We start from the raw sequence: 55220 nt of genomic DNA on the forward strand, positions 1-55220 counted from the left end.
AAGCTTCAGATTATGATTAACCGTACCCCAAACCGACACAGGTGGGTAGGAAGAGAATTCCAAGGTGCTTGAGAGAACTCGGGTAAAGGAACTCGGCAAAATGATACCGTAACTTCGGGAGAAGGTATGCCTCTGATGGTGAATAGCTGTTGGAGGCCGCAGAGAATAGGCCGCTGCGACTGTTTAACAAAAACACAGCACTCTGCAAACACGTAAGTGGACGTATAGGGTGTGACGCCTGCCCGGTGCCGGAAGGTTAATTGATGGGGTGCAAGCTCTTGATCGAAGCCCCGGTAAACGGCGGCCGTAACTATAACGGTCCTAAGGTAGCGAAATTCCTTGTCGGGTAAGTTCCGACCTGCACGAATGGCGTAACGATGGCGGCGCTGTCTCTACCCGAGACTCAGTGAAGTTGAAATCGCTGTGAAGATGCAGTGTACCCGCGGCAAGACGGAAAGACCCCGTGAACCTTCACTATAGCTTGACACTGAACATTGAAACAAGTTGCATAGGATAGGTGGGAGGCTAAGAAGCAGAGACTCTGGTTTCTGTGGAGCCATCCTTGAAATACCACCCTGCTTGTTTTGATGTTCTAACGTAGACCCGTGATCCGGGTTGCAGACAGTGTCTGGTGGGTAGTTTGACTGGGGCGGTCTCCTCCCAAAGAGTAACGGAGGAGTGCGAAGGTGGGCTCGGTGCGGTCGGAAATCGCACCAAGAGTGCAAAGGCAGAAGCCCGCTTAACTGCGAGACAGACAAGTCGAGCAGATACGAAAGTAGGTCTTAGTGATCCGGTGGTTCTGAATGGAAGGGCCATCGCTCAACGGATAAAAGGTACTCCGGGGATAACAGGCTGATTCCTCCCAAGAGTCCATATCGACGGAGGAGTTTGGCACCTCGATGTCGGCTCATCACATCCTGGGGCTGTAGCAGGTCCCAAGGGTATGGCTGTTCGCCATTTAAAGTGGTACGCGAGCTGGGTTCAGAACGTCGTGAGACAGTTCGGTCCCTATCTGCCGTGGGCGTTGGAGATTTGAGGGAAGCTGTTCTTAGTACGAGAGGACCGGAATGGACGAACCTCTGGTGTACCGGTTGTCACGCCAGTGGCACAGCCGGGTAGCTATGTTCGGAAGGGATAACCGCTGAAAGCATCTAAGCGGGAAGCCCCTCCCAAGATAAGATCTCCCTGAGACTATAAGTCTCCTAAAGATCCGTTGTAGACTACGACGTTGATAGGCTCCATGTGGAAGTATAGTAATATATGCAGCTAAGGAGTACTAATTGATCGTGAGGCTTGATCATACAACGCTCAAGTTATTTTTAGCGCTCAAAAGTTTTAGACGATGATTCTCTTTTAAATAGATAGAGAACATTTATTAATTGAATGTAACCGGTTTTCCTGACGGTCATAGAGCTGTGGTACCACCTGAATCCATGCCGAACTCAGAAGTGAAACGCAGTATCGCCGATGGTAGTGTGGGGTTTCCCCATGTGAGAGTAGGACACTGTCAGGGTTTATTATCAAGCCTCCGCATCTAATGCGGAGGCTTTCTTCATTTGTGAATAACGGTTCTGTGATTGTTGTAAAGCAGGTATTGTCGGAGCGGGCGTAATGGACAAAACGGGTGCTAAAAATCGCCGCAGCCCTTACGCTGTAAGGCTTTCGGGAGTTGAAAGCCTTTGAACACAAAAAATGCCTTTTTTGCGGCTCAAAACAGGTCAAGAAGAACGGTACCCGTGATGGCAAACAACGCTACAAATGTACCGCTTGCAACAAGCGTTTCAGCGGCAGCGGCAGACTTGAGTCTGACACCCTCTGGCAGCTTTACAGCGACGGCAAGCAGACCGCCGCACAGCTTGCCGCGCAGTACGGATGCAGCATCAAAAGCATCCGCCGCCACCTCGCCAAAGCCGCTACACAGGCCGATTGCACGCTGCCACAGACACCCCATGGATACCACCTATTTCGGCCGCCAGTGGGGTATCATGGTTCTCTACGACGCTCGCAGCAAGCGAGCCTTGACTGTGATGGCAATCAAGCGGGAAACCAACGCGATCTACACGCAGGAGGTCGCTGCATTGCGAGAGAAAGGTGTTGTGATACAAAGCATTATCTGTGACGGCAAAAGCGGTTTGCTGGGCGTTTTCCCGGATGTACCCATACAGATGTGCCAGTTTCACCAAATCAAAATCATCGTGCGCCACCTGACCAGAAAGCCCAAAAGTCCGGCAGCACAGGCGCTGCGGGCCCTGTCGCTGACCCTGACGGAAACTTACTCAGGCGGCGTTTGAAGCGGCGCTCAAGCGCTGGTACGAGCAGTACGCCGCCTTCCTGAACGAACGCAGCGTGAACGAGAAAACAGGCCACTCACACTACACATAAGCGCCTGCGCACCGCCTACCATAGCCTGAAGCGGCATTTACCATGGCTGTTTACCTTTGAGGATTTCCCTGCGTTGAGCATCCCAAACACAACCAATCTGCTGGAAGGAAAATTCGGCGACATGAAGCGGCTTTTGAAGTGCCATCACGGGCTGAAGAAAGCGAATAACATACTGTTTGTAAATGATTATTTTGCGAAGGGATAGCCTCAAAAGCACCCATTTTGTCCATTAGAGTCCCACGTCTCAAAAAAAGCACCCGTTTTGTCCATTACGCCAGGGTTTTCATTCCCCTTCCGCCCTTCGGGCACCTTCCCCCGCAAGCGGGGGACGGGATTTTTTTGTGCGGGATTCGGCATTGGGCAAGCAACGGGCGGCATGTGCCGGGCTCGTCAAGCGCCAGTCATTACTGGGCCCACCAAGCTGTAATGAAAAAGCCCGTCTGCTGACGGGCTTTGTTGTGGTCGCTGCACGGGCGGCGCTTATTGGTAATCCAGCGGCGAAGGGCAGGTGCAGATGAGGTGGCGGTCGCCATAGACGTTGTCCACGCGGTTCACCGGCGTCATGTATTTCGACGGGTTCATGCCTTCGACCGGATACACCGCTGTTTTGCGGTCGTAGCAGTGGTTCCAGTCGCCGGTAAGGTCGGCCATGGTGTGCGGCGCGTTGACCAGCGGGTTGTCTTCTGGTGTCCATTCGCCGTTTTCGACGCGGCGGATTTCTTCGCGGATGGCAAGCATGGCGTCGCAGAAGCGGTCGAGTTCGCCGAGGTCTTCGCTTTCGGTCGGCTCAACCATCAGGGTGCCGGGGACGGGGAAGCTCATGGTCGGCGCGTGGAAGCCATAGTCCATGAGGCGTTTGGCGAAGTCGTCCACGCTGATGCCGGCACTGTCCTTGAACGGGCGCACGTCGATGATGCATTCGTGGGCGACGTGGCCGTTTTCGTCGCTGTACAGCACTTCATAGGTACCTTTCAGGCGGGCGGCGATGTAGTTGGCGTTGAGGATGGCGACGGCGCTTGCCTGTTCGAGGCCTTTCGCGCCCATCATGCGGATGTACATCCACGGGATGACGTTTACCAATGCGCTGCCCCACGGCGCGGCGCTGACGGTCATGCCGCCGCGATGTTCAAGCGGGACGACGCTGTGTCCGGGCAGGAAGGGTTTCAGGTGTTCTTTGACGACGATGGGGCCGACGCCGGGGCCGCCACCACCATGCGGGATGGCGAAGGTTTTGTGCAGGTTGAGGTGGGAAACGTCCGAGCCGTAGTGGCCGGGCGCGGCGAGGCCGACTTGCGCGTTCAGGTTCGCGCCGTCCAGATAGACCTGGCCGCCGTAGCCGTGGATGATAGCGCAGAGTTCGCGGATGTTGCGTTCGAAGATGCCGTGGGTGGAGGGGTAGGTGACCATCACGGCGGCGAGGCGGTCTTTGTGTTCTTCGGCTTTGGTGAGCAGGTCGGCGATGTTGATGTCGCCGTCTTCGTCACAGGCGACGACGACGACTTGCATGCCGGCCATTGCGGCGGAGGCGGGGTTGGTGCCGTGTGCGGACTGCGGGATGAGGCAGATGTCGCGGTGGTTGTCGCCCCGGCTGTCGTGGTAGGCACGGATGGCGAGCAGACCCGCGTATTCGCCTGATGCGCCGGAGTTCGGTTGCAGCGAGGCGCCGTCGTAACCGGTCACTTCGCAGAGCATGGCTTCGAGCTGGTCGAACATTTCCCGGTAGCCTTCGGACTGGTTCAGCGGGGCAAACGGGTGGATGTCGGTGAATGGTGTCCAGGTGACGGGCATCATTTCGCTCGCGGCGTTCAGTTTCATGGTGCAGGAGCCGAGCGGGATCATGGTGCGGTCGAGTGCGAGGTCCCAGTCGCTCAGTTTGCGCAGGTAGCGCATCATCGCGGTTTCGCTGCGGTGTTGTTTGAAGACGGGGTGGGTGAGGTAGGTGCTGCGGCGCACGGCAAAGGCGGGCAGCATCGCCTGCGCTTTTTCCAGCTTGATGTCGTCATCGGTGTGGCCGCTGAAGATGGCGATAAGCAGTTTGACTTCGGCCTCGGTGCTTTGTTCGTCCAGCGAGATGCCGATGCAGTTGGCGTCTATGCGGCGCAGGTTGTAGCCCGCTTCCAGCGCGCGCTGCATGATGGTGTCCGCACGGGTGCCGACATCGATATGCAGGGTGTCGAAGAAGTGTTCGTAGGTGAATTTGAAGTGGTGTTTTTCCAGCGAGAGTGCCAGTTGTGTAGTCAGCTGGTGCACGCGCACGCCAATGTCGCGCAGGCCTTCCGCCCCGTGCCAGGTGGCGTAGAGGCCGGCCATGATGGCCAGCAGCGCTTGCGCGGTGCAGACGTTACTGGTCGCTTTTTCGCGGCGGATGTGCTGTTCGCGGGTTTGCAGGGCGAGGCGATAGGCGGGTTTGCCGTGGCTGTCCTGCGAGATGCCGACGAGGCGGCCCGGCATGGAGCGTTTGAAGCTGTCGCGGGTGGACATGAAGGCGGCATGCGGGCCGCCGAAGCCAAGCGGCACACCAAAGCGCTGGCTGTTGCCGACGACGATGTCGGCGCCCCATTCGCCCGGCGGGGTGAGGATGGTCAGTGCCAGGAGGTCGGTGGCAACGACGACGACGGCGTCTTTGCGGTGCACTTTTTCCACCAGTGCGCGGTAATCGACGACGTGACCGTGCGTGTCCGGATATTGCACGAGGATGCCGAAGTAGTCATCCGGCAGTTCGCCGCTGCAATCCAGGACGGAGATTTCAATGCCCTGGTAGCCAGCGCGGGTGAGGAGGACGTCAATGGTTTGCGGGTGTACACGCTGATCGACAAGGAAGACGTTGGATTTTGCCTTGCTCTGCCGGTGCGCCAGAGCCATTGCTTCAGCGGCGGCGGTCGCTTCATCCAGCAGTGAGGCGTTAGCAATGTCCATCGCCGTCAGGTCGCAGACCATTGTCTGGAAATTGAGCAGCGCTTCCAGCCGGCCTTGCGAGATTTCCGGCTGATACGGCGTGTAGGAGGTGTACCAGCCCGGGTTTTCCAGCACGTTGCGCAGAATCACCGGCGGCACGATCGTGCCGTAATAACCCTGACCAATGAGCGAGCGGAACACCTTGTTCTTGTCGGCAAGCTTGCGCAGTGCCGCCAGCGCGTCCGCCTCATTGAGCGGGGCAGGCAGCTTCGCCATCCCGTCCTTGCGGCGAATATCTGACGGTACGACCTCATCAATAAACGCATCCAGACTGGAAAACCCCAGCAACTTCAACATCTTTTCCTGCTCGGCAGGCGAAGGCCCGATATGGCGGGCGACGAAAGGCGCGAAAGCGGACATGACAATCCCTCACTGAAAATTAAGAAAACAAAGCGCCACGGGACGCGGCGCTGGTAAAAGACATTACGTTACTTCGCAAAATCGCGGTAGGCGGCCTCATCCATCAGGCTGTCCAGCTCGGACGGATTGGTGAGTTTGACCTTATAAACCCAGCCGTCGGCTTCCGGGGAGGAATTGAGCAGACTTGGTTCATCCACCAGTTTCTGGTTGACTTCGACAACTTCGCCGGCAACCGGATTCTTCACATCGCCTGCGGCCTTGACCGATTCAATGGTGGCGGCTTCATCACCGACGGCCAGCACACGGCCAACTTCCGGCAATTCAATAAAAACAATGTCTCCCAACGCATCCTGGGCAAAATCGGTGATGCCGATCGTGCCGATACCGCCATCAACGGCGATCCACTCATGATCTTCTGTAAACTTTTTCATAAGACACCTCATAAAATAAACATGCTTGTACAGAAAGCATCCACATTCTAGCACAGGAAAAACACAAAAAAGCACACGGGTCCTATGCTACCCTAGCCCCATTCAAACCCACAACCGTAAGGAAAAACCATGAATATTATCCTGCTCGGCGCCCCCGGTTCAGGCAAAGGCACCCAGGCCGCCTTCCTCATTGAAAAACACGGACTGACCCACCTCTCGACTGGCGACATGCTGCGCGCCGAAATCGCCGCCGGCAGCGACCTCGGCAAACAGGCCAAAGCCATCATGGAGAACGGCCAGCTCGTCTCCGATGAAATCGTCATCGCCATGATCGCTGCCCGCCTCAGCGACAAGGGCGCACTGTTCGACGGCTTCCCGCGCACCATCGCCCAAGCCGAAGCGCTGGACAAACTGCTCGCCGGACGCGGCAGCCAGATTGACGCCGTTATCGAACTGCAAGTCGGCAACGAAGAAATCGTGCAGCGTATGCTCGCGCGCGGCCGCAGCGACGACAACGAAGCGACCATCCGTCAGCGTCTTGCCGTCTTCGAAGCACAAACCAAACCGCTCATCGACTACTACCAAAAACAGGGCAAACTGCGCAGCATCGACGGCAGCGGCGAACTGGCAGCCATCAGCGCCCGCATCGAAGCGGCTTTGCACTGAGCGCCAACTGCGCGAAAACCGCATGACCGGTATAGCAGCGCGCGTTGCATAAAACATCCGCTTCGGCCCGAAGGTAGCTTGCTAACGCGAGCCGAATCAGACTGATCAATTCCCCGCCACGCGCGGGGAAAATTGCTCACCAAGCGGGACAACCGCACGGGTTCCCTTCAACCACCAACTACCATACCCCATGAGCGGCAACAGCATCGGACAACATCTCACCCTCACCACCTACGGCGAAAGCCACGGCCCGGCCATTGGCGGCGTCCTCGACGGTGCCCCGGCGGGCATCCCGCTTGACCTCGACGCCATCCAGCGCGAACTCGACCGGCGCAAACCCGGTACCTCGCGCCACGTCACCCCGCGCCAGGAAGACGACCGCGTCCAACTCCTCTCCGGCCTCTTTGAAGGCACAACCACCGGCACCCCCATTGGCATCCACATCGCCAATACCAACCAGCGTAGCCAGGACTATGGCGCCATCAAAAACCAGTACCGCCCCGGACACGCCGACTACACCTACCAGGCCAAATACGGCATCCGCGACTATCGCGGCGGCGGGCGGGCCTCGGCGCGGGAAACCGCCGTACGCGTCGCCGGCGGCGCCATCGCCAAACAAATCCTCGCCCACCTCACCGGTACCACCATCCGCAGTTACCTCTCACAAATCGGCGAACACCGCCTGGAATTCCGCGATTGGCACCACGTCCAGGACAACCCCTTTAATTGCCCGAACGACCACCAAACCGCGCTGCTTGACCGCTATCTCGCCGACATCCGCCGCGCGGGCGACAGCATCGGTGCGGAAATCACCGTCGTCGCCGAAGGCGTCCCCACCGGCCTCGGCGAACCCGTCTTCGACCGCCTGGACGCCGACATCGCCAAAGCACTGATGAGCATCAATGCCGTCAAGGCCGTATCCATCGGCGACGGCTTCGACGTCATCACCCGCAAAGGCAGCGAAAACCGCGACGAACGCACAGCTGCCGCCGGGTTCCTGACGAACCACGCAGGCGGTATCCTGGGTGGCATATCGAGCGGCCAGCCCATCATCGCCCGTGCCGCTTTCAAGGCAACCAGCAGCATCCTCGTTCCCGGCCGTAGCACCGACCGCGACGGACAGGATGTGGAAATCATCACCAAAGGCCGGCATGACCCCTGCGTCGCTTTGCGCGCCTGCCCTATCGTCGAAGCGATGCTGGCGCTCGTCCTCGCCGATCACTACCTGCGCCAGCGTGGACAGAACAACCGTTTCTGACTCATCAAGGACTCCCATGAAAAAAATCCTCCTCCTCGCCGCCGCCCTCCTCATGCAAGCGACGACGGCGCAAGTCCTCAAGCCCGAAGCCAAAGCGGCTGCCCAAGCGGATGACTTTAATACCGCTTATCTCAACTTCTGCATCAAGCATCTGCCTAACCTCAACGACCTGCGCAAAAAACTCGAAGACGCACCGCAACTGCCGGTGAAGCGGGCGGAATACTTCCTGCGCGGCCAGGATGGTAGCGCTTGGGCGGTGCCGACCCCGCACAACGACACGCTCATCCTTGCTATCCCGGCCGGGAAAAACATCTGTACCCTTTACGCCCGCCATGCGGACATCGCCCGTGTCGAAGAAGCCTTTGCCACTATTGGTAACACCACCCCGGACAGCGCGACCGGCGAAAAAATCAGGGACGAGCACACGACCGATAAGGCCGGACACAGCAGCCACACCATCGCCTACCAATGGCAGCTACCCGACTCCGGACGCAAAATGCTGATTAGCCTGACCACGGCCCCGGACAGCGACACGCAAATCACGGCCAGCGCCGCTATCCTCAGAGACGAGAGCAAACCGCAAAGCAGCCCGGCTGTGCCATATACGCCATAACGCATGACCACAGGCGGGCACGTCCCGCCTTTTTCATGCACCGCCCAGGCGACGCCCAAACAGCCGCTTGCGAGAGCGCCGCCAGGCAGGCATTTGCACGGCCGCCAAGCGGCGCAACCACGCGCTTTTTTATTTTCTCCTGATGACGAGGCAGAGGATGGGCACGATCAGGTTAACCAGACCCTGCGCGGCGGCAAGCAAAACGATGTCTTCATGGTGCGCGGTCAGCCAAGTCTCTACGCCCAGGTTCTCCTGAATGCTGGCCGGGATGAAAAGGCAGGCCAGCAGGGTATTCGGCCAGAAAAGGAGTCGCTCCGTAAGCGGTGCGGTGGTGAGTATGGGGGGACGCAGCGGCAGCGGCTTTTTGCCTTCGCGGGTGGCGTCAATCAGCGCGAGGGTTTCCGCGAGGCCAAGGCGGTCATCATCGTCTTCCATGAACAGCGTGTGGCGGATGCGGCGGCTGTGGCCGAGGCGGTCATGCAGGTCCAGGACGCGGTGAGTGATGCGGTGGTTTTCGCGGCCCATTTGGACTTCATCCAGGGTGGCGTCGTGGATATCCTGCCAGCGCAGGCTGAGGATGCGGCCATTGCGGTGATGGATGTGCAGACCGTCGCCGTCGGCGGCGCGCAGAATGCGCGGTGTGGCGGCGCAGGCAGCGCGATATTCCCGCACGATGACAAGGATGATGAACACGCCGAGTGCGATACCACCGGCGACAAGGAAGGGATAGAAGGCATTGAGTAGGGCGGTGGGCGGCGGATCGTGCCACTCTTCCGGCCACTGCAGGAAGGCGGTCAGGAAAGACGGTATCGCCCACAGCACAACCAGGGAATGCAAGTAAATCAAGCTGTAAAAAGCGTAGCCGTCGCGCCGTTCGTACCAGCAGTGATCAAGATCGGGAGGCGGGATGACGGGCTGGAGCAGCGGCGCACCACCGTGCAGGTAACGCTGCGCCGTGGCGACAATGTCGTGGTAATCGGGGTAATCCAGATAGCCGCTGCGGTAGCAGACGGGTTCGCCCTGCTGCGGCTCCAGTAGCAGACCGTGCTGCATCCCGCGCTGATAGCGCACGTCGGCAAGCTCCCCCCAGCGCCATTGGTAGCGGATACGGCCAAAGGCGTCGTGCAGGGTGATGCCGCGCGGGTCGCAGACGACACGCGGGCGTGGCGCGTAGCGCGGGTTGAAATAGGCGAGACGGCGCAGGTAGAGGAACAGGCCATAAGCACACCACGGCGGCAACCACAGACCAACCCAGGAAGTGAGAAACGGCCCGATGGTCGCATCATACATGGAGGGCAGTAGCAGCGCGGTGACGATCACCCAGTAGGAAGCATGTGAGGGGTTGAGATAAGCGCCGCCCCAGCCACGTGTGCACGGGTCAGCGAGGTTGAGCGGGAAACAGTGGGCAGGGAAGGGCATGGTTCTTCCTTAGTGGGTGTTGTTTGCTTGTTTTGCGGGCAATAGCGGGTGCGCCCGATGCTTTATGCACGCGGGTGGTGTGCAGCGAAGATGCTGGCAAGGCGTGCTTCGGCGATGTGGGTGTAGATTTGCGTGGTGCTGAGGCTGCTGTGGCCGAGTAGCATTTGCACGACGCGCAGGTCGGCGCCGTGGTTGACGAGGTGGGTTGCAAAGGCATGGCGCAGGGTGTGCGGCGAGACGGGCGCGGTGATGCCGCAGGCGGCGGCATAGCCGCGGATAAGTTTCCAGAAGGCCTGACGGGTTATGGCTTTGCCGCGTTCGCTGAGGAAAAGGGTGTCGTCCAGCGGGTTTTTGAGCAGTTGCGGGCGGGCGCTATGGATGTAGCGCTCGACGGCAGTCACGGCGTCTTCACCGATGGGGACGAGGCGTTCTTTTTGCCCTTTGCCGCGCACACGCAGGATGCCGTCTTGCAGGTTGAGGTTGCCAAGGCGCAGGCTGACGAGTTCGCTGACGCGCAGGCCGCAGGCGTAGAGCAGTTCGAGCATGGCGGCGTCGCGGCTGCCGGTTGGCGTGGCTGGGTCGGGGGCAGCCAGCAGTTTTTCGACGTCTGTTTCGCCGATGCTGCGCGGCAGCGGTTTTTGCAGGCGCGCGGGTTCGAGACGGGCAGTCGGATCGTCGCGGCGGTAGCCGTTTTCGGCCAGCCAGGCGAAGTAGCGGCGCAGGCTGGTGCGCATGTGGGCAAGCGAGGTGGGTTTGCGTTGCAGGTCCATCATGCGCGCCAGGACGTTTTGTACGTCGTCCGCGTCGAAGCTGCGCACGGGTTTGTCGAGCAGGCGTGCGGCGAGTTGCAGGTCGTTGCGGTAGCTGGCGACGCTGGTGGCGGCCAGGCCTTCTTCGAAGAGCAGGGCGTCGCAAAAGGTTTCTATCATGGTTTGTCCCGTCCGTTACAATGGTTATTCGATGCGCTACGAACCGCATGGTTGTCTCGCTTGGCGCGTGTTTTGGTTTTTGGATTATAGGTTTGTTGATGCGTTTTCGGTTTTTTTATGGATGGTTGCTGGCGGCACTGATGGCGGCCGCTGTTGTCGCTTGTGCCTGGTGGTCGCTGCATGATTCTCGTGCGCTTGTGCTGCGTGATCAGCCGTTGTTGCAGCTTACGGTGCAGCAGGAGGCAGCGATTCGCGCGCTTGAGGGTGAGATCGTGCTGGAAGCGTTTGTGCGCAATAATCCGCAGATGCGGCGCGGGTTCAGCGATTTGGTCGCGCCGTTTCGGGTGTTGCAGCCGAATTTGCGTCTGGATTTTGTCAATCCCGACACGGACCCGCTGCGGGTGCAGGCGCGCGAGGTGACGCGTGAGGGGCAGTTGTTTTTGTCCGACGGTACACACGGTGAGCGGATTGATGTCGCCAGTCCGCAGGGGATTGCCCAGGCGCTGCTGAATCTCGGCGAGACGAGCGATGTGCAGATTTTGCATTTGCAGGGGCACGGCGAGCGCGCTTACCGGCAGGACAGCAGCGGCAACTGGCGCGCGGCGTATGAGCGGGTGCGCAATGCGAAAACGACGGTCACGGATCAGGATCAGACGCGCACGGTGGAGATTCCGCGCAGTGTCAATGTGCTGGTCATCGCCGATCCGGAAGAGATTCCACAGGCGCATGGCAGCGCATTGCAGACGTATCTTGCGCGCGGCGGCAGTCTGCTTTTTACGACGGATACGCGGCACCCGTATTTGCCGCCGTGGCTGGCGACGTTGAGCGGGTTGCGCCTGGTTGAGGGCAGTGTGGTCGATGCCGGTGCGAAAGGCTACGGACTGGATGATCCGCAGTTGTTGCTGGTGGAGGAGTTGGGCGAGGATGTGGTCAGCGACGGCATCAAGCAGGCGCCACTGCTGCCGACGGCGGTCGCGCTCGCCGATAATCCGGACAGTCCGCCGACCAGCGACTGGACGCGCCATGTCCTGCTGTGGTCAGGCAAGCAGAGCTGGGCAGAGAAGAATGCCGATGCGGGCGTCATCATGCCGGAGGAAGGCGAGGCAAAAGGGCCGCTACCGCTCGGTTGGGCGCTGGAACGCGATTTTCAGGGCAGGAAGCAGCGTATCGTCATTCTCGGCGACAGTGATTTGTTTCAGGACAATTATTTGAACGTCGGCGGCAACAGCTCCCTGGTGCAAAATCTGTTTGCCAGCCTGATGCCCGCCCGCGCCCACGCCAACATCGCCCCGCCGGAACTGAAAGACCAGTACCTCACGCTTACGGAAGGGGAAATGCTGTGGCTGGCTATCGTGCTGATTGTCATCCTGCCGCTGTTACCGTTGATTATCGGGCCGTACCTCGCATGGCAACGCAAACGACGTTACGGTTAAGCGCGCTGGCGCTGTGGGGGGTGCTGCTCGCACTGTTTCTCGCGCTGAACGCGCGTTTGGGCGGGGTTGAGCAATTCCTTGACCCGGCTCGCGTACAGCATATCCGTATCGATTACAGCGACAGCCGGATAGACCTCAATCGCGACGGTACGGGTTGGGTCGGCGACGGTAAACGCGTACGCGACGGGCGCACGGAGCAGATGCTCGACATTCTCGCGACTTGCCACAGTCCGCAGCCGCTCGCTGCTATCCAAGCCGCGCCCTCGCGTCCCGTCACCCTCGGCATCAACGGCAAAACCTACACTCTCGGCGCCTACAACAGCTTCCACCACGCGCACTATCTGGATGACGGCACGACCGCGTGGCTGTGCAACGAAAACCTCAAAGCCATGCTCGCCCAGCCGCCGGCAAGCTGGTTTCCCAAGCCCACGCCTGATCATGCCTGAATTACCCGAAGTCGAAACCACCCGACGCGGCATCGCGCCGCACATCGAAGGACAACGTATCCACGCCGTCCGCGCCAGCGTCGCCAAACTGCGGCAAACACTGGATAGCGCCGCGCTTGACCGCCTCGCCGGATGCGTCATCAACCACGTCGCCCGACGCGGTAAACACCTGATCTTGCACAGCGATGATCCGCACCGCGCCCTGCATATCCACCTCGGCATGAGCGGCGCCTTGCGCATCATTGCGGCGGACAGCCCGCTCAAAAAACACGACCACGTCACGGTAACGTTAGAAAACGGGCAGGAACTGCGCCTGCACGACCCGCGCCGCTTCGGTCATGTCGCCGTCATTGATCCGCTGCAACCACCGCCCGCTCTTGCCGAACTAGGTGTTGAACCGCTGGATGACGCCTTCAATGGAGCCCGTCTCTACGCACAAACGCGCGGCAAAACGGCGGCGATCAAAACGCACATCATGGATCAGCGGCACGTCGTTGGCGTTGGCAACATCTACGCAACCGAAGCGCTGTACGCGAGCGGCATTCACCCCGCCCGTCGCGCCACCCGTCTCGATGAAGCTGAATGTGCCACGCTGGCGGCGGCTATCAAACGCGTCCTGCAAGAAGCCATCGCACAAGGCGGTACCACCCTGCGCGATTTCAGCCAGCCCGACGGCACCAGCGGCTACTTCGCCGTCAAACTCGCGGTGTACGGTAAAAGCGGCGAACCCTGCCCGCGCTGCGGCACACCGCTTGCGCACGTAACCATCGGCGGGCGTAGTAGCGTGTATTGCCCCAAGTGTCAGTCTTTGTTATGAGGAAGCAGGAGAACATGAAAAAAGTGTTAGAATGCATGTCAGTCCTGTAATGGACGACCCACCTTACAGTTTTTACACACGGAGTTATTCATGCAATACCGGAACCTTCTCACTGCTGCCGTTACTCTTGGCATCCTTACCGCCTGTGGCGGCAGCGACAATAACGTCGCCGATCCACGTCCCGTCGCCCCGGCGGCAAATTCAGGCAGCCCTGCTTCACCTTCTGCCAGAGGCCCATGGCAATTACCAACACAGCCTAATAATAACGATAAAAATAATAATGGAAATAATAACGGCAACAATGGGAATAATAACGGCAACAATGGAAATAATAACGGCGGTAATTCCGGAAATGGAAGTATTGATGCTGACTGGAAGAAAGCAATCAATAAACTCCGTATCAATGACCAGGAAATCGAACTGCTGGCCTCTAACATCACGCGCGGCAGCGGTGGCTACTTCAAGGGTGAGGACGATTCTTACAGAAAAATCGTCGGTAACAACCTGCACAATGCCCTGTACGGCATGGTGTACGACAAACAGCGCGGCTCCTACCACACTTTCTTCCAGGGCCCGTCTCCACAGCAAGTTCCGACCACTTTGCCGAAGAAAGGCGAAGCACGTTATAGCGGTTTGTCGGTACATCAGGCGGAAGGTGCTGATATGCAAGAAGGCTTGGCTGAATTTAATGTCAATTTTACGACTAAAGATGTAACTGGCCGGATCTCGGTGCCGGGGAAAATAGATCCGATTAGATTAAAGGCAAGAATTAATAATAATACTTTCAGTGGCTATTCTGATGAGCGTACCTTTACCAACGGTAGCTTCTATGGACAGAATGCAGCAGAAATGTCTGGTGTTTACGAGAAATACTCACAAACGCAAGCAGGCGAGCGTGAATTTCGTGGCGCGTTTGGTGCTACCAAGCGGCCTTGATAACGTCATTCGGTTTCCAAATATTAAAGGCCCCTCAGGGGCCTTTTTATTGGAAAATTGCTGCTAGACGCGCATTTATCCACCCCGTGCTATGATGCGCCGCTTCTTAAGGACAGATAAGACCACACATTCATGAATTACTGGTTGATGAAATCCGAGCCCGGCAATTTTTCGCTGGATGATTTGCAACGCCGTCCCGCGCAGACTGAGCCGTGGGATGGTGTGCGCAATTATCAGGCGCGCAATTTCATGCGACAGATGCAGGTCGGCGATCAGGCGTTTTTTTATCATTCCAATGCCCGTCCGTCCGGTATTGTCGGCATCGTCGAGATTGTTCGCGCGGCCTATCCCGACCCGACACAGTTTGATCCCGCAAGCCGTTATTTTGATGCGAAGGCGACGGTGGATGCACCGCGCTGGGATTTGGTTGAGGTGAAATTTGTGCGTGCCTTCCGCCACATCATCGCGCTGGACATGCTGAAAGCGGTGCCGGAACTGGCCGATATGGCAGTGGTGCAGAAGGGTAGCCGTTTGTCGGTGACGCCGGTTTCACCTGCGCATTGGCAGGTGGTGCTGGCACTCGCCGATGCTGAGGAGGACAGCGCATGACGGAGGTTGTCGTCCGCGTCGAGCATCTCTCTTTCTCGCGCGGTCAACGCAAGATTTTTGATGACGTGAGTTTTGTCATCCCGCGTGGCGAGGTGGTAGCGGTGATGGGGCCATCCGGTACGGGCAAGACGACCTTGATGCGCCTGCTGACTGGACAGTTGCGCCCTGATTGCGGCACGGTTGAGGTGTTGGGCGAGTCGGTGCCGGATTTGTCCCGCGCCGCGCTGATGCGTCTGCGCCGCCGCATGAGCATGTTGTTCCAGTCTGGTGCACTCTTTTCCGATATGTCCGTCGCCGAAAATGTTGCCTTTCCACTGCGCGAGAAGACGCGGCTGGATCGCAAATTGATTGCGACGGTCACAGCAATGAAGTTGCAGCGTGTCGGCCTGCGCGGCGCGGCGGCGCTGATGCCCTCGGAACTGTCCGGCGGTATGGCGCGGCGGGTGGCGCTGGCGCGCGCGATTGCCTTTGATCCGGAATTGATGATTTACGATGAACCGTTTACCGGCCAGGATCCTATCTCGCTAGGCGTCCTCACCCGCCTGGTGCGCGATTTGAATGATGGTCTGCGTATGACCAGTTTCGTGGTTTCGCATGATGTGACAGAGGTGAGCAAGATTGCCGACCGCATCCTGCTTTTCGCGGGCGGCAGACTGCTCGCTAACGATACCCCAGCGGTGGTGTATGCAAGCACAGATCCGCTGGTACACCAGTTTATGCACGCTGAGGCGGATGGGCCGGTTGCCTATCATTATCCCGCCGCCGATTATGCGGCGGAGTTGCTGGAGCGTGTCCGATGAAAGCAGTGCTGGATTTTCTCGCCGCTGTTGGCTCGACGACGCTACGCTGCCTCGCTGCGCTGGGTGATTTTTCGCTGTTTGCCCTGCTATTGCTGCGTCACTGCGCGGTGCTGGTGCGCAAGCCGCTGTTGACACTGCGCGCGACTTATAACGCGGGCGTACTGTCGCTGCCGATCATTCTTGTCGCCGGCCTGTTTGTCGGCATGGTGCTGTCATTTCAGGCGTACACGACGATGGTGCGTTTCGGCGCGGAACAATCGCTGGGACCTATGGTGGCGCTGTCGCTGATGCGCGAACTGGGGCCGGTAGTTGCGGCACTGCTCTTCGCCGGGCGCGCCGGTTCGGCGATTACCGCTGAAATTGGCCTGATGAAGACAACGGAGCAGCTGGCAGCGATGGAGATGATGGCGATTGAGCCTGTCGCCCAGGTCGGTGTGCCGCGTTTTCTTGGTGCACTCTTTGCCCTACCGCTACTCACCATTCTTTTTGTTGCCGTCGCCATTCTTGGTGCGCATCTGGTCGGCGTGGTCTATCTCGGCCTGGATGATGGCGTCTTCTGGTCGGGAATGCAGAACAGTGTCGATTTTGTGAGCGACATTGCCCGCGGCATGTTGCTGAAAAGCCTGGTTTTTGGCTGGGTCTGCGCGGCGCTAGCCGTCTATCAGGGCTTTAGCTGCCCGCCCACCGCCCGTGGCATGGCGAATGCGACTACCACCACCGTGGTGATGTCGTCGCTGGCCGTGCTCGGGCTGAATTTTGTCCTGACCGCGATGATGTTTGGAGGTTGAAGTGCAATCAAATCGCAGTGTATCCGTCGCCGTCGGCGTTTTCGTGTTAATAGCCCTCATCGGTATCGTTTTCCTTGCCTTGCAAGCGAGTAATGCGCGCGGTTTCCGCCTGCACCATCCCTATGAACTGGAAGCGCAATTCGGCGACATCAGCGGTCTGTCGAAAAATGCCAAAATCACCATGGCCGGGGTGCAAATCGGCAAAGTGAAAAGCATCAGTTACGATCAGGATAGCTACAAAGCCAAAGTCATCCTGCAAATATCCGGCGAATACGACCGCCTGCCGCTTGATAGCAGCGCCGATATCCTCACCGCCGGGCTTTTGGGCGAAAAATACATCGGCATCGTCCCCGGCGGCGATCTGGAGACCTTACAAAATGGTGATACGGTTCGTTACACCGGTTCGTCTATGGTATTGGAGAAGCTGATCCAGCAATTCGTGACCCAAATGTCCGCCAAAGATGATGGCGGCAACACCCCATCCCAGGAGCAAAAACCATGAAAAAATTCCTCATGACCCTCGCCCTTAGCGCTACCGCTTTTGCCGCGTTCGCCGCACAGCCGACCACTGACGACGCGCGTAGCCTTGTCGAACAGCAGGCCAAAACCGTCTTCACCAACCTGAATGCCAACCAGGCACGCTACCAAAGCGACCCTGCCGCATTCAGCGCGCTTATCCGCAATGAAGTCCTGCCCTACATGGACTTTGAACTGATGTCGCAAGTGGTTCTTGGCCGCCATTGGCGTGAGGCAAATGCACAACAGAAAACCGACTTCACCGCCGCCTTCCGCGACCTCCTGGTGCGCGTCTATTCGCGCGGCTGGACCAACTATGCCGGCACACCGGTTGAAGAAGCGGTGAAAGTGCTGAGTGCCACACCGGTGGACAAATACCAGCGCACTGATACCCGCATCCAGGTGCGCGATAAAAACGGCAAGCAGGCCATCGTTATTTTCAGCCTGCGCTTCAAAAACGGCCAATGGAAAATCTACGACGTATCCTTTGAAAACGTCTCCATCCTGTCCAGCTACCGCAACAGCTTCGATAGCGAAATCAACCAGGGCGGGCTGGACAAACTCATCGCCAAAATCAAAACCATGAAGGGCGATGAAAAACTATGACCCTCGCCGCCTTGGGCACCCTGCGCGACGGTGTGCTGCATCTGCATGCCGCGCTCACAGCCCGCAGCCTTGACGGCATCCCCTTCCGCGACGAAACCCTGCCTGATTCCCTCACCGTGGACGGGCAGGCATTGCAACAAGCCGACAGCATCGGTGTCGCCGCACTCGTCTGGCTGGCAGGTCAGGCGCAGCAACAGCAGCGGCGCACCATCTGGCAACACCTGCCGCCCCACCTTGGCGAACTGCTTGCCCTCTATGAAATTGACCTGCCCACCATGAGCCAACCCACCCCATGCAAGAAGAACTGATCACCGCACGCATCAAAGCCGTCCTGCCCGACGCTGACATCTCCCTCAGCACCTTCGACGGCGTACATTACAGCGCCCACGTCCGCTCGGCAGGCTTTGCCGGCAAGAGCCGCCTCGAACAACACCGCCTCGTCATGAATGCTCTTGGCGACATCCTCGGCAGCAACGAAATCCACGCTGTCGCCCTGAAAACCGAGGTCGCCTGATGGAACAACTGAAAATACGCGGCGGCAAACCGCTGCACGGCGAAGTCACTATCAGCGGCGCCAAGAACGCTGTCCTGCCTATCCTCGCTGCCACCCTGCTCGTTGCTGGCGAAACCATCATTGATAACGTACCGCGCCTGCGCGACGTGCACACCTTCATCAAAGTCCTGAACGCCATGGGCGCCAAAGCCGCCTTCACCGGCGATAACCAGGTCACGGTGGATGCCAGCCACATCACCAACCCCGAAGCGCCTTACGAACTCGTCAAAACCATGCGCGCCAGCATCCTCGTGCTGGGGCCACTGCTTGCCCGTTTCGGACAAGGGCGCGTTTCCCTGCCGGGTGGCTGTGCCATCGGTGCCCGCCCCGTGGACCAGCACATCAAAGGCATGCAGGCTCTCGGTGCCCATATCGACATCCACGAAGGCTACATCGAAGCCAGCGGCAAACTGCGCGGCAGCCGCTTCCTCATGGACGTGGTGACCGTCACGGGTACCGAGAACCTGCTCATGGCTGCCGCACTCGCCGAAGGCACCACCATCCTCGGCAACGCCGCCTGCGAGCCGGAAGTCAGCGACCTCGCCCACTGCCTGAACGCCATGGGAGCGAAAATCAGCGGTATCGGCACCACCACCCTCACCATCGAAGGCGTACGCGCCCTTAAACCGGCGCGCTACGCTACCCTGCCGGACCGTATCGAAACCGGCACCCATCTCATCGCGGCCGCCATTACCGGCGGCGACATCACCACGCGCCACACCCGCCCCGACCTGCTCGAAGCCGTCCTCGAAAAACTCGAAGCGGCAGGCGCGGAAATCACGCGCGGCGACGACCATATCCGTCTCGTACAACGCGGGCGCCCGCGCGCTGTCAGCATCCGCACCGCACCGTTCCCCGCTTTCCCCACCGACATGCAGGCGCAGTTCATGGCGCTGAATACCATCGCCCAAGGTACCGCGACCATCATCGAAACCATCTTTGAAAACCGTTTCATGCACGTCTCCGAATTAGCGCGTATGGGTGCAGACATCACCATCGAAGGCCACACCGCCACCGTGCACGGCGTGGAAAAACTGAGTGGCGCACCGGTGATGGCGACCGACCTGCGCGCCAGTGCCTGCCTTGTCCTCGCCGCCCTGGCCGCTGAAGGCGAAAGCACCATTGACCGCATCTACCACCTCGACCGGGGCTACGACGCCATCGAAAAAAAACTGAGCGCGCTCGGCGCCGACATCTGCCGCATCCGCGCCGCAGAATAAAGCGCCAAGCGGGACAACCGCGCCATTCAGCACACACCAAACATGCATCGCGACGAACTGCACACCTACCTCAACGACTACCTGCAAAGTAGCCGCTACCGCGACTACGCACCCAACGGCATCCAAATCGAAGGCAAAGCGGAAATCCGGCGCATCACCACCGCCGTTACCGCCTCGCAAGCAGCCATTGAAGCCGCCATCGCCCAACAGGCGGATGCCCTGCTCGTCCACCACGGTTACTTCTGGAAAGGCGAAGCGCCCGCTATCACCGGCATCAAAAAACAGCGCATCGCCGACCTCCTCGCGCATGACATCAACCTCATCGCCTACCACCTGCCGCTTGACCAGCACGCAGAACTTGGCAACAACGCCCTCTTTGCCCGCCATTTCGACTGCGAAACCGTGTGGCAATCTGCCGCCGAACCGCTCATCTGGCATGCTCACATCCGCCCAACCACGCTGTCTGCCCTGCTTGATCGCCTGGCACATGACCTCGACCGCCTCCCGCTTGCCGTCGGCGAAAACACAGGCGAACTCACCCATATCGCCTGGTGTACCGGTGCGGCACAAGACTACCTGCAACAAGCAGCGGCAGAAGGCGCGCAAGCCTACATCAGCGGTGAATACGCCGAACGCAGCTACCACGAAGCGCGCGAAAGCGGCTGCACCTACATCAGCTGCGGGCATCATGCGAGCGAACGCGCGGGCATTCGTGCCCTCGGCGAACACCTCGCTACTACCTTCGGCCTCGACGTCGCTTATTACGACGAGCCGAATCCGTTCTGAATCCCCCAATTATCTCGCTTGGCGGGCCGATGTCCGCCTCAATAGGCTATAAAAACATCCCTGCGCAAAAAAACGAGATTTTGCTAAGATAACCACCTCGAAAAAAACCTAAACCCAAGGCAATACGCCGTCTTGATAAGAATCAAACGATGCGCGGAGAAAAATCATGAGCAATGCAGCTAACCTCAAACCGGCATTCATCCCGGCGCACCCCATTGAAAACCCGGGGCGCCGCAAAATGCTGGTCGCGGTGACAACAGGCGCGACAGCCGTCGGTGCCGGATTCGTCGCCGTACCCTTCCTGAAAAGCTGGTTACCCAGCGAGCGGGCTAAAGCCGTCGGCGCACCCGTCGAAGTGGACATCACCAAACTTGAAGCGGGTGCCATGCAGACCGTACTGTGGCAAGGAAAAGTCGTATACGTCCTGCGCCGCACCGAGGACATGCTGGCCACCCTGCCGCAAGTCGGCGGTGACCTGCGCGACCCCGAATCCAAAGAATCCATCCAGCCCGAATACGCACAAAACGAATGGCGTGCCGAACGTAAAGACGTCCTCGTTACGCTTGGTATTTGCACCCACCTTGGTTGTGCGCCCAAACTGCAATCCCGTGCCGAAGGACGGGAAGTGCGCGGCGATGCCACTTGGGAAGGCGGCTTCTTCTGCCCCTGCCACGGTTCCAAATTCGACTATGCCGGCCGCGTGTACAAAGGTGTACCTGCGCCGACCAACCTGACTATCCCGCCTTATAACTTCAAAAACGACAACCTCGTTGTCGTCGGTGCCAGCAGCGAAGGAGGACAAAATGGCTAGCAACCCGTACAAAACCACCGGACTGCTCGGCTGGATCGATAACCGCTTCCCGCTGACCCTGCTCTGGCACGACCATATGGACCGCTACTATGCGGCGAAAAACTTCAACTTCTGGTACCTCTTCGGCTCGCTTGCCCTGGTCGTGCTGGTTAACCAGATCCTCACCGGCGTCTGGCTGGCGATGTTCTACAAACCAAGCGCTGCCGAAGCCTTTGCCAGTGTCGAATACATCATGCGCGATGTGGACTACGGCTGGCTTATCCGCTACATGCACTCAACCGGCGCCTCCTTCTTCTTTATCTGCGTTTATATGCACATGTTCCGAGGTCTGATGTACGGTTCCTACCGTAAACCACGCGAACTCGTCTGGCTCTTCGGCGCACTAATCTTCCTCGCTTTGATGGCAGAAGCCTTCATGGGCTACCTGCTGCCGTGGGGGCAAACCTCCTACTGGGGCGCGAACGTCATCATCTCGCTGTTCAGCGCTATCCCGATTGTTGGCGATGCCATCGTTACCTTCATCCAGGGCGACTTCTATATCTCCGATGCGACACTGAATCGCTTCTTCTCGCTGCACATCATCCTTATCCCGCTGGTGCTGGTGATGCTTGTCGCCGCGCATATCATTGCGCTGCACGAAGTCGGCTCGCTTAACCCGGACGGCATCGAGATCAAAGAACATCTGGACGAACGCGGTGTGCCGCTGGATGGCGTCCCCTTCCATCCGTATCTCACCATCAAAGACCTGGTCGGTTTTGGCTTCTTCTTCATGATCTTCGCCGGCATCATCTTCTATATGCCTGAATTTGGCGGTTACTTCCTCGAACTTGCCAACTTCGAACCCGCGAACGCACAAGTGACGCCGGAACACATCGCTCCCGTCTGGTATTTTGGCGCCTTCTATTCGATTCTGCGCGCCATGACTTGGGATTGGTTCGGCATTCCGGCAAAACTGTGGGGTGTTATCGCTATGTTTGCCGCTGTCGGCATGATTTTCATCGTGCCGTGGCTTGATCGCTCGCCGGTCAAATCCATCCGTTACAAAGGCTGGATATCGCGTGTGGCAATGGGGCTCTTCGTCATCGCGTTCATCACGCTGACCAAACTTGGCACCATGCAGCCGACCAATACCGTGACGCTCTTGGCGCAATTCTTTACCGCCGTGTACTTCGCCTTCTTCCTGCTGATGCCGATATACAGCAAACTCGACAAAACCAAACCGGTACCGACACGGGTGACCAAATGAACACGAAAAAAATCCTGCTCCTGCTGACCGCAACACTGACGCTGGCTCAGGCAGCGTTCGCATCGGGCGTTGCGGGCTACCCGAATGACACCTTTCAGGCAGACCTGACCAATAAAGTCTCGCTGCAAAACGGCGCCAAATACTTCATCAACTACTGTGCCGGTTGCCACTCGCTGCAATACCAGCGTTACAACCACATGTTCAAAGACCTGGAAATTGATCCGGAAATCGGGGCGAAAAACCTCATCTTCACCGGCGCCAAGGCGGTAGAACAAATGCACACCGGCATGAGTGCCGCTGAAGGCCTCAAATGGTTCGGGCAAACCCCGCCTGACCTGTCGCTGACAGCGCGGGCCAAGAGCGGGGCATACATCTACAATTACCTGCGCGGTTTCTACCTTGACGATACCCGTCCGCTTGGCTTTAACAACTCCATCTTTGCCGGAGCCAGCATGCCGAATCCCTTGTGGGAACTGCAAGGTATCCAGAAACCGGTGTATAGCGAAGAGAAAACCTGCGCGACCGTTGACGGTAAAGAAGCTTGCGAAACGCATAGCACCCTGACTGGCTTCGACATTGTTACACCGGGAATCCTGGACAAAGATCCTGCCAAAAACAAAGAAGCCTACGACCAAGTTGTGTATGACATCAGCAACTTCCTCAGCTACGTTTCCGATCCATCCGCGCTGGATAGAATGCGCATGGGCCCATGGGTACTGGCATTCCTTGCCTTCCTCACCATGATCTTCTACCTGCTGAAAAGAGAGTACTGGCGCGACATCCATTAACACAAAGGAAATTATGAGTATCGTGAGCCAAAAACGGGGCGGGCTGGCATTGTTCGGCAGCCCCATCCACGCCGCCAGTCACCGCTTGCGTCTGGTGTGCCAACTGAAAGACCAGGAAATTGATTACGTTGAAATTGACCCGGACAACATCCCGGCGGATCTCATCGAAATCAACCCGACGGGGCGCCTGCCTACCCTGATAGATCGTGACCTCGTTCTCTTTGACGAACGCGTGGTGAGCGAATACCTGGATGAACGCTTCCCACATCCGGCGCTGATGCCGATAGAAGCGAACCTCAAAGCCAAAATTCGCCTCTTTTGCTATGAACTGGAAACCAACTGGTATCAGCCGGTGGATCAGCTGCAACACGCCAAACTGACCCCTGCCAAGAAAAAAGCGGCACAAAAACAACTGCGCGAATCCGTGCTGCTGATGTCGCCGATGTTCAAAGGTCGCGACTACCTCATCGGTTCCGAGATCAGCCTGCTCGACTGCTGTGTGCTGCCGATCCTGTGGCGCCTGGAAAGCCTGGAAATTGATCTGCCCAAAGCTGCTGCGACGATCCAGCACTACATGGACTTCCACTTCGCCAAAGACTACTTTAAAAACTCGCTTTCCAAACAGGAAGCTGCGTTGCGGAGCAACGCATGAGCGAAATGACTGACCGTAAGCCCTACCTGCTGCGCGCCATCTACCAATGGATCGTGGATAACGACTGCACCCCGCATCTCGTTATCGCCGCCCCCGGCGCCGGTTGGGTACACGGTGTGCCGTCACACCTGCTGCAAGAGGACATGCTGGTGCTGAACATCTCGCCGCAGGCAACCGCACACCTGCAAATTGAAGACGACAACATTACCTTCCACACCCGCTTCGGCGGCAAGTCACACCAAGTCTGGGTGGCGATGGAAGCCGTCGCTTCGCTGGTTGCGCGGGAAAATGGCGAAGGTATCAGCCTGCCTGTAGCCGATGATATTGAAGCCGGGCCGAAAAAAACGCGGCAACCGGCAAGCGATAGCACAGACAAAACGCCTGATAATCCCGTGCCTCCCGCCGGAGGCAGTCATCTACGCATTATCAAATAGTGCTAATGCCCGCTTAGGCGGGCATTATTATTGGTGGATGACACAATGACGGCCTTACCTTGTATCCGTAGTCGTAAGTCGCCGTCTTTTGCGGAGTAGGGGTTTTATTGGGTAGACCGTCTTTCCGCCGCTTCCTCTGTGTTGGGTGTTTGACCCAGTTTGTCATTTGTCTCAATATTTGCCGCTGAAAGGTTCGCATCTGTACTTAGGCGAGGGGGTAAGTAAAGCCCGAGCGAGTGCAGAAGTTGCGAGCCTTTTCTTTATCCCCATTAAGTCGTAAATGTGCGCACGTTTTTTCGGAAGTTCCGTTCTTTCTTCATTACCTCTCGCATCTCTCAGCGAGAAAAATCTTTTTAGCAATAGTGAACGATCTTACCTTCGATGCCTGCGGGAGGGGCAAGAAATAGCCATCTGTCTCCCGCAGGACATGATTCGTCCCGCAGATATAGTTAAACATCTAAAAAATCGTAACGGCGTTGCGTCGCCTTGCCGTACTACCTGTACTGTCTGCGGCGACGCGCCTTGTTACGCTTTTTTATCTATTCAACTATACCACAGCCTAACATCCTTCGAACGGGCATAAAAAAACCGGATGCGGAGCATCCGGTTAAAGGGCGATCGCGTTTTTTATTTTATTGGCGCGTACCACCGAAAGCGGTGTTCAGCCCGCTGTCGTCAGAGAAGGATACCTGCCCGGCGGTTTCTTGGGCATTTGCGCCATAGAGTGCGCCTTCGTAGCGGCCGCTGTTGTTACCGATAACGCTGGCGTGACCGGCGTATTCGGCGCCACGCAGGGTGCCTTCATGCAGGGTGATGTCGCGGCGGGCACCGGGAATTTTGATTTCGCCGTTCACGGTACGTTTGCCGAAATCGACTTCCAGCTGGCTGTAGCCGTTGTCGAGTTCTTCTTTCTTGATGGTGTCCCAGCGTACGGCTTTACCGACGTAGGTGGCGCGCCCACTTTGCGGGACATTCACTGTCTTGTCGCCACGGTAGCGCAGTTCTTTCACGCGGCCGTCGTTGTGTTCCCACAGGCCGTAGAAGGAAGCGAACTGGTTGTAACCGTACAACTTACCGTTGGGGGTGGCGATAGTAATCGGTTTGTTGCTGCCCTGGGTGTAGCGGGACAGGTCAATATTGGCATCATCCGGGGTGATGGTGGTATCGGCACCATCTCTACCGCCACAGGCGGCAAGCAGGACGGCAACGCTGCTGGCAATCAGGATGTTCTTCATAGCTGGATTCCTCTTGCTGTGTTGAAAAGGTTTACCGTATAGGCGAGCGCATTATGGCGTGCTTTATGGTTAATGGGTGTGTGGGTTTGGTCATTTCGTGGTTAGGTTGCAACAAGATTGACGCGGTTGTGGCTGTTGCACAACGATTCATGCCAATGCCAGAAAGTAAGTTGAGAAAGCAGTGCGGCGAAGACCGTATGTTTGATACAGCGAGATGCGCCAACATACTTAGATGGTTTTCCAGATGGGTATCAGCCCAGCGGCACGGTTTCGATGTCGCCGAGGCTGCGGCCAAGGAAACGCTCACCGATGCTGTTGAAGCGCAGCGGGATGTCGCTGACGCAATAACGGTAGCGGGTGGGCTGGCCGTCGTCGTGACGCAGCAGGTCGGCAGCGGCGAGCGCTTGCGCGGTGCTTGCAGCGGTGGTCGCGGCGGAATCAACCAGGGTAAGGTGCGGCGCTTCACTGCGCAGCAGCGGTTTAAGCAACGGGTAGTGGGTGCAGCCGAGGACGAGGGTGTCGGCGTCGTCGGCGAGGATGGGTTTCAGGTATTCGCGCACGGTGAGGCGGGTCACATCGTGATCGAGCCAGCCTTCTTCCACGAGCGGCACGAGTAGCGGGCAGGCTTGCGATTGCACACGCGCGGCGGGGTTTTGCGCATGGATGGCGCGGGCGTAGGCGTTGCTGTTGACGGTGGTGTTGGTGGCAATCACGGCGATGTGGCTGTTTTTACTGGTGGCAAGCGCTGCTTTGGCACCGGCGGCGATAACGTCGATGACGGGCATTCCGCCCGCCTGGGCGCGGATGGAGTCGCCCGCGACGGCGGCGATGGTGTTGCAGGCAATCACCAGCGCCTTGACGCGCTGTGCGAGGAGGAAAGAGACAATTTGCGCGCTGTAGTTTTCGATGGTCGCGCGCGATTTGACGCCGTAGGGAACGCGGGCGGTGTCGCCGTAGTAGATGAGGTGTTCGAGCGGCAGGCGTTCCATCAGGGCGCGGACGACGGTGAGGCCGCCGACGCCGCTGTCAAAGACGCCAATGGGCAGGTTGCGGGAATCATTCATGACAAGAAAAGACCGAAAGAGGCAAGCAATGGCGGGATGGCCTGAATGCAGGCGGCGCGGCGTTTATCCGGGGCAGTGCAGGACAAATACGCCCCGGCGACCGGCATCGTGGCGAGCGGGGTCGCCATGATGCTAAGGGCCAGCACGGGTGACACCCCCGCACAAGACAACACGATGCCGCCGCTCACACCGATGGCCAGCATCAAATTATAAATAACGAGGTTGCGGAAGGGCACGCGCAAGGTCGGTAGCTCAGTAGGCGACACGCCAAACGTGCGACAGAAACGGGCGCTGCCATAGGCGGGGTATTCGAGATAGAAAATGTAGTAGTGGATGGCGGCGGCAAGCGCGGCGCAGATCAGGGAAATGCTGTGCATGGTGTTTGGGGTCAGGTAAGGCTTTCTCTCAGGGTTTCCAGGTGGAGCGGCAGGCGCTGGGCGGCGAAATAGGCGAGGTAATCGGTGCGACTGCGGAAGTGGCTGTCTTTCTGTGCGAGGTAGTGGCGGATGTCCGCTGCCATGTCGCGATCGGCACAGCGACGCGGTCGCTTCTTCGCCAGATGGTGCAGGGTGTCCGTCGCATCAAAGCCGAAGGTGATTTCGGCGTCCAGACTGTAATAGGTATCCGAACCGCCGCTGTGACGCGCCGTCCACAACAGCGGGATATCGCGGCGGTGCAGGTGGCGATAAAGCAGATAAGTGAGGACGGCCACGGCGTCACGGATGTCCCAGCTGAGGCCGAGTGTGTAACTGCGCTGCGTTTCGCGCAGCAGTTGGCGCAGCAGTTGGCGCAGGAGTGGGCGGTCGGCGGCGGTATTGTCGGCAGCAAGAGCGAGGATGAGCAGGGTGCGGCGGCGGTAGTTACGGTCGCGGCCAAAGGAGGGGCGCAGGCGGAAGAGCGACGGCAAGCGGCGTTGGCGCCGGTGATGGCGGGTGCGCATGAAGGCGTCCACTTGTTGCGCTTCGCGCGGTGGTGGTAATTGCAGGAAAGGGGTCATGGTTTATCCGGTGCTTTCTGGGCGATAACCATCGCGGCAAAGAGCAGGGCGCAACCGGTCAGCATCAACGGGGTCACGGTTTCATCCAGCCACAGCCAGCCGGCGAGCAGGGCGAAGACGCTTTCCAGCGAAAGGATGATAGCAGCGGGGGTGGCGGCGACACTGCGCTGCCCCCAGGCTTGCAGGAAAAAGGCGAGGCCGGAGGAGACAACGCCCGCATAGAAGATGTCCCAGCGGCTGTAATAGAGCCGGGCGGGATCAAGCAGGGCGGGGATGCCGTCGCTCGTGATGGCGATGGGGAGGGCAATCAGGGCGGCAACACCCATTTGTGCGGCGGTGAGGGCGAGGGCATCGCTACGGCGCACGGCGATACCGGTATAGATGACGTACAGCGCCCAGATGCAGGCGCAGGCCAGAGTAACGCTATCGCCGATATTCCAGCTGAGTGCCTTGTCGTCACTTTGAATGCCGGCGAGACAGCAGATGCCGGCAAAGACGAGGATGATGGCGGTCAGCAGGTACTTGTGCAGGCGTTCCCCTGTGACGAGGCCGAGCAAAGGCACGAGGACGACATAGAGGCTGGTGATGAAGCCGGCCTTGCCGGCGGTGGTGTGGGCGAGACCCCATTGCTGGCTGTACATGCCGAGATACAGCAGGATGCCGCAGACGATACCGTCGCGTGCCCAGTGGCCCCAGGCAGGCTGGCGGCGCAGGGCGAAGAAGAAGGCAAGGAAGGCGGTGGAGACGGGCAGACGCCAAGCGGTGAAAAGCGTAGCGGAGACGACGGCGGCGCTGTGACGCTGGAAGATAAAGGTGCTGCCGAAAAGGGCAGCGGTGACGAGCAGGGCGAAGTGGCCACGATGGAAAGAGAGACGGTTCATGCGGGACGGGGTTGTTCAAAAACATATTGCAGGCCTTTCAGCCCGGGATAGGTGCGGCCAGTGTCGTGGAAACCGCAGCGCAGATACAGGCGCTGTGCGGCGACATTGGCATGGTGGACACCGAGGACGATGCGGCGGATAGCCGGAATGCGACGGTTGATATAAGCCCATAGCAGGGGTGGGGCAAGCGCCGCAGCGGCGAAGCCTTGCCCTTGCCACGCGGGATGAATGGACATCGAACGCAGCAACAGGGCGTACGGGTCGTCGCTGTAATCCGCCTTGTCCGCACCGGTATCGAGAATGAAAAAGCCGATCGGAACGGCGTTGGCAAGAATACTGACGGGGTATTGCCCGCTGCGAAAGCTGCCAGCGGCGAACCATTCCTGCGGCGCACGGGTGTAGTCGTCCTGCGTAAGCGGCAGGCGGTAAGCGAGGGCGGCATGGTGTGCGGCGGTGCAGGGAGTGAGGGTGATGCGGGACATATAGCAGCCGTGCAGAAATTCTGCGGGCATTGTATAGCCTCCCCGCCCCGGTCATGAACGTATAGTCGTTTCAAATAGAGCTGATGCGGTATTAGCTCGCCTGGCCGAGCCCCATAAAAATCACTATGCGATTTATATGGGAACCCGCCGCCGTACTATTTGTACTGTTTTCGGCTCGCCATCTTGTCTCAGTCCTGTTTGAAACGACTATATCGTCGTCGGTACAGGTTTCGCGGTGCCCCGCTTACAATGACCAGCGGACATATTTTTGGGAAAGGAACGGCAATGGGCGGCACAGAGCAGGACGGGCAGGGCGGTCGTCCGTCAGCGGGCATCATGACCGGGCAGCGTGCTGCGGTCGCCCCGCTGGATGCGACGCTGCTGGCCGTTGCAGGCGGCATCCTGTTCGCCTGGTGGCTACCCTTGTCGCTGTGGAGCCTGCCCTGCGCCCTGGTGCTGCTGGCCCACCGTCTGACCCGATACCCCGCCATCGCCTTACTTGCCGCCCTATGGACACTGTCGCCGTGGCAATTCACGGCGCCGCTGCCGGCGGTGGTAGATTGCCGCGCCACCTTTTATATCGCCGACTTCCCGACGCGCGGCTACCCGGTCGGCAGCCGCTTCGTGCTGGTGACGCGGCAAGCAGGTGATTGTCCGCTCAAGCCCGGCGACCGCCTGAGCGGAGCCGATTTCTCCCGCCGCACCTACCGTCTCGGCGAAGTGCTGCACGCGCAAGTGCGCCTGAAACCCGGCGACGGCAGCCGGTTTGCGCAACAGGCGCGGCTGCGCGGGCGGGCAACAGTGCGCACGGTCGTGCCGCTGAACGAAAGTGCACCGTGGACCGTGCGGCAGCGTGCCGCCCTGGCTTCCCGTATTGACGCCGTCTTCCCCGCCGCGCAGCGCGCGTGGCTACGCGCCCTCATCATCGGCGACCGCAGCGGGCTGGATGCCGAAGCACAAAACCGCCTGCGCCGCAGCGGCACCTCGCACCTCATCGCCATCTCCGGCCTGCATCTGGCGCTCATCGCTGGGCTCATCTACCTCCTCCTGCGCCACCTGACTGCCGCTCTTCCGCCACGCTGGCGGGGCGGCGTGCAGCCGCACACCATCGCCCTGCACGCGACCCTACTGTGCGCCCTCACCTACGCCCTCCTGACCGGGGCGGCGGCGCCGGTACTGCGCGCCTGGCTGATGCTCGCCGTGCTGACACTGTGCTGGCACTGGCCGGGGCTGGGCGGCGGACGGCAGGCGCTCAAACTCGCTACACTTGCTATCCTGCTCGCGAACCCGTGGCAACTTGGCGCGGCAGGTGCGTGGCTGTCGTTCGCAGCGGTGGCGGTCATCCTTTACAGCGCACCACTATGGCGGCAACTGCGCCCGCTGTGGCAGTGGCTGGTGTTGCAGGCACTGATCACGCTGGCATTGCTGCCGATTAGCTGGGCACTGTTCGGCGGCATCAGCCTCGTGTCGCTCGCGGCCAACCTGGTGCTGATCCCGTGGCTGGCGCCGGTGCTGGCGGCTTCCCTGCTGGCGCTCTTCTGCCCGCCGCTCGCCCCGGCAGCGTCGTGGCTGCTGGATACCTTCCTGCACGCGCTGGCAGGCTTTGCCGCACCCGCTTGGGCGTACTGGCAACCCGCCTTCCAGCCGGGTACCGCTGCTGCCCTGTGTGCGACGGTGGCCGTCCTCTGCGCGCTTGCCCGCCTGCGCGGGTGCGAATTCCCGCTGCAAACGGAGACCGTTGCATCGCCGTGGCCGCAGCGACTACTGACCCTGCCGCTTGCCTGGGCGGCACTCGCCCTCGGCATCAGCCTCGCCGCTGTTCTCCTGCCGCCGCCCGATTACCATGCACCGAACGGCAGCGCCGTGTACTACCACGGCGGCAAAACCCTGGTGGTGAACGCGGGACTGCGCCATCGCAACCTGGGGCGTGATGACGCCGCACGCTACCTGCTGCCGGAACTGCGACGGCACGCGCGCCGCCCCGATGCCATCGTCCTCACCGGCAAAGGCCTGCGCCAGACCTCGGCGCTGATTACCCTGCTCGCTGCCTACCCGCAGACGCCGGTATACAGCACCCTGCCGCTGCCCAACCTGCCCTTTGCCGTCACCTATTGCCCAGCGGACAACGCCGCGGGGCTGGTATTCACCAAGACCGCAACAGGCTGCACCGCCCGCTTCGGCGAGGTGGTTTTACCCTGAAACAACGTCGCTTGGCGCATGCACCCGATGCGAGTAAGAAAAACCCTCCCCTGCCTTGGGCGGAGGAGGGTTTGGCTAAACCGCGACAGCAATAAATCCCGATAACCACGTCACCTATGAGGTGTCGGGACAGAGGATCTTGCTGGGCAGCGAGTTTTTAGGGTTTATTATCATTCGGCAGAGCGGTGGATTTTTGTTCAAATCCCGCCTCTGCCGTTCTCATTTTGATAAATCCGGCTACGCAAGCCGGATATCAGGAGCTCCTAGAAGGTCTTGGTAAAGTCCATATAGACTTTGCTGGTGTCGTAGCTATAGAAGCGGTTATTGCTGTCAATTTTGCTGTACGAGAAGACAAGGCGCGGGGTGATGCCGAAGAAGTGGACACCACGATGCCAAACGGACAGGTTAGCGTTGTATTCTTTGTCTTCGCGGTCAATGTTGAAGAAATCCTCGCTTTTGGCGTAGCGTTTACCGTAGCTGCCCATCAGGCGGGTGGAAACGCCTTTGCCCCATTCCTGTCCCCAGCCGAGACGGGTATTGAAGCGGTCATAAGCATCGCTCGCGCTGCGTGCGCCTTTGTGACTGAGGTCAAGCCCGGCGAACCAGTATTGTTTTTGGTTTGGTGAGTACATCAGGGTATTGTTCAAGCTGATGCGTCTGCCGTCCAGGTAGTCATAGAGTTTGACGTATTTGTCGTAGCTGAATTCGGCATTGGTTTGCAGGCGCCATTTCGGCGTCATCCAGTAGGTGTTGGAGACACTCAAGCCAGCGCTGTTGGAATAGGCATGCAGTTTGTCGTCGCCGTTGCTGCCGCGTCCATAGAGGCGTTTTTGCACGAACGGGGTGATTTCCAGGTCGATTTTGTTGTTGCGGAACCCACCACCAGCAGCCACGCGTGCGGTCACATCGTTATAACTTTTTTTATTGAAGTAGTAGGTGCCGCTCAGTGAACCGTGCAGTGAGCTGTAGTAGTTGTCGGTGAGCGACCATTTTTTATCTGCATCGAAGCTGTAGCTGATACCGTTGGCTTTTTCCTGCTCACGGCTGCTTTCGAGGGAACGGCCGTTGCCGAGTTGGATGCGTGTGCCTTTCGGGGCGACGTTGTTGACGTTGTTATCGTGAATGTAGCTCAGGCTACCGCTGAAAGACCAAGAATCACCGCGATCAATAGCGGCAATGAAATTGTCCAGGGTTTTGCGATCGGCTTCAGAAATGTTGCTGCTGCGCAGTTTTTGTAGTTGTTCTTTAGCGGCGATCAATTCGTTGTTGCGATAGAGCGCGAGTGCGGTCTGGAAACGCAGGATCCGGTTGTCCGGCAGGTTGGCGATGAGTTTGCGGTAAAGAGTGACGGCTTCGGCAGTACGGCCATCGTTCATCGCAATGATGGCATTGCCCCAGTCGATGAGGGAATCATCACGGCGACTAGCGTCGACTTTGGCATATAGCGGCAGTAGTACTTTCAGGCCTTCGACTTCGTTGAGACGAATAGCTTCAACCAGGAGTTTTTCCAATTCTTCCGGGTTATTGATGAGTTCTTCGGGCGTGTAAACGACGTCTCCTTTAGCGGCTTGGGCATCACTCGGCAGGGTAGTAGGAGCAGTCGCCTTGACAGCAGGCAATTTCGGCAGGCGTGCGTTTTTGCCAACGTTATCTTCGGATAGGCGATCATTGCCTCGGTCAATGTCTACCGGAAGGGCGCGTGGCGGCGGGGGCGCGTTCTGCGCAACAGCGGATAGAGCGGTGAGAAGGATGCTGGAGACGAGGGTGAGTTGCAGGGTCATTGTGGTTTTTGTGGCCATGTCGATATTCCTATGTAGGCAATGCGAAACGCGGCATTATGTTTCAATTCATAGGACCTACACAAGGGCACCATCGCGCGCGCAGCCTTTTAGCAACGCTTCCTGCTCTTTGTGGCCCGAGACCTGTGTACTCGGTTTTAGAAACGGATTTTCGTGACAAAAACGGTAGATTCGAAGGAAAAGTACAGCAAGATTGGAGTCCCTGCGAACCTCTTTAACGAGGCAGTTGCCAATATTTCAGCAAAGAATCGCAGCATTAACGGAAAGTGTAGACAAAACACCCAAAACATGACTAAGGCGTTATAATTGCGTGGCTGAAAGTTCATACTTAAGACTCTTTGGAACCCGAATGCGCATTTTGTAAGGGAAGAGAGTCGCTTGGGATTGGCGGCGTCTGCAGCCAAAACAGGGCAACACGAAATCTAAAGTGAGCTCTGCTGTTGAAACCCAATAACGGACAGCGCAAAACGAACCTCTGCGTCGCTCGCAGACGTTCAAACCGAAACCCGTAACAATCCGGGATACCCCTAATCGAATGGAAGGACACAATGAAACTAAACAACTTGACTATCGCCGTCCTCATCGCTCTCGGTACCGCCGCTTGCGGTGGCAGCGATGATGCGACTACGCCGCCGCCTCACGTTGATCCGACGCCGGCTCCAACCCCGCAGCCGGATAATAACAATAACCAGGCCGGGCGCGACGACAAAGGTGTGGTTGACCCCACCGATACCCATGTGGTTGATAACCGCGACCTCAGCAAAGAAAGCACCGTCGGCGGGCTGCAATACATCCGCCGTGATGGCTCAGGATACGATCGCGCTAACAACCCCGAACAAATGGCATCCGCCACACCGCTTCTTGGCGTTTCCCTGAACGAACAGAACCCGAAACTGACCAACATCGTCCTTGCACGCCGAGACCTCGACTATAAAGATGGTGAAGCCGTCCGTGCCCAATTTGCAGGTGGCACCGATGTTGAGCCGCTAACCGCTGCAGGCAAGCCGCGTGAAGACGACAGCTTGCAGGTAGAAAACTTCAAAAACGTGGATGTCCTCGCAGGGGCGTTCAAACAAGTAGGTTCAGCTAAATTCAGTGACCCGAATAACCGTCTTGATGGCACCACTCATAACATCGACACTCATATCCAAAACAACACTGATAAAGACGGCGAATTTACCCGTGAACGGGTCACCCACGTCTTTACCCCGCGTTACGAATACCGCCAGCCCTATGTCGATTACCCCCATGCTGCAGATCCAGCGCAACGCGGCATAGAACACGTAGCAAATCAAGGCGGGCCGGTAGGGACAAGTTTTACTAAACCACCAGCACCGCCACTGTTTAACAACCCCTATAAAGCCACCACAAATCAGGTTGGTACACTTCGAGCTCTGGAAGACCGATTGGCAAATAGGGGCAATAACCCGGAATGGACAAACTGGGCGACAAGGAATGACAATGACAATTCCCGCCACGTTGCCAACATCGGTACCAATAAAGATTATGTCTCCGGGGAGATTTATAACGATTCCGACCGCTATGGCAGTTTTAAGCAAGGTGAAGACGACAGCCCGACGGATGCCAGTGGACATCGCCCGGCCACCGAATGGCGTAATGACGGCGCTACACCCGCAGACCCAAGCCATAACGATCGCGATGATGCGTCATTCCGATATACCGATGACCCGACCTTACAAGCCACCGGTGGACCAACCGGTAGGGCAAGAAAAAGCAATCTGGTGGATTGGAATGGTGCAAGAGTAAGTTATAAAGCTGACTCGGGTGCCTATAGCAACGGCTACCGCCAAGGACATAAAGGCATGGGCGCCAACGGGCCAGAGAATAGTCTAGGCGTGGACTCTAATTATCGTAAGCCTTATCCCAATGGCGCTTACCCTAAATATCCAAAAGGACTGTTTGCCTATCCGAACAGACCCTATGACGAAGCAAACAATAATGCCATCGATACCCTCATAAACGGGCCGAATACCAACCCGATGGATCACGAACATATCTATCTGGAACGCGAAGAATACACCGCTATTCGGCAGCATAAAGGCCTTCGCCCGCTGGTGAATCCCGTACCGAACGAATGGGATTGGACGCTGAAACAAGTGTGGGGGGTTACCTACAACATAGATGTTCAGCGGAGGAGTTGGCAGTGGATACCAACAGGCCCTGCTACTGGCCACTATGACTGGGTAAATGTCGGTAGCCCCACCACCGTCTACGAAGCAACACCGCTGTCTGAAGAAGTAAAACCAGCTGTCGAAGACAATGCGCATACCGGCATCACAGCAAACGGATCCGTGCCAAACCTCAATGCAAATAAGAGATTGACAGACGGTACTACTGTATGTGATGGCGGGGCAACCTTATGCTCGCTCCATTCAGGTGGTGAGAATGTAGGTTGGGTCAAGCACCTCATCAGCGCCGAATGGATTAAACCGGAGAACCTAGGCGGTGGCCAGCGCGGTGAATTCCGTGGTAATCCTTATATCGGCTGGAAAGAAGACGACCGCGTCGTCCGTTTTGCCGATGAGCGCATCTGGAAGCCTGGTGCCCCAGGCTACAAGCACGAATACGAAAACAAATATGGCGCTAATCTGATCTGGTGGAGTACCCAGGACAGCGCCTTCGAAAACTGGGCAACCAGCGAAGGTTGGAATCCGCGTGCACGTCGTGTCGATATCAATACCGATTACAGCGAATGCGGCACCGTCGGTACCGGTTGCGGTGAAGGCACCGAAGATTTGGTATGGGGTAAAAATACTGTACCTCACGGCACGAACGCGCGCGATCGTGACGTGGAAATTCAGCCGACCGGCGATATCACCAACGGTTTGATTCGTATCGGTGGCTATCGCGAACATGGCGAAGCCCAGCCGAAAGAAATGGCTACCCTCGGCGAAGAGCTGAAATTCGACGGCGCACGCTGGAAAGATCATCACAAGACCAGCACCCGTATCTTTGGCCATTATCACCTTGCTTACGCCGACCAGGATGATCGTGCCGTCAAGGCAATGAGCATGAACAGCTATTCGGGTGCCCGCTCATTTGTCTCCCAAGTGGAAAGCACATTGGTAACGCCGGTGCAAGGCTATTACGCGGATCTGGACAGTAAGCCGACCCAATACAGCATTGGCGCGAAGCCGATTACCCTGCAAAAAGTGCAATATGGCCGGGTAACCACCAATCTGGATCTCACCGCGAACGGTACCAAACTCTTGCCGAACGGCTTCCTGCGTGCACCGTTTGAGAAGAAAGGCACGGGCGACAGCGTTGATAACTACTTCTTCCGTGGTGTGGATGAAACCACCATTGAACAAATGAAGGCTTTGCCGTCCAACCAGGTCGCACGCTACGAAGGTCATGCGTTGATGTATGGCATCGATAACAGCTTCCACGGTATCCGTACCACTCATAGCCAAAAAGACCTGCCGAATGCCTTCGATGGTGGTGGCAGAAATGACGCTACAGGACATACCCTTGGTTTGGGTAACTTCGTTGAAGCAGACGTGAACTTCGGCACCAAGAAAGTCGTCGGCGATGTCTATAACGCTTGGTTGGAGCAGCTGGATAAACCCAACGTGTATAAAGACAAACTCGTCACCTTTAGCGGGGATGTTATCGGCAATACCGTCATCGGCACCGCCGACCGCACCTACGCCCCCGGCAACGATGAGGCAGACTTCCGTGCCGCCTTCTTCGGCAGCCAGGCTGATGAAATGGGCGGAAGCTTCAACTCTGTGAAAGCGACCAATAAATATGGTTCTGCTTACGAAGTTGGTGATTGGGGTGGCGTATTTGGCGCTGTCAAAGTCGGCACCAACACCTTCCAGGGTGATGATGGAGCTAACAACTACGGCGGAGGTAGTGGTAGTGCCCCGGCACAAACTTCCAACGTCGCCGATCGTTATGCACCGTAATGCGACACCGTCGTAATACCCCCATAAAAACAGCCGCCTACGGGCGGCTGTTTTTATGGACGCTTTTTACCGCCAAGCGGCGTAACACTGGGTTTGCCAAGCGGCGTAACACTGGGGCTGCCAAGCGGAATTATTCATGCCGTATTTTTACTAGCCACCTTGGCGGTGGCGGTTTCCCTTATGGTTGTCCATGCTGTAGTGGACGGAATGCACGATCGTGCATCAGCCTGCTTTCTGCATCCGCTGCTTGATGTCATGCTCGATCCAGATGCCGGCGATGAGCGAGAGCAGGGCGGTCGCGCTGTACCAGTAGATACCGCTGTGGATTTGTACTTCAACCAGCCAGCCGAGTTTCATGATCATCAGCATTTGTGCGACGACGAAGACATCCAGCATGGAGAATTTGCCGATTTTGCCCAGCCAGTGCTGCCAGTGAGCGAGCGCTGCTGGGATAGGCGGGTAGTAGTAGAGATACGCTGCCATCACCGCGTATTTGCCGAGCGGGAAGATGACACTGAAGCCGAGCAGTAGCAGGCCGAGGCCGAAGGTTTTGTCGGCCAGTAGTGCGCCGATGCCGGAGAGGACGGTGAAGGTGTTTTTGACGAGGACGAGTTTTTTCACGGTCATCATCGGCAGGGTGATGCCGGGGATGAGGGTGAGGAGGCCGAGGGCAACGAAGATGGCGAGGATGAGGCGGCGGTGGTGATGTGTCATGCGATATCGAGCGGGGCGGTGAGGGCGGTGTTATGCAGGCGGTAGCGGTGGCGGCGGCAGTAGTCTAGCCATTCGGCCAGCGCACGATTGTGAGCAAGTTTGGCGGCGCGCAGTTCGCGTAGTGGCAAGTTGAGCTCAAGCCGCGCTTCGGCGAGGCGGGCATCGTGATAGACACGGATGCAGTAGTTGGGGGCGAAGCGGCGTCGTGTTTTATGCGGGTAGTAGTGGCCGAGCTGCCAGTCGCTGGTGTAAGGGCTTTGGCTGAGGCAGCACAGGTAGGCGGCGGGGCGGCCGGAAGCGTGCAGGGCGTACCAGTCGTCATCCGGCGGCGGTTCGGGCAGGATAAGGCGGAAGAGGCAGTAGTTGTGTTCGTAGAGGGTTTGCAGGGTCAGGTCGTCCCGGCGCAGGATGCGTGAGGTGTGCATGGTCGTGTGTTGTGTAAAAGGCGCGGCATTGTCGGGATTATCGTGACTGCACGCAAGCCCGCAGCCTTTGCTAGAATGCGGCTTCCACTTTTTTCTGTAAGGATTTTTATGTCTTGGCACACGTTGATTAAGGATATTCCCGATTATCCGAAAGCCGGCATTATTTTCAAGGACATCACTCCGCTGCTTGCCGACGGCCCCGGTTTTTCGGCGGCGATTGAGGAGATGGCGCAGTTTTGCGAAGAGGCGGGACATCGCCCCGATGTGCTCGCTTGTCCGGAAGCGCGCGGTTTTATTTTTGCCGCCGCCCTCGCGCAACGTCTGGGGATTGGTTTTATCCCGCTACGCAAGCCGGGCAAGTTGCCGCGTGAGGTCAGCCGTATTACGTTTGATCTTGAATATGGGCAGGATACCCTTGAAGTTCACAAGGATGACGTCAAATCAGGGGTACGGGTAATGATGGTTGATGATGTGCTTGCTACGGGCGGCACCATGGTCGCCTGTATTGAGCTGCTGCGCAGCCTGGGTGCCGAGGTTATCGGTGCGGCATTTTTGATGGAAATCGAAGCGCTGCGCGGTCGCGACAAACTGCGGGATATCGCCGTCTGTTCGCTGGTCAAATGTTAAGCCCTCTGCCCTTTACTTTCCCCCGTTCTTCCCCCACAATCTTTTTTGTTTTCAACCTTCAACCTATCAGGAGTCCTCATGAACCACATGACCCCCCGTACTATTGAAACCATCTCGCAAGATGGCATCCTCGCGCGCAACAAGGTGCTGCGCCAAACCTACATCCTGCTCGGCATGAACGTGCTGTTCAGCGCGCTGTGTGCTTATGCTGGCATGTTGATGAACATCGGCCGTATCAATCCGCTTATTGCCATCGTCGCTTTGGTTGGTCTCTCCATTGCTATTCGTGCCAACCGTACCAACGGTCTCGGTATCGTGTTGCTCTTTGCCCTGACCGGCTTCCTCGGTCTCTATATCGCCAATGTTCTGAACCTGTTTGTCGCCTACGGCATGGGCAGCGTGGTGGTGAAAGCGCTGGTCGGCACTGGCATCATCTTCTTCGGTCTGTCCGCCTATGTGCTCTTTACCGGCACCAACTTCACCTTCCTCGGCGCCTTCCTCTTCACGGGTCTGCTCGTCGCTTTCCTCGCTGGCCTTGGCGCTATGTTCTTTAACATGACTGCGCTCAGTGTCGCTGTTTCTGCCGCTTTCCTCGTCATTTTCTCCGGCTTCGTCCTCTATGACACCAGCCGCATCATCGAAGGCGAAGAAACCAACTACATCTCGGCGACACTGGAACTCTTCCTGGATATCTTCAATATCTTTGTCAGCCTGTTGAACATCCTCAGCGCCTTCAACCGCAACTAATCTTTCTCCCTCAACCGTCCGGCATCTTCACGGGTGCCGGATTTTTTGACCCTGCAATATGTTGCACCGCGAACTGCTCGTCTGCCCCTACTGCGACGCCCTCTATCAGCGTAAAGCCCTGCGTCCCGGCGAAAATGCCTACTGCACCGACTGCGGCAGCAAAATTGATGACGGCCTCGCCGATTTCCGCAAAGCCTTTATCTACGCGCTGACGGCGCTCATTCTTTTCATCGTCGCTAATAGTTTTCCCTTCATCACGCTCAGCATGGGCGGGGACGCGACCACCATTTCCGTTTTTTCCAGCATCAAGGCGCTGTTTGATAACGATCTGCACGTCCTCGGCGTCATTGTCTGCATGCTCATTATCGTCATGCCGCTGTGGTATCTGCTTGCCGTGCTATGGGTCATCGTCAGCTTCCGTTACCGCTTCCTGAACGACATCTCGCACAATTTCCTGCACTGGATGACGCACATGGCGCCGTGGAATATGCTTGAAGTCTATCTCATCGGCGTCATCGTCACCCTCGTCAAAATCCTGCAACTCGCCAGTGTCACCTTCGAACCGGGATTTTGGGCATTTTGCGCGCTGATGTTCTGCTCCGTTTTCGTCACCCTCAGCTTTGACCTGAGCGATGCCGTCTTCCTCGCTTACGAACCGGAAGAAAACCGCCATGACTATGACTACTGACAACACCGCGAGCGCGCACAACCTCCTCCTCTGCCTTGACTGTGCCACCGTTACCACCGCGCCCGCCACACGCTGCCCGCACTGCCACGGCCACCTGCACCGCCGCAAACCCGCGAGTTACAGCCGCACCTGGGCTTACCTCGCGACCGCCATCATCCTCTTCTTCCCCGCCAACCTGCTGCCGATTACCAACACCACCTACCTCACCCAGCCGCCGCAGGCCGATACCATCATGAGCAGCATCGCCCTGCTCTGGCACCACGGTTCCTACGGCATCGCGCTGGTCATCTTCCTTGCCAGCGTCTTTACCCCCTTCTTCAAAATTGCCGTGCTGCTCTACCTTCTTTCAGGACAAACCCCGCGCCGTCCACCGCGCCTGCAAACCCGTCTCTACCGCTTCATCCACTTCGTTGGCCGCTGGTCGATGATTGACGTCTTCGTCGTCGCCCTGCTTGGCGCCCTGGTGCATGGCCGCTTCGCACAAATCAACCCTGCGCCTGGCATCTTCGCCTTTGCTGCCGTCGTTATCTTCACCATGCTGGCGACCGAAACCTACGACATCCGCCTCCTTTGGGACAACTACCGGAAACAACCATGCAAGAACCCGAAATCGCCCGTAACCGACTGAGCTACCTTTGGATCCTGCCCGTCATCGCCCTCGGCATCGGTCTGTGGCTCGCCTACTCGCACCTCAGCCAAATCGGCCCCGTCATCCGCATCGCCTTCACCAGCGCCGAAGGACTGGACGCGGGCAAAACCAAAATCCGCTACAAAGACCTCGAAGTTGGCACCATCACCCGCATCGACCTCTCGCACGACCTCAAACAAATCATCGTAACCGCGCAAATGCAGCGCACCGCTGAAGCGCTCTTGAAAAAAGACAGCCAGTTCTGGGTCGTTAAACCGCAAATCAGCACCGGCGGCATCACCGGCCTCGGCACCCTCATCTCCGGCAACTACATCGCCGTCAGTCCGGGCAAAGAAGAAGAGCGCGCCAACTACTTTGTCGCCCTCGAAGAAGCGCCGCAAATCCAGAATGACGAAGAAGGCCTGCGCATCCGCCTCAAAACCGACAGCACCGAAGGCATCAACGTCGGCACCGCCATCTACTACCGGGGCATCAGCGTCGGACAAATCGAACAAATCCATTTCAGCGAGCGCTACGACCACATCACCCTCACCGCCTTCATCCATGCGCCTTACGACAAACTCATCACCACCAACACCCGTTTCTGGAACGTGAGCGGCATCACCTTCAACATGGGGGCAAACGGTGCCAACATCGAAATGCAGTCCCTGGAAACCCTGATACGCGGCGGCATCACCTTCAGCACCCCGACCACTCTTAACACCAACGATACTCCCGCAGAAGACGGCGCGGCCTACACGCTCTACCCGAACGAGCGCGCTACCACCGAGCGTACCGGCTTCCGCAAAGAGTACTACGTCGTCTATTTCGACGACACGCGCGGCCTGAATCCCGGCGCGGCCATCTACTTCAGCGGTATCGTCATCGGCGCCGTCGTTGAAGTCCACCTGCTTTACGACGAAAAAACCAACAAAGCCGCCGTGCCCGTACTCATCGAAATCGAGCCGGAACGCATCGAACGCGTCAACAAACCGGAAGGCAGCGAAAACCGCAACATCATCGCCGAACTCGTCAAAGGCGGCCTGCAAGCGACACTGGACAACGGCAACCTTATCACCGGCGAAAAAATCATCACCCTGAACCAGTACCCGGACGAAAAAGGCGGCTTCCGTAAAGACGCCTACAGCAACTACCTTGTCCTGCCCTCACGCCCCGGCGGCATCAGCAAACTCACCGATGACCTTGGCGCCATCGTTGCCACCGTCAAAAAACTGCCGCTGGAAGAAATCGGCGAAAACGCCAAAGACGCCACTGCCGCGCTGAAAAAAGCGCTCGATACCCAGGCGGTGAAAGACCTCGGCACGAGCCTCGATAAAACCCTGAAACAACTCGATCGTACCTTGGCCAGCGTACAAAAAGCGGGCGACAGCACCGACCGCGCCCTCAAACAATTTGACCAGCAACTGAAAACCCTTGGCAAACAGCTGGAAAAAACCCTGTACGGCATCGGTCCGGAAAGCAACCTCTACTACACCCTGCAAGAAACCCTGAAAACCGTCCAGCAAAGCATGAAAAGCATCAACGGCGTCATGCGCAAAATCGACGACAAACCAAACGTCCTCATCATGGGAGAATAAACATGCGCCACACCCTGCTCATTACCCTCGCCCTGCTGCTTACCGCCTGCGGCGGCGTGCCGGATACCTACCACAGCCTGCGTCCGGAAATCACGGACGCCCCGCAACGCCAGGGCACTCCGACCGCCATCCGTTTCACCGAACTGCCGCCCTACTACGAAAACGAATACCTCACCTACTACGACGGCGTGGGGCGCATCACCCTCGACAAAAGCCACCACTGGATCTACCCCTTCCAGGACAACCTGCGCGACGTCTTGCGCCAGCAACTCGCGAACGCTACCGGCAATAGCCGCATCTACACCTACCCGCTCGGCGAAAACAACCGGCCGGACATCCTTATCGACCTGCAAATCCGCGAACTCATCGCCGACGTGCAGGCCAAACAATACCGCCTCAGCGCGCAGTGGCAGAACACCCGCCGCGATGGCGACAAACCGGATAACCACGAATACCGCCGCCTGATACCGCTTACCGCAACCGATCCGGACAGCCTCGTTGCTGCGACCGCCACCGCCGTGCAACAACTCACCCAGGCCATCGCCGCCAGCCTGCCACACTGAGAAATCTACCCGCCGCCAGGCGGGTTTTTATTTCCGCCGGATCCAGACTAGTGTTTACGCCGCTTGGCGGGTTCAGTGTTTATGTCGCTTGGTCCCTGAATTCTGTTGGGGCGTTGTTAGCGGTGATATCCCTATCTTTCTTTGCCTGCTGCCAGTGCAAGAGAACATCGTCAGGCGGGTTATAGTTGAATAGATAAAAAAGCGTAACAAGGCGCGCCGCCGCAGACAGTACAGGTAGTACGGCAAGGTGGCGCAACGCCGTTACGATTTTTTAGATGTTTAACTCTAGCGCTGCGGAGGCGCGGTTTGCAGGTTTTGGTAGAGGGAGAGGCTCGCCTGGTAAGCGAGGACAAGAATGACGAGCGAACCGAGGGTAATCAGTGTCAGGATGATGAGCGGGGCGATGAGGTAGTGTTTGTTGCGGATGTGGCGCAGGTGCATGCGCGCTTCGGCGTAACGATTTTGCTGGCAGAGGCGGCGTACTTCCGCACGTGCGGCGCGGTGCAGGGTTTGCCTGGCGTTTTTATAGAAGAGGGCGATGTTGGCCAGGTAGGCGTAGAGGAAAAAGAGGCCGAAGGGAACGGCAATAGCGATGAACCAGTGGTCCCAGCGGGTATCCTGCCGCTCAATCTGTTGCAGGATGACGGCGAAGATGGTGAGCAGCAGCACCTGACTGGAAAAGCTTTTGGTGAATTCGAGGTAGGCTTCTTTGACTTGCCACAGGGTGAGGCAGATGGTTTTCAGGGTGCGCCACATGGCTTAGTGTCCGGTCATGCGGGAAAAGACGTTGAGGATAACGAGGCCGGCCAGGATAAAGGCGATGCCGATGATACCGGCAGTGTCGGTTTTTTCGCCAAAGACGGCGACCCCGACGGCGGCGGTCAGCACGAGGCCGACGCCGCCCCAGATGGCGTAGGCTGCGCCGAGCGGCAGGGTTTTCAGGGTCAGCGCGAGGGCGTAGAAGGAGAGGGCGTAGCCGAGGGTCATGCCGAGAAGCGGCAGCGGGCGGGTGAAGCCGTCGCTGAGTTTTAGCATGGTGGTGGCGAAGACTTCGCAGAGAATGGCGAAAGCGAGAGTGAGCCAGTGCATGGGGTTACGGGTTGGTGGAGGGAGCAGGGCGAGGCAGCCAGGCGGTGTGCGGATTGGCGATGGCACAACCGGCAGCCAGGATTTTGTAGCCGCGCCAGAAACGGGCGATCCACAGGAGGTAGAGGCTGAGGATATAGGCGATGAGGGTGAGGGTGCTGGGGCGTGGCGGGGCGAAGACTTGTCCGGCGGGGCAGGCGATGGGGTCGAAGTAACGCAGGACGTGGTAGCCCGCGATGCCGAGAGCGATAGTCGCCAGCATCCATAGGCTGCTCGCCGCCTGGTAGCGGTAGTGGCTGGCGAGGACAGGGCTGGCGGTAACCTTGCCCGCGCGCCAGGCGAGCAGGCTGCCCACGGGGATGGTCAGCCAGCCGATGAGCGCGCCGATGAGGAAGAGGCTGTAATTATCGTGCGCGCGGCGTTGGTCCGGATCGCGGTAGTAGTCTTCTTCGGTGTAAGGAGTCATGGCGATGTCTTACCTGTTCCGCTTATTCGCCCTGTGCGCAGGCGATGGGTGTGTGCTGGTGCAGGGTGGTGAGGCGGGCGGTGAGGTAGCGCAGCAGGATGCCGTAGGCGGGCAGGAAGAAAAGGCCACAGATGGCGATTTTCCAGCCGTAGTCCACCAGGGCGATTTCCTGCCAGTGCGCCGCCATGTAGGGATCGGTGCTGCGGTAGAAGGCGATGCCGAAGAAGGCGATGGTGTCGATGGCATTGCCGACGATGGCCGAGGCGGTCGGCGCGATCCACCACAGGCGCATTTGCCGCAGGCGGTTGAAGACGGTGATGTCCAGCAGTTGGCCGATGAGGTAGGCGGAGAGGCTGGCGATGACGATGCGGCCAACGAAGCTGTTGTAAGCGGCGAGCGCTGCGAGGCCGGTGTAGGCGCCGTCGTGGAAGAGGACGGAGACGAGGTAGGAAAGCGCGAGCGCCGGCATGGTCGCGCAGAAGATGATGCGCCGTGCGAGGGGGGCACCGAAGATGCGCACGGTGAGGTCGGTAGTGAGGAAGATGAAGGGGTAGGTGAAGGCGCCCCAGGTGGTTTTCAGGCCGAAGATTTCAAAGGGCAGTTGCACGAGGTAGTTGCTGGCGACGATGACGACGTTGTGCCAGAAGGCAAGCCAGATAAGGGCGTGATGGCGCTGGGCGGCAGTGAAGGTGTAGGTGGTGTTGTGCATATGGGGTTCCGGTGGGGGGGGGTGAGAATGGGGGTGGCTTTTGGGGCGCAAGGTCCCGCTGACGCGGGATACCCTCACCCCAACCTCTCTCCCGCAAGCGGGCGAGGGGCTTTCGGTTATGCCGTCAGCGGGCGGTTCAGAAGGCGGGCAGCGGCGTGTTCGGCGTAGCGGGTGCCGGGCTGGCCGTAGTTGGCGTAGGGGTGGATGGCGATGCCGCCGCGCGGGGTATAGGCGCCATAGACTTCGATGTATTTCGGCTGCATCAGGCGGATGAGGTCTTTCATGATGATGTTGACGCAGTCTTCGTGGAAATCGCCGTGGTTGCGGAAGCTGAAGAGGTAGAGTTTCAGCGATTTGCTTTCGACCAGCAGGGTATCGGGGATGTAGGCGATGTGGATGGCGGCGAAGTCGGGCTGGCCGGTGATGGGGCAGAGGCTGGTGAATTCCGGGCAGTGCAGGGTGACGAGGTAGTCGTTGCCGGGGTGTTTGTTGGGGAAGGCTTCGAGAATTTCCGGAGCGTAGTCGGACGGGATGGCGGCGTTTTTGTCGCCAAGTAGGGTAAGGGTTGTCATGAGTTTCCTAGTTTTTTTATGTGGGATGGGTTGCGAACCACAGGGGCGCTTTCGCGCCCCGCTTGGGATTTATGGACGCAGGAGGTCGTTGATACCGGTCTTGCTGCGCGTTTTTTCATCAACTTGTTTGATGATGACGGCGCAGGCGAGGCTGTGGCTGCCGTCAGCGGCGGGCAGGCTGCCGGGGACGACCACGGAACCGGCCGGGACGCGACCATAGCTGATTTCACCGGTCATGCGGTTGTAGATTTTGGTGGACTGGCCGATGAAGACGCCCATCGAGATGACCGAGCCTTTTTCGACAACGACACCTTCGACGATTTCGGAACGTGCGCCGATGAAGCAGTTGTCTTCAATGATGGTCGGTGCGGCTTGCAGCGGTTCAAGGACGCCACCGATACCGACGCCGCCGGAGAGGTGCACGTTTTTGCCGATTTGCGCGCAGGAACCGACGGTGACCCAGGTATCGACCATCGTGCCTTCATCCACGTAGGCACCGATGTTGACGTAAGACGGCATGAGAACGACGCCTTTGCCGAGGTAGCTGCCGCGCCGGGCAACGGCGGGCGGAACGACGCGCACGCCTTCGGCTCGGAAACGGGCAGCGTCGTGGTGCGCAAAGCGGCTTTCCACTTTGTCGAAGTAGCGGGTGTAGCCGTGCTCAACGGGGAGGTTGTCATAGACGCGGAAGGAAAGCAGCACGGCTTTTTTCAGCCATTCGTTCACCTGCCAGCCACCCGCTGGCAGCGGCTCGGCGACGCGCAGTTCACCACGTTGCAGGGCGTCCAGCACTTCGTTGATGGCGGCAAGCAGGGCGGGTTCGGTATTGGCCGGGGTGATGTCGGCGCGGCGCTCGAAAGCAGCCTCAATGGTGTGTTGCAGGGTCATACGGTTCCTTGTTCATGCGGTGGAAAAAGCGGGCATTATAGTCACATCGCCCGTCCTTGCGGGCGTTCGGGTATGCAGTTCTGCATATACGGCGGGCGGCGCTTTCGTTTATGATGCTGCACCGTTTTGTTGAGGTGCCTATGTACAATTTATTTCAGCGTTCCGCCCATTCCAGTGAGGATGCCAATTCCTGGGAGCGTCTCTTCGGCAAGTTGATGACGCCGGTTGAGGCGTTCACCCGCAACACTTCCGCCAGCGGGATTTTGCTGATTGTCTGCACGCTCGCAGCATTGCTTATCGCCAATTCGCCTTGGGGCGAAGCTTATCAGCATTTGCTGCATACGCCGCTGGCCGTGAGTTTCGCTGGGCATACGCTGGAAATGCCATTGCACCATTGGGTGAATGACGGCCTGATGACGTTATTTTTCTTCCTGGTCGGCCTGGAAATTAAACACGAGATAATGGTCGGTGAGCTGTCTTCGCCCAGTCAGGCCGCACTGCCGATTATCGCTGCCTTCGGGGGGATGGTCGCCCCTGCGCTGGTGTATAGCGCTATTAATTGGGGCGGCTCGGGAATGCATGGTTGGGGCATTCCGATGGCCACCGACATCGCCTTTGCCATTGCAGTGCTGATTTTGCTCGGCAAGCGGGCGCCGCCCGGGTTGGTGACGATTCTGGTCGCGCTTGCCATTGTCGATGACCTTGGCGCGGTGGTGGTGATAGCACTCTTTTATACGGCCGAGATTCATGTTGCGCCGCTGCTTGCCGCTTTCGCCTGTTTTGTCCTGCAACTGGCAATGAACCGTTTCGGTATTCGTAAATTGTGGCCGTTCTTGCTGGTGGCGATAGTGATGTGGGTGCTGATGCTGTATTCCGGCGTGCATGCGACGATTGCCGGGGTGCTGGGCGCGCTCGCGACGCCGGTACGCCGTCTTTATAACCCGGAAGAGTTCAGCCGCGAGGCGCGCAAGTTACTGGATAAGTTTGATATTTATCGCCTGCGCGAGCACGATTTTCTCGAATCAGAAAAACTGGTCGGTGTGCTGCATACGCTGCACAATGGCATCAATCAGGCGCAGGCCCCGCTGCAACGTTTCGAGCACGCGCTGCATGATCCGGTGTATTTCGTGATTATTCCGCTGTTCGCCTTTTTTAATGCCGGAGTGACGGTTAATGCATCCTCCCTCGCCAATCTGGTTTCGCATCCGGTCTCGCTGGGCGTTGTAGCGGGGCTGGTGATCGGCAAGTTCATCGGCGTATTTTCTGCTGTGTGGCTGAGCGTGCGTCTTGGCATTGGCCGCCTGCCGCAGGGAGTGAATTTCCGCCATATTTGCGGCATGGGTCTTCTGGCAGGCATTGGCTTCACCATGTCCATTTTCATTTCCGAACTGGCGTTCAAGGGCGAGGATTTGCTGCTGAATAATGCTAAAATTGCCATTCTTGTAGCATCTATCATCGCAAGCTTGGCGGGTTACGCCTGGCTTCGCCTGTGCAGTAACGGAGACAATCATTCATGAGCGGGACAAGGCGGAAATATTTCGGCACGGATGGCGTGCGCGGTAAGGTCGGGGTGCCCCCGATGACGCCGGATTTCGTCATGCATCTCGGCTGGGCTATCGGCAAGATGCTGAGCGATAACGGGTTCGCTGGCGACAAGGTCATTATCGGCAAGGACACCCGCATTTCCTGCTATATGCTGGAAAACGCTATCGCCGCCGGGCTTTCGGCAGCAGGTATGGATGCACATCTGCTCGGCGTGATGCCGACCCCAGGCATCGCTTATTTCACCCGCACTTTTCACGCCGCCGCCGGTATCGTTGTCAGCGCCTCGCATAACGTGTACAGCGACAACGGCGTCAAGGTCTTCGCGCGTGGCGGTATCAAATTGCCCGATGAAGCCGAACAGGAAATCGAGCGCTATCTGGAAAAGCCGATGAAGGTGGTGGAATCGGCGCAGCTCGGCAAGCTGTACCGTATTCCCGAAGCGCGTGGACGCTACATCGAATTCTGCAAGAACGCAGTCGCACTTGGGCTGCCGTTTGAAAAACTGAAAATTGTGGTGGACTGCGCCAACGGTGCAACCTATCCCATCGCCCCGGAAGTATTCCGCGAGCTGGGCGCACAAGTCATTGTCATGAATGCCGAGCCGAACGGTTGCAACATCAATGCAGGCGCAGGTTCTACCGCGCCAGAATCCTTGCAGCGACGGGTGCGTGACGAACAGGCCGATGCCGGTATCGCTTTTGACGGTGATGGTGATCGCGTGGTGATGGTCGATCGTAACGGTCGGCTGCGCGATGGCGATGCCATTCTCTACATCATTGCCAAGTATCGCGCCTTCAAAGGCGAGCAGCTCAACAATATCGTCGGCACAAAAATGACCAACCTTGGGCTGGAACGGGCGCTGAACCGTATGGGAATCGTCTTGCACCGTACCGATGTTGGCGATCGCTACGTGCTGGAATGTATGCAGGAAATTCGGGCGCGCGTCGGCGGGGAAAATTCCGGACATATTATTTGTCTCGATCGCAATTCGACTGGTGACGGCATTATTGCCGCCCTGCAAGTCCTGGCCGCGATGCTGGAAATGGAAGAGCCGCTGCACGAGTTGGTGAAAGACCTGCACATGGCGACACAGGTGATGAAAAACGTCGAGGTTGCCGATAAAACTATTGTGAACAGTCCTGCCGTGCAGCAAGCCCTGCAACAGGCAACAGAAAAACTGGGAGATGCCGGGCGCATTCTGCTTCGTCCGTCCGGTACAGAACCAAAAATCCGCGTCATGGCGGAAGGTAGCGACGAAGCACGACTGCACGCCATCGTTGAAGAACTGGCAGCAGTCATATCTCGGGAGGATTAATCATGCGAAAACCTATCGCAGCAGCAAACTGGAAAATGAACGGCGATTTTGCCTTGGTCGAAGCCTTTGCCAAACATGCCTGGCCGCAAGGTAACGTTGAAAAAATCTTTGGTCTGCCCGCTATCTATCTCGCCAAAGCTCACGAGATGGGATTGGCGGAATTGGCCGGTGAAGACGTCAGCGCTCACGCATCTGGTGCACATACTGGCGAAATTTCAGCGACTATGCTGAAAGAAGCGGGTGCGAGTTACGCCATTATCGGCCACTCAGAACGTCGCACCGATCACGGCGAAACAGAAACACTGCTGATTGAAAAATGGAAACAGCTTAAAGCCCAAGGACTGAAAGTTATTTATTGCATCGGCGAGTCCCTGCAAGAATACGAAGCTGGGCAATGCGATAGCGCCCTTTTGCGCCAACTCAATCCGGTACTGGATGCAGGACTGGTGGACGCCGATACCGTTATCGCTTATGAACCCGTTTGGGCGATTGGTACCGGTAAAGCAGCGACCGCCGATTATGCGCAACAAGTCCACGCCAAAATCCGTGCCTTGTTGAGCGAACGTGCGGCAGCCGTTGCCGACAAAGTTCGTATCCTCTACGGCGGCTCCGTCAAACCTGACAACGCTGCTGAACTGTTTGCTGGTGTAGACATAGACGGTTTCCTTGTTGGCGGAGCATCCCTGCAAGCGGATGTCTTCGATAAAATCGTAGGAGCCATGGTATGACCTTGCAGCTGGTACAGATCATTTTCCTGCTGGCATGTTTGGCTCTTTGTGCGCTCATCCTGCTGCAACAATCCAAAAGTGGCGGAGGTATGGGCGCACTGGGTGGCAGTGGCGCATCCAGTACCGTATTTGGTGCACGCGGCGCCGGCACCTTCCTTTATAAAACCACGCGATTTCTTGCCGTCGTATTTTTCGTGGGTGCATTGCTTTTGGGTTACCTGCAAAACCGCGAAGTACACCGTGATAACAGCATCCTGAACCAGAAAACCGTGGCCCAGGAAGCAGAAAAGAGTGAAGCAGCGCTTGACATTCCAGCCGCTGGTGTGGATAATCCGCCGCCTGCTTCGAATACCGACGTTCCGACACCTGCCAAGTAATCACAAGGCGAAAAAGGAACGATAAAAACCGCCGACGTGGTGAAATTGGTAGACACGCTATCTTGAGGGGGTAGTGGCGAAAGCCTTGCGAGTTCGAGTCTCGCCGTCGGCACCAATAAAAATAAAGACGTAGTCTGAGGTAAGGTATTGTTAGCATGATATCCATTAAGAAAGGTTTAGACCTTCCCATCCCCGGTGCCATCAGTAGCACCAATATTCACGACATCGTCCCCACACATAACGTAGCTATTATTGGTGAAGACTATCAAGGTCTGAAACCGACAATGCTGGTCGCCGAAGGCGATAAAGTTGTTTTGGGACAGCCCCTTTTCGAAGATAAGAAAAACCCGGGAGTGCTGATTTGCGCGCCTGTTTCCGGTACAGTCGAAAAAATTGCGCGTGGTGAAAAACGTCGTTTGTTGTCCGTCGTTATCCGCCCCGAAGAGGGTGAGGCCGTGGTCTTTGAAGCCTTTGGTGACGATGCAGCCAAAAAACTCTCCCGTGAAGAAATCGTCAAGCACTTGGTTGCTTGCGGCTTATGGGCATCCTTCCGTACTCGACCATTCAGCAAAATTCCGGCAATTGATAGTGTGCCGCATTCCATTTTTGTAAACGCGATGGATAGTAATCCGTTGGCGATTGATCCCGCGCTTGCCATGCAGGGGCGTGATGCCGATTTGCTGACAGGTCTCGCTATCATGCAAGCCCTTTCCGGCGGACAAGTGCACCTTTGTCGTCGTCGCGAAACCTCTGTGCCAACGCACTATCTCAACCGTTTGGAAATTCATGATTTTGCCGGCCCGCATCCCGCCGGGCTGGTTGGCACCCATATTCACTTTATTGATCCGGTTGGTGCTGGCAAAACCGTGTGGCATCTTGGTGTACAAGACCTGCTTGCCATTGGTAAATTCTTCCGTAGTGGCATTCTTGATATGCAACGATTAGTCGCGGTTGGTGGTCCAGGAGTGAAGAAACCGTATATTGCCCGTGCCATACGTGGCACTGCCATGATGGACTTGCTTGCAGATAACTTGCATGACGGCGAACAGCGTGTCATATCTGGATCGGCTCTGTCTGGACGTCAAGTCCATGACGATACTGCCTACCTGGGCGCTTATGATCAGCAAGTTACCGTTTTACCAGAAGGGCGCGAATCCTATTTCCTTGGCTTCTTGAGACCTGGTTTCGGCTGGTTCTCACGCACTAACGCCTACATCGGGAAATTCCTGAACAGTCCGATGCAGTTCAATACTTCCTTGCGCGGTTCTCCTCGTCCTATCGTACCTATAGGTGTATACGAAGAAGTTATGCCGCTTGATATCTTGCCGACCCTGCTTGTGAAAGCACTGATTGTGAAAGATACCGATACGGCAATCAATTTGGGTGCACTTGAACTGGACGAAGAAGATTTAGCTCTCATGTCTTTCGTCTGCCCCGGCAAACACGATTTCGGCGCGATTCTGCGTGAGAATCTCACCCTGATAGAGCAGGAAGGCTGATTATGGCGAAACAACATTTCTTTGAAAAAATTGCACCGTTGTTTGAAAAAGGCGGAAAGTTTGAAAAACTCTTTCCGCTCTACGAAGCGACAGCAACTTTTGTATATTCCCCCCGTTTTGTCACGGCTCGTCCGTCGCATGTGCGCGATGTGATAGATCTGAAACGGGTGATGATCCTTGTTTGGTTTGCCGTATTTCCGGCGATGCTTGCCGGCTGGTATTTTGTTGGTGCACAGGCGGCGCACGCGCAAGGTATTGCTGACCCTGGACTGTTGGCGAATCTGTGGTTCGGGGCGAAGCTACACCTGCCGATCTACATTGTTACCTTTGCCGTCGGGATTGCATGGGAAGTCCTCTTCTGTATCGTGCGCAAGCATGAAGTTAGTGAAGGCTTTTTCGTCACATCCATCCTTTTTTCCCTCACTCTGCCGCCGACCATTCCGCTTTGGCAAGTTGCCATCGGCATATCTTTTGGCGTAGTGCTGGGCAAAGAAGTATTTGGTGGTACCGGGCGCAACTTTGTTAACCCCGCGCTCGCTGCTCGTGCTTTCCTCTATTTCGCCTATCCGGCACAAATATCTGGCGACCGTGTTTGGGTTGCCGTAGATGGTTATTCCGGTGCTACCGCTCTTAGCCGAGCAGCAGAAGGTGGCATGGATGCAGTACGCAGTCAGTTGAGCTGGTGGGATGCTTTCATTGGCAATATGCCGGGCTCAATCGGGGAAGTCTCGACTCTCGCTATCCTTATCGGCGGTGCGATCGTCCTCTTTGCCGGCGTTGCCTCATGGCGTATCGTCGTTGGCGTCTTTGCTGGTGCGACCGTCACATCACTGATGTTCAACATCATTGGCAGCGAAACCAACCATATGTTTGCTATGCCATTTTGGTGGCATTTTGTCCTCGGTGGCTTTGCCTTTGGTACCTTCTTTATGGCAACGGATCCGGTCACAGCATCGGTTACCAATACCGGACGTTATATTTTCGGCGCGCTGGTTGGTGTAATGACCATCCTTATCCGCGTGGTCAACCCCGCCTTCCCGGAAGGTATCATGCTGGCCATCCTGTTCTCCAATATGTTTGCTCACGTCATTGATTATTGCGTAATGCGGGTAAATACCAAACGCCGTCAGGAGAGAACCCATGTCTGAGAAAAAACAATCTGCTTTGGGCATCCTCAAATTCGCCACCATTGTCTGCCTATTCTGCTCGTTGTTCGTCTCTACTGCCGCCGTATCGCTGCGCGGCTTCCAAAAACAGAATGCGGAAAACGAGAAAAAGGTCAATATCTTGCGTGCTGCTGGCTTGGCTGGTGCGGAAGAACGCCTTTCAACGAAACAAATCAACGAAAAATTTGCACAAATCATTCCGTTGGTCATTGACCTGAAAACTGGCGAACCAGCACGGGATAAAAATCCGCTGACCTACAATATGTACAACGCGGCGCAAAGCGATAATGAGGGACATGCTCTTACTGACGATCCAGCAGGCATCAAGCGCATTGCCAAAGAAGGGCTGGCTTATGTCGTTGCTGATGGGGACCAGATTTCCCGCTTGGTTCTGCCGATCCAAGGCTACGGACTGTGGTCTACCATGTACGGTTTTACCGCCTTGTCATTTAAAGACCAACAGCCGACGCTGACGGGTATTACTTTCTACCAGCATGCAGAAACTCCAGGGCTAGGCGCGCGTATCACCGAGCCTGAATGGCAGGAAAAATGGGCGAATATTATCCCTTACGACGACAACGGCAACCCGCATATTGATTTGGTAAAAGTCCGCAGCAACGAAGCAAAGAACCAGGTTGATGCCATTGCTGGTGCTACCCTGACCAGTAATGGTGTCGAACACATGATGAACTTCTGGCTGGGCGAACAAGGCTACAAACCGCTGGTTGACCATATCAGAAATGGCGAAATCACCCTCGCCAACTTGCGTGACGCTTCACAAGCCGCAATCGGGCAAAAAACGGAGCAATAAATCATGAGCGACAAATCTTACAATTACAAAGAAATCCTGCTATCACCGATCTTTGCCAACAACCCGATCGGTCTGCAAGTCCTTGGCATCTGTTCAGCGCTGGCGGTTACCGGCAGCATGAAAACTGCCTTCCTGATGAGCATTGGTCTGACTTTTGTGACGGCATTTTCCAACCTGTTCATCAGCATGATCCGCAACAACATCCCAAGCAGTATCCGCATCATCGTGCAGATGGCGGTTGCGGCTTCGGCGGTTATCGTGGTTGACCAGCTACTGAAAGCCTTTGCCTTCGAACTGTCCAAACAGCTTTCGGTATATGTCAGCCTCATCCTGACCAACTGCATCGTCATGGGCAGACTGGAAGCCTACGCCATGTCCAATCCGCCTATGCCGAGCTTCCTTGATGGTCTCGGTAACGGTTTGGGATACAGCGCCATGCTGCTCACTGTCGGTACCATCCGTGAAATCTTCGGCAAAGGCACCTGGTTTGACATCACCATTCTGCCTTCTGGCGCGGATGGTTGGTATGTTCCGAACGGACTGATGGTATTACCGCCTAGCGCCTTCTTTATTATCGGCTTGCTCATCTGGGCGCTACGCACCTGGAAGCCCGAACAAAACGAAGCGCGTGATTACAGCGAAGCCAAAGCTGCCAAACCGATACTTATCGGCGGTACAGGGCATTAAGGAGAGCGGTTATGGAACACTATTTGAACCTGTTTATAAAATCCATCTTTATTGAGAACATGGCGCTGTCCTTCTTCTTGGGCATGTGTACATTTCTCGCCGTATCCAAAAAAATTACCACTGCTGCCGGATTGGGCGTCGCCGTTATCGTCGTGCAAACCCTAACCGTTCCGCTGAACAACCTGCTCTATACCTACCTGCTGAAAGAAAACGCCATTTTCTGGCAAATGTTGGGTATAGAAGTGGACATCAGCTTCCTCGGATTGATTGCCTACATTGGCGTTATTGCTTCAGCGGTGCAAATCCTGGAAATGTTCCTCGACAAGTATGCCCCCGCG

At 57.5% G+C, this 55220-nt stretch carries 59 protein-coding genes, 1 tRNA gene, 2 rRNA genes and 1 riboswitch (2 of these 63 running past the window's edge); of the genes, 42 read left to right on the top strand and 20 right to left on the bottom strand.

The window, feature by feature from the left end; all coding sequences use genetic code 11:
- Together LG374_RS07345 and rrf are read left to right on the top strand one after the other, a co-directional pair.
- A 23S ribosomal RNA gene (locus LG374_RS07345) occupies positions 1 to 1301 on the top strand (it extends 1558 nt beyond the left edge of the window).
- Positions 1302 to 1397: 96 nt separating this feature from the next.
- Positions 1398 to 1513 (top strand): 5S ribosomal RNA (gene rrf / locus LG374_RS07350).
- 195 nt (positions 1514 to 1708) lie between these two features.
- Here rrf and LG374_RS07355 read toward each other — a convergent pair.
- Positions 1709 to 1951, bottom strand: coding sequence for a hypothetical protein (locus LG374_RS07355; protein WP_225756521.1), 243 nt, complete (start codon positions 1949 to 1951; stop codon positions 1709 to 1711).
- Here LG374_RS07355 and LG374_RS07360 point away from each other — a divergent pair.
- A complete protein-coding gene (locus LG374_RS07360; protein WP_225757078.1) occupies positions 1950 to 2291 on the top strand; it encodes a transposase in 342 nt (113 codons plus the stop codon). The two genes, LG374_RS07355 and LG374_RS07360, sit on opposite strands and share 2 nt — an antisense overlap.
- Before the next feature lie 571 nt (positions 2292 to 2862).
- Here LG374_RS07360 and gcvP read toward each other — a convergent pair.
- Together gcvP and gcvH are read right to left on the bottom strand one after the other, a co-directional pair.
- The gene (gene gcvP / locus LG374_RS07365; protein WP_225757079.1) at positions 2863 to 5697 is read right to left on the bottom strand and encodes an aminomethyl-transferring glycine dehydrogenase; all 2835 of its coding nucleotides are present in this window, start codon (positions 5695 to 5697) and stop codon (positions 2863 to 2865) included.
- A gap of 68 nt (positions 5698 to 5765) precedes the next feature.
- Complete coding sequence (gene gcvH / locus LG374_RS07370) at positions 5766 to 6128, bottom strand: glycine cleavage system protein GcvH (RefSeq protein ID WP_225757080.1); 363 nt, start codon at positions 6126 to 6128, stop codon at positions 5766 to 5768.
- A 129-nt stretch (positions 6129 to 6257) separates the two neighbouring features.
- On the opposite strand from gcvH, the gene LG374_RS07375 reads away from it, so the two are divergent.
- From LG374_RS07375 to LG374_RS07385, 3 genes are all read left to right on the top strand, one after another.
- Positions 6258 to 6794, top strand: a complete 537-nt coding sequence (locus LG374_RS07375) for an adenylate kinase (protein WP_225757081.1) — start codon at positions 6258 to 6260, stop codon at positions 6792 to 6794.
- A gap of 190 nt (positions 6795 to 6984) precedes the next feature.
- The gene (aroC, locus tag LG374_RS07380; RefSeq protein ID WP_225757082.1) at positions 6985 to 8052 is read left to right on the top strand and encodes a chorismate synthase; all 1068 of its coding nucleotides are present in this window, start codon (positions 6985 to 6987) and stop codon (positions 8050 to 8052) included.
- Positions 8053 to 8068: 16 nt separating this feature from the next.
- Entirely contained in the window at positions 8069 to 8665 is a 597-nt protein-coding gene (locus LG374_RS07385) for a hypothetical protein (RefSeq protein ID WP_225757083.1), read from the top strand.
- Positions 8666 to 8794: 129 nt separating this feature from the next.
- On the opposite strand, the gene LG374_RS07390 is transcribed toward LG374_RS07385, so the two are convergent.
- Positions 8795 to 10084 carry a hypothetical protein gene (locus LG374_RS07390; RefSeq protein WP_225757084.1) on the bottom strand — a complete coding sequence of 430 codons (1290 nt, stop codon included), beginning with the start codon at positions 10082 to 10084 and terminating at the stop codon, positions 8795 to 8797.
- A 62-nt stretch (positions 10085 to 10146) separates the two neighbouring features.
- Positions 10147 to 11013, bottom strand: coding sequence for a site-specific tyrosine recombinase XerD (gene xerD / locus LG374_RS07395; RefSeq protein ID WP_225757085.1), 867 nt, complete (start codon positions 11011 to 11013; stop codon positions 10147 to 10149).
- Positions 11014 to 11153: 140 nt separating this feature from the next.
- On the opposite strand from xerD, the gene LG374_RS07400 reads away from it, so the two are divergent.
- From LG374_RS07400 to LG374_RS07485, 18 genes are all read left to right on the top strand, one after another.
- Entirely contained in the window at positions 11154 to 12446 is a 1293-nt protein-coding gene (locus LG374_RS07400) for a Gldg family protein (protein WP_225757086.1), read from the top strand.
- Positions 12419 to 12892: a hypothetical protein gene (locus LG374_RS07405; protein ID WP_225757087.1), complete on the top strand. Its 474-nt coding sequence runs from the start codon at positions 12419 to 12421 to the stop codon at positions 12890 to 12892. Before LG374_RS07400 ends, LG374_RS07405 begins: the two co-directional genes overlap by 28 nt.
- On the top strand, positions 12885 to 13709 hold the full coding sequence (gene mutM, locus LG374_RS07410; protein WP_225757088.1) for a bifunctional DNA-formamidopyrimidine glycosylase/DNA-(apurinic or apyrimidinic site) lyase: 825 nt from the start codon (positions 12885 to 12887) through the stop codon (positions 13707 to 13709). The genes LG374_RS07405 and mutM overlap by 8 nt, the downstream gene beginning before the upstream one ends.
- 90 nt (positions 13710 to 13799) lie before the next feature.
- Positions 13800 to 14645, top strand: a complete 846-nt coding sequence (locus LG374_RS07415) for a transferrin-binding protein-like solute binding protein (RefSeq protein WP_225757089.1) — start codon at positions 13800 to 13802, stop codon at positions 14643 to 14645.
- A 132-nt stretch (positions 14646 to 14777) separates the two neighbouring features.
- Positions 14778 to 15254, top strand: coding sequence for an EVE domain-containing protein (locus LG374_RS07420; protein WP_225757090.1), 477 nt, complete (start codon positions 14778 to 14780; stop codon positions 15252 to 15254).
- Positions 15251 to 16054 (top strand): ABC transporter ATP-binding protein, encoded by an 804-nt coding sequence (locus tag LG374_RS07425; protein WP_225757091.1) that lies wholly within the window; start codon positions 15251 to 15253, stop codon positions 16052 to 16054. The genes LG374_RS07420 and LG374_RS07425 overlap by 4 nt, the downstream gene beginning before the upstream one ends.
- Positions 16051 to 16842, top strand: a complete 792-nt coding sequence (mlaE, locus tag LG374_RS07430; RefSeq protein ID WP_225757092.1) for a lipid asymmetry maintenance ABC transporter permease subunit MlaE — start codon at positions 16051 to 16053, stop codon at positions 16840 to 16842. The genes LG374_RS07425 and mlaE overlap by 4 nt, the downstream gene beginning before the upstream one ends.
- 1 nt (position 16843) lies before the next feature.
- Entirely contained in the window at positions 16844 to 17344 is a 501-nt protein-coding gene (gene mlaD / locus LG374_RS07435) for an outer membrane lipid asymmetry maintenance protein MlaD (protein WP_225757093.1), read from the top strand.
- Positions 17341 to 17964: a phospholipid-binding protein MlaC gene (locus LG374_RS07440; protein WP_225757094.1), complete on the top strand. Its 624-nt coding sequence runs from the start codon at positions 17341 to 17343 to the stop codon at positions 17962 to 17964. The genes mlaD and LG374_RS07440 overlap by 4 nt, the downstream gene beginning before the upstream one ends.
- Positions 17961 to 18272, top strand: coding sequence for an STAS domain-containing protein (locus LG374_RS07445; protein ID WP_225757095.1), 312 nt, complete (start codon positions 17961 to 17963; stop codon positions 18270 to 18272). The genes LG374_RS07440 and LG374_RS07445 overlap by 4 nt, the downstream gene beginning before the upstream one ends.
- Positions 18257 to 18478, top strand: coding sequence for a BolA/IbaG family iron-sulfur metabolism protein (locus tag LG374_RS07450; RefSeq protein WP_006984194.1), 222 nt, complete (start codon positions 18257 to 18259; stop codon positions 18476 to 18478). Before LG374_RS07445 ends, LG374_RS07450 begins: the two co-directional genes overlap by 16 nt.
- Positions 18478 to 19737, top strand: coding sequence for a UDP-N-acetylglucosamine 1-carboxyvinyltransferase (gene murA, locus LG374_RS07455; RefSeq protein WP_225757096.1), 1260 nt, complete (start codon positions 18478 to 18480; stop codon positions 19735 to 19737). The genes LG374_RS07450 and murA overlap by 1 nt, the downstream gene beginning before the upstream one ends.
- Positions 19738 to 19779: 42 nt before the next feature.
- Positions 19780 to 20523 (top strand): Nif3-like dinuclear metal center hexameric protein, encoded by a 744-nt coding sequence (locus tag LG374_RS07460; protein WP_225757097.1) that lies wholly within the window; start codon positions 19780 to 19782, stop codon positions 20521 to 20523.
- Between the two features lie 166 nt (positions 20524 to 20689).
- On the top strand, positions 20690 to 21334 hold the full coding sequence (gene petA / locus LG374_RS07465; protein ID WP_225757098.1) for a ubiquinol-cytochrome c reductase iron-sulfur subunit: 645 nt from the start codon (positions 20690 to 20692) through the stop codon (positions 21332 to 21334).
- Complete coding sequence (locus tag LG374_RS07470) at positions 21327 to 22580, top strand: cytochrome bc complex cytochrome b subunit (protein WP_225757099.1); 1254 nt, start codon at positions 21327 to 21329, stop codon at positions 22578 to 22580. Before petA ends, LG374_RS07470 begins: the two co-directional genes overlap by 8 nt.
- On the top strand, positions 22577 to 23368 hold the full coding sequence (locus LG374_RS07475) for a cytochrome c1 (protein ID WP_225757100.1): 792 nt from the start codon (positions 22577 to 22579) through the stop codon (positions 23366 to 23368). Before LG374_RS07470 ends, LG374_RS07475 begins: the two co-directional genes overlap by 4 nt.
- 13 nt (positions 23369 to 23381) lie before the next feature.
- Positions 23382 to 24020 carry a glutathione S-transferase N-terminal domain-containing protein gene (locus tag LG374_RS07480; protein WP_225757101.1) on the top strand — a complete coding sequence of 213 codons (639 nt, stop codon included), beginning with the start codon at positions 23382 to 23384 and terminating at the stop codon, positions 24018 to 24020.
- Entirely contained in the window at positions 24017 to 24454 is a 438-nt protein-coding gene (locus LG374_RS07485; RefSeq protein WP_225757102.1) for a stringent starvation protein B, read from the top strand. Before LG374_RS07480 ends, LG374_RS07485 begins: the two co-directional genes overlap by 4 nt.
- Before the next feature lie 632 nt (positions 24455 to 25086).
- Here the strand turns inward: LG374_RS07485 and LG374_RS07490 are convergent.
- The 6 genes from LG374_RS07490 to LG374_RS07515 form a co-directional block, all read right to left on the bottom strand.
- A complete protein-coding gene (locus tag LG374_RS07490; protein ID WP_225757103.1) occupies positions 25087 to 25689 on the bottom strand; it encodes a Slam-dependent surface lipoprotein in 603 nt (200 codons plus the stop codon).
- 251 nt (positions 25690 to 25940) lie between these two features.
- On the bottom strand, positions 25941 to 26753 hold the full coding sequence (gene murI / locus LG374_RS07495) for a glutamate racemase (protein WP_225757104.1): 813 nt from the start codon (positions 26751 to 26753) through the stop codon (positions 25941 to 25943).
- A complete protein-coding gene (locus tag LG374_RS07500; RefSeq protein WP_225757105.1) occupies positions 26750 to 27130 on the bottom strand; it encodes a DUF1304 domain-containing protein in 381 nt (126 codons plus the stop codon). Before LG374_RS07500 ends, murI begins: the two co-directional genes overlap by 4 nt.
- An 11-nt stretch (positions 27131 to 27141) precedes the next feature.
- Entirely contained in the window at positions 27142 to 27750 is a 609-nt protein-coding gene (locus LG374_RS07505; RefSeq protein ID WP_225757106.1) for a hypothetical protein, read from the bottom strand.
- A complete protein-coding gene (locus LG374_RS07510) occupies positions 27747 to 28631 on the bottom strand; it encodes a DMT family transporter (protein WP_225757107.1) in 885 nt (294 codons plus the stop codon). The genes LG374_RS07505 and LG374_RS07510 overlap by 4 nt, the downstream gene beginning before the upstream one ends.
- Positions 28628 to 29143: a GNAT family N-acetyltransferase gene (locus tag LG374_RS07515; protein WP_225757108.1), complete on the bottom strand. Its 516-nt coding sequence runs from the start codon at positions 29141 to 29143 to the stop codon at positions 28628 to 28630. The genes LG374_RS07510 and LG374_RS07515 overlap by 4 nt, the downstream gene beginning before the upstream one ends.
- A gap of 255 nt (positions 29144 to 29398) precedes the next feature.
- On the opposite strand from LG374_RS07515, the gene LG374_RS07520 reads away from it, so the two are divergent.
- Complete coding sequence (locus LG374_RS07520) at positions 29399 to 31312, top strand: ComEC/Rec2 family competence protein (RefSeq protein WP_225757109.1); 1914 nt, start codon at positions 29399 to 29401, stop codon at positions 31310 to 31312.
- Between the two features lie 263 nt (positions 31313 to 31575).
- Here LG374_RS07520 and LG374_RS07525 read toward each other — a convergent pair whose 3' ends face one another.
- Positions 31576 to 33111: a surface lipoprotein assembly modifier gene (locus tag LG374_RS07525; RefSeq protein WP_225757110.1), complete on the bottom strand. Its 1536-nt coding sequence runs from the start codon at positions 33109 to 33111 to the stop codon at positions 31576 to 31578.
- Positions 33112 to 33659: 548 nt separating this feature from the next.
- Here LG374_RS07525 and LG374_RS07530 point away from each other — a divergent pair.
- Positions 33660 to 37043 (top strand): transferrin-binding protein-like solute binding protein, encoded by a 3384-nt coding sequence (locus LG374_RS07530; RefSeq protein WP_225757111.1) that lies wholly within the window; start codon positions 33660 to 33662, stop codon positions 37041 to 37043.
- 222 nt (positions 37044 to 37265) lie between these two features.
- Here the strand turns inward: LG374_RS07530 and LG374_RS07535 are convergent, their stop codons facing one another.
- Complete coding sequence (locus LG374_RS07535; RefSeq protein ID WP_225757112.1) at positions 37266 to 37757, bottom strand: paraquat-inducible protein A; 492 nt, start codon at positions 37755 to 37757, stop codon at positions 37266 to 37268.
- Entirely contained in the window at positions 37754 to 38182 is a 429-nt protein-coding gene (locus LG374_RS07540; RefSeq protein ID WP_225757113.1) for a DUF1249 domain-containing protein, read from the bottom strand. The genes LG374_RS07535 and LG374_RS07540 overlap by 4 nt, the downstream gene beginning before the upstream one ends.
- A 108-nt stretch (positions 38183 to 38290) precedes the next feature.
- Here LG374_RS07540 and LG374_RS07545 point away from each other — a divergent pair, with 108 nt between their 5' ends.
- The 6 genes from LG374_RS07545 to LG374_RS07570 all read left to right on the top strand — a co-directional run bounded on the left by LG374_RS07545 (position 38291) and on the right by LG374_RS07570 (position 43033).
- Positions 38291 to 38809, top strand: a complete 519-nt coding sequence (locus LG374_RS07545; RefSeq protein WP_006986383.1) for an adenine phosphoribosyltransferase — start codon at positions 38291 to 38293, stop codon at positions 38807 to 38809.
- A gap of 78 nt (positions 38810 to 38887) precedes the next feature.
- Positions 38888 to 39556 carry a Bax inhibitor-1 family protein gene (locus LG374_RS07550; protein ID WP_225757114.1) on the top strand — a complete coding sequence of 223 codons (669 nt, stop codon included), beginning with the start codon at positions 38888 to 38890 and terminating at the stop codon, positions 39554 to 39556.
- A 58-nt stretch (positions 39557 to 39614) separates the two neighbouring features.
- Complete coding sequence (locus LG374_RS07555) at positions 39615 to 40244, top strand: paraquat-inducible protein A (protein WP_225757115.1); 630 nt, start codon at positions 39615 to 39617, stop codon at positions 40242 to 40244.
- On the top strand, positions 40228 to 40872 hold the full coding sequence (locus LG374_RS07560) for a paraquat-inducible protein A (RefSeq protein ID WP_225757116.1): 645 nt from the start codon (positions 40228 to 40230) through the stop codon (positions 40870 to 40872). Before LG374_RS07555 ends, LG374_RS07560 begins: the two co-directional genes overlap by 17 nt.
- On the top strand, positions 40839 to 42470 hold the full coding sequence (locus LG374_RS07565; protein ID WP_225757117.1) for an intermembrane transport protein PqiB: 1632 nt from the start codon (positions 40839 to 40841) through the stop codon (positions 42468 to 42470). The genes LG374_RS07560 and LG374_RS07565 overlap by 34 nt, the downstream gene beginning before the upstream one ends.
- Before the next feature lie 2 nt (positions 42471 to 42472).
- A complete protein-coding gene (locus LG374_RS07570; RefSeq protein ID WP_225757118.1) occupies positions 42473 to 43033 on the top strand; it encodes a membrane integrity-associated transporter subunit PqiC in 561 nt (186 codons plus the stop codon).
- Between the two features lie 285 nt (positions 43034 to 43318).
- On the opposite strand, the gene LG374_RS07575 is transcribed toward LG374_RS07570, so the two are convergent.
- The 6 genes from LG374_RS07575 to dapD form a co-directional block, all read right to left on the bottom strand.
- The gene (locus LG374_RS07575) at positions 43319 to 43789 is read right to left on the bottom strand and encodes a hypothetical protein (RefSeq protein WP_225757119.1); all 471 of its coding nucleotides are present in this window, start codon (positions 43787 to 43789) and stop codon (positions 43319 to 43321) included.
- Between the two features lie 3 nt (positions 43790 to 43792).
- The gene (locus LG374_RS07580; RefSeq protein ID WP_225757120.1) at positions 43793 to 44122 is read right to left on the bottom strand and encodes a multidrug efflux SMR transporter; all 330 of its coding nucleotides are present in this window, start codon (positions 44120 to 44122) and stop codon (positions 43793 to 43795) included.
- 4 nt (positions 44123 to 44126) lie between these two features.
- The gene (locus LG374_RS07585; RefSeq protein ID WP_225757121.1) at positions 44127 to 44585 is read right to left on the bottom strand and encodes a hypothetical protein; all 459 of its coding nucleotides are present in this window, start codon (positions 44583 to 44585) and stop codon (positions 44127 to 44129) included.
- A gap of 22 nt (positions 44586 to 44607) precedes the next feature.
- Positions 44608 to 45294, bottom strand: a complete 687-nt coding sequence (locus LG374_RS07590; protein WP_225757122.1) for a 7-cyano-7-deazaguanine/7-aminomethyl-7-deazaguanine transporter — start codon at positions 45292 to 45294, stop codon at positions 44608 to 44610.
- A gap of 116 nt (positions 45295 to 45410) precedes the next feature.
- Complete coding sequence (gene queF, locus LG374_RS07595) at positions 45411 to 45866, bottom strand: preQ(1) synthase (protein ID WP_225757123.1); 456 nt, start codon at positions 45864 to 45866, stop codon at positions 45411 to 45413.
- Position 45867: 1 nt separating this feature from the next.
- Positions 45868 to 45913, bottom strand: a riboswitch (PreQ1 riboswitch).
- 22 nt (positions 45914 to 45935) lie between these two features.
- Positions 45936 to 46754 carry a 2,3,4,5-tetrahydropyridine-2,6-dicarboxylate N-succinyltransferase gene (gene dapD, locus LG374_RS07600; protein WP_225757124.1) on the bottom strand — a complete coding sequence of 273 codons (819 nt, stop codon included), beginning with the start codon at positions 46752 to 46754 and terminating at the stop codon, positions 45936 to 45938.
- Between the two features lie 110 nt (positions 46755 to 46864).
- Here dapD and nhaA point away from each other — a divergent pair, with 110 nt between their 5' ends.
- From nhaA to nqrE, 10 genes are all read left to right on the top strand, one after another.
- Positions 46865 to 48271, top strand: a complete 1407-nt coding sequence (gene nhaA, locus LG374_RS07605) for a Na+/H+ antiporter NhaA (RefSeq protein ID WP_225757125.1) — start codon at positions 46865 to 46867, stop codon at positions 48269 to 48271.
- The gene (gene glmM / locus LG374_RS07610) at positions 48268 to 49614 is read left to right on the top strand and encodes a phosphoglucosamine mutase (RefSeq protein WP_225757126.1); all 1347 of its coding nucleotides are present in this window, start codon (positions 48268 to 48270) and stop codon (positions 49612 to 49614) included. Before nhaA ends, glmM begins: the two co-directional genes overlap by 4 nt.
- A gap of 2 nt (positions 49615 to 49616) precedes the next feature.
- The gene (tpiA, locus tag LG374_RS07615; protein WP_225757127.1) at positions 49617 to 50342 is read left to right on the top strand and encodes a triose-phosphate isomerase; all 726 of its coding nucleotides are present in this window, start codon (positions 49617 to 49619) and stop codon (positions 50340 to 50342) included.
- Positions 50339 to 50719 carry a preprotein translocase subunit SecG gene (secG, locus tag LG374_RS07620; RefSeq protein WP_225757128.1) on the top strand — a complete coding sequence of 127 codons (381 nt, stop codon included), beginning with the start codon at positions 50339 to 50341 and terminating at the stop codon, positions 50717 to 50719. Before tpiA ends, secG begins: the two co-directional genes overlap by 4 nt.
- A gap of 30 nt (positions 50720 to 50749) precedes the next feature.
- Positions 50750 to 50834: transfer RNA gene (locus LG374_RS07625), tRNA-Leu, on the top strand.
- Positions 50835 to 50874: 40 nt separating this feature from the next.
- Positions 50875 to 52218 carry a Na(+)-translocating NADH-quinone reductase subunit A gene (locus tag LG374_RS07630; RefSeq protein WP_225757129.1) on the top strand — a complete coding sequence of 448 codons (1344 nt, stop codon included), beginning with the start codon at positions 50875 to 50877 and terminating at the stop codon, positions 52216 to 52218.
- Between the two features lie 2 nt (positions 52219 to 52220).
- Positions 52221 to 53366: an NADH:ubiquinone reductase (Na(+)-transporting) subunit B gene (locus tag LG374_RS07635; protein WP_225757130.1), complete on the top strand. Its 1146-nt coding sequence runs from the start codon at positions 52221 to 52223 to the stop codon at positions 53364 to 53366.
- On the top strand, positions 53359 to 54195 hold the full coding sequence (locus LG374_RS07640; RefSeq protein WP_225757131.1) for a Na(+)-translocating NADH-quinone reductase subunit C: 837 nt from the start codon (positions 53359 to 53361) through the stop codon (positions 54193 to 54195). The genes LG374_RS07635 and LG374_RS07640 overlap by 8 nt, the downstream gene beginning before the upstream one ends.
- Positions 54196 to 54198: 3 nt before the next feature.
- On the top strand, positions 54199 to 54882 hold the full coding sequence (locus LG374_RS07645; protein WP_225757132.1) for an NADH:ubiquinone reductase (Na(+)-transporting) subunit D: 684 nt from the start codon (positions 54199 to 54201) through the stop codon (positions 54880 to 54882).
- 11 nt (positions 54883 to 54893) lie between these two features.
- Positions 54894 to 55220 carry the 5' portion of an NADH:ubiquinone reductase (Na(+)-transporting) subunit E gene (nqrE, locus tag LG374_RS07650; protein ID WP_225757133.1) on the top strand. 285 nt of this gene lie beyond the right edge of the window, so only the first 327 of its 612 coding nucleotides appear in the window; its start codon is at positions 54894 to 54896; its stop codon lies beyond the right edge, outside the window.

This window comes from Cardiobacterium sp. Marseille-Q4385 (genome assembly GCF_916618745.1).
Classification (GTDB): domain Bacteria; phylum Pseudomonadota; class Gammaproteobacteria; order Cardiobacteriales; family Cardiobacteriaceae; genus Cardiobacterium.

What these genes read in the sequence shown, in the direction of transcription:
- LG374_RS07360 (WP_225757078.1), top strand. Translation starts at nt 1,950, where the DNA reads ATGGATACCACCTATTTCGGCCGCCAGTGGGGTATCATGGTTCTCTAC.
- LG374_RS07355 (WP_225756521.1), bottom strand. Translation starts at nt 1,951, where the DNA reads ATGGGGTGTCTGTGGCAGCGTGCAATCGGCCTGTGTAGCGGCTTTGGC.
- gcvP (WP_225757079.1), bottom strand. Translation starts at nt 5,697, where the DNA reads ATGTCCGCTTTCGCGCCTTTCGTCGCCCGCCATATCGGGCCTTCGCCT.
- gcvH (WP_225757080.1), bottom strand. Translation starts at nt 6,128, where the DNA reads ATGAAAAAGTTTACAGAAGATCATGAGTGGATCGCCGTTGATGGCGGT.
- LG374_RS07375 (WP_225757081.1), top strand. Translation starts at nt 6,258, where the DNA reads ATGAATATTATCCTGCTCGGCGCCCCCGGTTCAGGCAAAGGCACCCAG.
- aroC (WP_225757082.1), top strand. Translation starts at nt 6,985, where the DNA reads ATGAGCGGCAACAGCATCGGACAACATCTCACCCTCACCACCTACGGC.
- LG374_RS07385 (WP_225757083.1), top strand. Translation starts at nt 8,069, where the DNA reads ATGAAAAAAATCCTCCTCCTCGCCGCCGCCCTCCTCATGCAAGCGACG.
- LG374_RS07390 (WP_225757084.1), bottom strand. Translation starts at nt 10,084, where the DNA reads ATGCCCTTCCCTGCCCACTGTTTCCCGCTCAACCTCGCTGACCCGTGC.
- xerD (WP_225757085.1), bottom strand. Translation starts at nt 11,013, where the DNA reads ATGATAGAAACCTTTTGCGACGCCCTGCTCTTCGAAGAAGGCCTGGCC.
- LG374_RS07400 (WP_225757086.1), top strand. Translation starts at nt 11,154, where the DNA reads ATGGCGGCCGCTGTTGTCGCTTGTGCCTGGTGGTCGCTGCATGATTCT.
- LG374_RS07405 (WP_225757087.1), top strand. Translation starts at nt 12,419, where the DNA reads ATGGCAACGCAAACGACGTTACGGTTAAGCGCGCTGGCGCTGTGGGGG.
- mutM (WP_225757088.1), top strand. Translation starts at nt 12,885, where the DNA reads ATGCCTGAATTACCCGAAGTCGAAACCACCCGACGCGGCATCGCGCCG.
- LG374_RS07415 (WP_225757089.1), top strand. Translation starts at nt 13,800, where the DNA reads ATGCAATACCGGAACCTTCTCACTGCTGCCGTTACTCTTGGCATCCTT.
- LG374_RS07420 (WP_225757090.1), top strand. Translation starts at nt 14,778, where the DNA reads ATGAATTACTGGTTGATGAAATCCGAGCCCGGCAATTTTTCGCTGGAT.
- LG374_RS07425 (WP_225757091.1), top strand. Translation starts at nt 15,251, where the DNA reads ATGACGGAGGTTGTCGTCCGCGTCGAGCATCTCTCTTTCTCGCGCGGT.
- mlaE (WP_225757092.1), top strand. Translation starts at nt 16,051, where the DNA reads ATGAAAGCAGTGCTGGATTTTCTCGCCGCTGTTGGCTCGACGACGCTA.
- LG374_RS07440 (WP_225757094.1), top strand. Translation starts at nt 17,341, where the DNA reads ATGAAAAAATTCCTCATGACCCTCGCCCTTAGCGCTACCGCTTTTGCC.
- LG374_RS07445 (WP_225757095.1), top strand. Translation starts at nt 17,961, where the DNA reads ATGACCCTCGCCGCCTTGGGCACCCTGCGCGACGGTGTGCTGCATCTG.
- LG374_RS07450 (WP_006984194.1), top strand. Translation starts at nt 18,257, where the DNA reads ATGCAAGAAGAACTGATCACCGCACGCATCAAAGCCGTCCTGCCCGAC.
- murA (WP_225757096.1), top strand. Translation starts at nt 18,478, where the DNA reads ATGGAACAACTGAAAATACGCGGCGGCAAACCGCTGCACGGCGAAGTC.
- LG374_RS07460 (WP_225757097.1), top strand. Translation starts at nt 19,780, where the DNA reads ATGCATCGCGACGAACTGCACACCTACCTCAACGACTACCTGCAAAGT.
- petA (WP_225757098.1), top strand. Translation starts at nt 20,690, where the DNA reads ATGAGCAATGCAGCTAACCTCAAACCGGCATTCATCCCGGCGCACCCC.
- LG374_RS07470 (WP_225757099.1), top strand. Translation starts at nt 21,327, where the DNA reads ATGGCTAGCAACCCGTACAAAACCACCGGACTGCTCGGCTGGATCGAT.
- LG374_RS07475 (WP_225757100.1), top strand. Translation starts at nt 22,577, where the DNA reads ATGAACACGAAAAAAATCCTGCTCCTGCTGACCGCAACACTGACGCTG.
- LG374_RS07480 (WP_225757101.1), top strand. Translation starts at nt 23,382, where the DNA reads ATGAGTATCGTGAGCCAAAAACGGGGCGGGCTGGCATTGTTCGGCAGC.
- LG374_RS07485 (WP_225757102.1), top strand. Translation starts at nt 24,017, where the DNA reads ATGAGCGAAATGACTGACCGTAAGCCCTACCTGCTGCGCGCCATCTAC.
- LG374_RS07490 (WP_225757103.1), bottom strand. Translation starts at nt 25,689, where the DNA reads ATGAAGAACATCCTGATTGCCAGCAGCGTTGCCGTCCTGCTTGCCGCC.
- murI (WP_225757104.1), bottom strand. Translation starts at nt 26,753, where the DNA reads ATGAATGATTCCCGCAACCTGCCCATTGGCGTCTTTGACAGCGGCGTC.
- LG374_RS07500 (WP_225757105.1), bottom strand. Translation starts at nt 27,130, where the DNA reads ATGCACAGCATTTCCCTGATCTGCGCCGCGCTTGCCGCCGCCATCCAC.
- LG374_RS07505 (WP_225757106.1), bottom strand. Translation starts at nt 27,750, where the DNA reads ATGACCCCTTTCCTGCAATTACCACCACCGCGCGAAGCGCAACAAGTG.
- LG374_RS07510 (WP_225757107.1), bottom strand. Translation starts at nt 28,631, where the DNA reads ATGAACCGTCTCTCTTTCCATCGTGGCCACTTCGCCCTGCTCGTCACC.
- LG374_RS07515 (WP_225757108.1), bottom strand. Translation starts at nt 29,143, where the DNA reads ATGCCCGCAGAATTTCTGCACGGCTGCTATATGTCCCGCATCACCCTC.
- LG374_RS07520 (WP_225757109.1), top strand. Translation starts at nt 29,399, where the DNA reads ATGGGCGGCACAGAGCAGGACGGGCAGGGCGGTCGTCCGTCAGCGGGC.
- LG374_RS07525 (WP_225757110.1), bottom strand. Translation starts at nt 33,111, where the DNA reads ATGGCCACAAAAACCACAATGACCCTGCAACTCACCCTCGTCTCCAGC.
- LG374_RS07530 (WP_225757111.1), top strand. Translation starts at nt 33,660, where the DNA reads ATGAAACTAAACAACTTGACTATCGCCGTCCTCATCGCTCTCGGTACC.
- LG374_RS07535 (WP_225757112.1), bottom strand. Translation starts at nt 37,757, where the DNA reads ATGACACATCACCACCGCCGCCTCATCCTCGCCATCTTCGTTGCCCTC.
- LG374_RS07540 (WP_225757113.1), bottom strand. Translation starts at nt 38,182, where the DNA reads ATGCACACCTCACGCATCCTGCGCCGGGACGACCTGACCCTGCAAACC.
- LG374_RS07545 (WP_006986383.1), top strand. Translation starts at nt 38,291, where the DNA reads ATGTCTTGGCACACGTTGATTAAGGATATTCCCGATTATCCGAAAGCC.
- LG374_RS07550 (WP_225757114.1), top strand. Translation starts at nt 38,888, where the DNA reads ATGAACCACATGACCCCCCGTACTATTGAAACCATCTCGCAAGATGGC.
- LG374_RS07555 (WP_225757115.1), top strand. Translation starts at nt 39,615, where the DNA reads ATGTTGCACCGCGAACTGCTCGTCTGCCCCTACTGCGACGCCCTCTAT.
- LG374_RS07560 (WP_225757116.1), top strand. Translation starts at nt 40,228, where the DNA reads ATGACTATGACTACTGACAACACCGCGAGCGCGCACAACCTCCTCCTC.
- LG374_RS07565 (WP_225757117.1), top strand. Translation starts at nt 40,839, where the DNA reads ATGCAAGAACCCGAAATCGCCCGTAACCGACTGAGCTACCTTTGGATC.
- LG374_RS07570 (WP_225757118.1), top strand. Translation starts at nt 42,473, where the DNA reads ATGCGCCACACCCTGCTCATTACCCTCGCCCTGCTGCTTACCGCCTGC.
- LG374_RS07575 (WP_225757119.1), bottom strand. Translation starts at nt 43,789, where the DNA reads ATGTGGCGCACCCTGAAAACCATCTGCCTCACCCTGTGGCAAGTCAAA.
- LG374_RS07580 (WP_225757120.1), bottom strand. Translation starts at nt 44,122, where the DNA reads ATGCACTGGCTCACTCTCGCTTTCGCCATTCTCTGCGAAGTCTTCGCC.
- LG374_RS07585 (WP_225757121.1), bottom strand. Translation starts at nt 44,585, where the DNA reads ATGACTCCTTACACCGAAGAAGACTACTACCGCGATCCGGACCAACGC.
- LG374_RS07590 (WP_225757122.1), bottom strand. Translation starts at nt 45,294, where the DNA reads ATGCACAACACCACCTACACCTTCACTGCCGCCCAGCGCCATCACGCC.
- queF (WP_225757123.1), bottom strand. Translation starts at nt 45,866, where the DNA reads ATGACAACCCTTACCCTACTTGGCGACAAAAACGCCGCCATCCCGTCC.
- dapD (WP_225757124.1), bottom strand. Translation starts at nt 46,754, where the DNA reads ATGACCCTGCAACACACCATTGAGGCTGCTTTCGAGCGCCGCGCCGAC.
- nhaA (WP_225757125.1), top strand. Translation starts at nt 46,865, where the DNA reads ATGATGCTGCACCGTTTTGTTGAGGTGCCTATGTACAATTTATTTCAG.
- glmM (WP_225757126.1), top strand. Translation starts at nt 48,268, where the DNA reads ATGAGCGGGACAAGGCGGAAATATTTCGGCACGGATGGCGTGCGCGGT.
- tpiA (WP_225757127.1), top strand. Translation starts at nt 49,617, where the DNA reads ATGCGAAAACCTATCGCAGCAGCAAACTGGAAAATGAACGGCGATTTT.
- secG (WP_225757128.1), top strand. Translation starts at nt 50,339, where the DNA reads ATGACCTTGCAGCTGGTACAGATCATTTTCCTGCTGGCATGTTTGGCT.
- LG374_RS07630 (WP_225757129.1), top strand. Translation starts at nt 50,875, where the DNA reads ATGATATCCATTAAGAAAGGTTTAGACCTTCCCATCCCCGGTGCCATC.
- LG374_RS07635 (WP_225757130.1), top strand. Translation starts at nt 52,221, where the DNA reads ATGGCGAAACAACATTTCTTTGAAAAAATTGCACCGTTGTTTGAAAAA.
- LG374_RS07640 (WP_225757131.1), top strand. Translation starts at nt 53,359, where the DNA reads ATGTCTGAGAAAAAACAATCTGCTTTGGGCATCCTCAAATTCGCCACC.
- LG374_RS07645 (WP_225757132.1), top strand. Translation starts at nt 54,199, where the DNA reads ATGAGCGACAAATCTTACAATTACAAAGAAATCCTGCTATCACCGATC.